General features: G+C 65.0%; 52 protein-coding genes (2 of these 52 only partly in view). 30 read left to right on the top strand and 22 right to left on the bottom strand.

What is annotated here, in order from left to right:
• Positions 1-1,044 carry the 3' portion of an O-acetylhomoserine aminocarboxypropyltransferase/cysteine synthase family protein gene (locus tag PF66_RS05695; RefSeq protein WP_054062105.1) on the top strand. Its footprint begins 225 nt before the window's first position, so only the last 1,044 of its 1,269 coding nucleotides appear in the window; its start codon lies off the left edge, out of view; its stop codon occupies positions 1,042-1,044.
• A gap of 70 nt (positions 1,045-1,114) precedes the next feature.
• Here the strand turns inward: PF66_RS05695 and putP are convergent, their stop codons facing one another.
• The gene (gene putP, locus PF66_RS05690; RefSeq protein ID WP_054062104.1) at positions 1,115-2,599 is read right to left on the bottom strand and encodes a sodium/proline symporter PutP; all 1,485 of its coding nucleotides are present in this window, start codon (positions 2,597-2,599) and stop codon (positions 1,115-1,117) included.
• Between the two features lie 456 nt (positions 2,600-3,055).
• Here putP and putA point away from each other — a divergent pair, with 456 nt between their 5' ends.
• The 5 genes from putA (at position 3,056) to selO (ending at position 15,743) form a co-directional block, all read left to right on the top strand.
• Positions 3,056-7,009: a trifunctional transcriptional regulator/proline dehydrogenase/L-glutamate gamma-semialdehyde dehydrogenase gene (putA, locus tag PF66_RS05685; protein ID WP_054062103.1), complete on the top strand. Its 3,954-nt coding sequence runs from the start codon at positions 3,056-3,058 to the stop codon at positions 7,007-7,009.
• Between the two features lie 188 nt (positions 7,010-7,197).
• Positions 7,198-9,000 carry an acyl-CoA dehydrogenase gene (locus PF66_RS05680; protein ID WP_054060683.1) on the top strand — a complete coding sequence of 601 codons (1,803 nt, stop codon included), beginning with the start codon at positions 7,198-7,200 and terminating at the stop codon, positions 8,998-9,000.
• A gap of 102 nt (positions 9,001-9,102) precedes the next feature.
• Positions 9,103-10,845: a potassium/proton antiporter gene (locus PF66_RS05675; RefSeq protein ID WP_054060682.1), complete on the top strand. Its 1,743-nt coding sequence runs from the start codon at positions 9,103-9,105 to the stop codon at positions 10,843-10,845.
• Positions 10,846-10,884: 39 nt separating this feature from the next.
• The gene (mscK, locus tag PF66_RS05670; RefSeq protein ID WP_054062102.1) at positions 10,885-14,226 is read left to right on the top strand and encodes a mechanosensitive channel MscK; all 3,342 of its coding nucleotides are present in this window, start codon (positions 10,885-10,887) and stop codon (positions 14,224-14,226) included.
• 53 nt (positions 14,227-14,279) lie between these two features.
• Positions 14,280-15,743: a protein adenylyltransferase SelO gene (selO, locus tag PF66_RS05665; protein WP_054062101.1), complete on the top strand. Its 1,464-nt coding sequence runs from the start codon at positions 14,280-14,282 to the stop codon at positions 15,741-15,743.
• Between the two features lie 22 nt (positions 15,744-15,765).
• Here the strand turns inward: selO and PF66_RS05660 are convergent, their stop codons facing one another.
• Both PF66_RS05660 and PF66_RS05655 read right to left on the bottom strand, forming a co-directional pair.
• Positions 15,766-16,167 carry a helix-turn-helix domain-containing protein gene (locus PF66_RS05660; RefSeq protein WP_054062100.1) on the bottom strand — a complete coding sequence of 134 codons (402 nt, stop codon included), beginning with the start codon at positions 16,165-16,167 and terminating at the stop codon, positions 15,766-15,768.
• The gene (locus PF66_RS05655; protein WP_054062099.1) at positions 16,167-16,460 is read right to left on the bottom strand and encodes a type II toxin-antitoxin system HigB family toxin; all 294 of its coding nucleotides are present in this window, start codon (positions 16,458-16,460) and stop codon (positions 16,167-16,169) included. Before PF66_RS05655 ends, PF66_RS05660 begins: the two co-directional genes overlap by 1 nt.
• A 224-nt stretch (positions 16,461-16,684) precedes the next feature.
• Here PF66_RS05655 and trxC point away from each other — a divergent pair, with 224 nt between their 5' ends.
• Entirely contained in the window at positions 16,685-17,125 is a 441-nt protein-coding gene (gene trxC / locus PF66_RS05650; protein WP_054060677.1) for a thioredoxin TrxC, read from the top strand.
• A 5-nt stretch (positions 17,126-17,130) separates the two neighbouring features.
• Here the strand turns inward: trxC and PF66_RS05645 are convergent, their stop codons facing one another.
• Complete coding sequence (locus tag PF66_RS05645; protein WP_054060676.1) at positions 17,131-17,907, bottom strand: ParA family protein; 777 nt, start codon at positions 17,905-17,907, stop codon at positions 17,131-17,133.
• A 364-nt stretch (positions 17,908-18,271) separates the two neighbouring features.
• Here PF66_RS05645 and PF66_RS05640 point away from each other — a divergent pair, with 364 nt between their 5' ends.
• The 22 genes from PF66_RS05640 to PF66_RS05535 are packed head-to-tail and all read left to right on the top strand — an operon-like array spanning position 18,272 to position 37,201.
• A complete protein-coding gene (locus PF66_RS05640; protein WP_054060675.1) occupies positions 18,272-18,991 on the top strand; it encodes a beta-ketoacyl synthase chain length factor in 720 nt (239 codons plus the stop codon).
• Positions 18,967-19,785, top strand: coding sequence for a lysophospholipid acyltransferase family protein (locus PF66_RS05635; RefSeq protein ID WP_054060674.1), 819 nt, complete (start codon positions 18,967-18,969; stop codon positions 19,783-19,785). The genes PF66_RS05640 and PF66_RS05635 overlap by 25 nt, the downstream gene beginning before the upstream one ends.
• Positions 19,754-20,026, top strand: a complete 273-nt coding sequence (locus tag PF66_RS05630; protein WP_017903727.1) for a phosphopantetheine-binding protein — start codon at positions 19,754-19,756, stop codon at positions 20,024-20,026. The genes PF66_RS05635 and PF66_RS05630 overlap by 32 nt, the downstream gene beginning before the upstream one ends.
• 9 nt (positions 20,027-20,035) lie before the next feature.
• Complete coding sequence (locus PF66_RS05625) at positions 20,036-20,290, top strand: acyl carrier protein (protein WP_054060673.1); 255 nt, start codon at positions 20,036-20,038, stop codon at positions 20,288-20,290.
• Positions 20,287-20,832, top strand: a complete 546-nt coding sequence (locus PF66_RS05620; protein WP_054060672.1) for a hypothetical protein — start codon at positions 20,287-20,289, stop codon at positions 20,830-20,832. The genes PF66_RS05625 and PF66_RS05620 overlap by 4 nt, the downstream gene beginning before the upstream one ends.
• The gene (locus PF66_RS05615; protein ID WP_054062098.1) at positions 20,829-22,499 is read left to right on the top strand and encodes an AMP-binding protein; all 1,671 of its coding nucleotides are present in this window, start codon (positions 20,829-20,831) and stop codon (positions 22,497-22,499) included. The genes PF66_RS05620 and PF66_RS05615 overlap by 4 nt, the downstream gene beginning before the upstream one ends.
• The gene (locus PF66_RS05610; protein WP_054062097.1) at positions 22,492-23,226 is read left to right on the top strand and encodes a glycosyltransferase family 2 protein; all 735 of its coding nucleotides are present in this window, start codon (positions 22,492-22,494) and stop codon (positions 23,224-23,226) included. The genes PF66_RS05615 and PF66_RS05610 overlap by 8 nt, the downstream gene beginning before the upstream one ends.
• Entirely contained in the window at positions 23,223-24,161 is a 939-nt protein-coding gene (locus PF66_RS05605) for a glycosyl transferase (RefSeq protein ID WP_054062096.1), read from the top strand. Before PF66_RS05610 ends, PF66_RS05605 begins: the two co-directional genes overlap by 4 nt.
• Positions 24,142-25,686, top strand: coding sequence for an HAL/PAL/TAL family ammonia-lyase (locus PF66_RS05600; RefSeq protein WP_054062095.1), 1,545 nt, complete (start codon positions 24,142-24,144; stop codon positions 25,684-25,686). The genes PF66_RS05605 and PF66_RS05600 overlap by 20 nt, the downstream gene beginning before the upstream one ends.
• Entirely contained in the window at positions 25,679-26,104 is a 426-nt protein-coding gene (locus PF66_RS05595) for an acyl-CoA thioesterase (protein WP_054060931.1), read from the top strand. Before PF66_RS05600 ends, PF66_RS05595 begins: the two co-directional genes overlap by 8 nt.
• Positions 26,101-26,724: an outer membrane lipoprotein carrier protein LolA gene (locus PF66_RS05590; protein ID WP_054060930.1), complete on the top strand. Its 624-nt coding sequence runs from the start codon at positions 26,101-26,103 to the stop codon at positions 26,722-26,724. Before PF66_RS05595 ends, PF66_RS05590 begins: the two co-directional genes overlap by 4 nt.
• Positions 26,708-29,050, top strand: coding sequence for an MMPL family transporter (locus tag PF66_RS05585; RefSeq protein WP_054062094.1), 2,343 nt, complete (start codon positions 26,708-26,710; stop codon positions 29,048-29,050). Before PF66_RS05590 ends, PF66_RS05585 begins: the two co-directional genes overlap by 17 nt.
• Positions 29,044-30,201, top strand: coding sequence for a hypothetical protein (locus PF66_RS05580; protein ID WP_054062093.1), 1,158 nt, complete (start codon positions 29,044-29,046; stop codon positions 30,199-30,201). The genes PF66_RS05585 and PF66_RS05580 overlap by 7 nt, the downstream gene beginning before the upstream one ends.
• Complete coding sequence (locus PF66_RS05575; protein ID WP_054060927.1) at positions 30,198-31,439, top strand: NAD(P)/FAD-dependent oxidoreductase; 1,242 nt, start codon at positions 30,198-30,200, stop codon at positions 31,437-31,439. The genes PF66_RS05580 and PF66_RS05575 overlap by 4 nt, the downstream gene beginning before the upstream one ends.
• Positions 31,436-32,170 (top strand): class I SAM-dependent methyltransferase, encoded by a 735-nt coding sequence (locus PF66_RS05570; RefSeq protein ID WP_054062092.1) that lies wholly within the window; start codon positions 31,436-31,438, stop codon positions 32,168-32,170. The genes PF66_RS05575 and PF66_RS05570 overlap by 4 nt, the downstream gene beginning before the upstream one ends.
• Positions 32,167-32,649, top strand: coding sequence for a DUF3261 domain-containing protein (locus tag PF66_RS05565; protein WP_054062091.1), 483 nt, complete (start codon positions 32,167-32,169; stop codon positions 32,647-32,649). The genes PF66_RS05570 and PF66_RS05565 overlap by 4 nt, the downstream gene beginning before the upstream one ends.
• On the top strand, positions 32,646-33,842 hold the full coding sequence (locus PF66_RS05560; protein ID WP_054062090.1) for a beta-ketoacyl-[acyl-carrier-protein] synthase family protein: 1,197 nt from the start codon (positions 32,646-32,648) through the stop codon (positions 33,840-33,842). The genes PF66_RS05565 and PF66_RS05560 overlap by 4 nt, the downstream gene beginning before the upstream one ends.
• Positions 33,839-34,303 carry a hotdog family protein gene (locus PF66_RS05555; protein ID WP_054060923.1) on the top strand — a complete coding sequence of 155 codons (465 nt, stop codon included), beginning with the start codon at positions 33,839-33,841 and terminating at the stop codon, positions 34,301-34,303. Before PF66_RS05560 ends, PF66_RS05555 begins: the two co-directional genes overlap by 4 nt.
• Positions 34,296-35,024: a 3-oxoacyl-ACP reductase FabG gene (gene fabG, locus PF66_RS05550; protein ID WP_054062089.1), complete on the top strand. Its 729-nt coding sequence runs from the start codon at positions 34,296-34,298 to the stop codon at positions 35,022-35,024. The genes PF66_RS05555 and fabG overlap by 8 nt, the downstream gene beginning before the upstream one ends.
• Positions 35,024-36,250, top strand: coding sequence for a beta-ketoacyl-ACP synthase (locus PF66_RS05545; RefSeq protein WP_017903710.1), 1,227 nt, complete (start codon positions 35,024-35,026; stop codon positions 36,248-36,250). Before fabG ends, PF66_RS05545 begins: the two co-directional genes overlap by 1 nt.
• Positions 36,251-36,274: 24 nt before the next feature.
• Positions 36,275-36,715: a hypothetical protein gene (locus tag PF66_RS05540; protein ID WP_054060921.1), complete on the top strand. Its 441-nt coding sequence runs from the start codon at positions 36,275-36,277 to the stop codon at positions 36,713-36,715.
• Positions 36,716-36,754: 39 nt separating this feature from the next.
• Complete coding sequence (locus PF66_RS05535; protein ID WP_054060920.1) at positions 36,755-37,201, top strand: hypothetical protein; 447 nt, start codon at positions 36,755-36,757, stop codon at positions 37,199-37,201.
• Between the two features lie 108 nt (positions 37,202-37,309).
• On the opposite strand, the gene PF66_RS05530 is transcribed toward PF66_RS05535, so the two are convergent.
• The 3 genes from PF66_RS05530 to PF66_RS05525 form a co-directional block, all read right to left on the bottom strand.
• Positions 37,310-37,597, bottom strand: coding sequence for an addiction module antidote protein (locus PF66_RS05530; protein ID WP_054060919.1), 288 nt, complete (start codon positions 37,595-37,597; stop codon positions 37,310-37,312).
• Positions 37,594-37,899 carry a type II toxin-antitoxin system RelE/ParE family toxin gene (locus PF66_RS31825; RefSeq protein ID WP_081009793.1) on the bottom strand — a complete coding sequence of 102 codons (306 nt, stop codon included), beginning with the start codon at positions 37,897-37,899 and terminating at the stop codon, positions 37,594-37,596. Before PF66_RS31825 ends, PF66_RS05530 begins: the two co-directional genes overlap by 4 nt.
• 84 nt (positions 37,900-37,983) lie before the next feature.
• Entirely contained in the window at positions 37,984-38,883 is a 900-nt protein-coding gene (locus PF66_RS05525) for a LysR family transcriptional regulator (protein WP_054060918.1), read from the bottom strand.
• A gap of 118 nt (positions 38,884-39,001) precedes the next feature.
• Here PF66_RS05525 and PF66_RS05520 point away from each other — a divergent pair, with 118 nt between their 5' ends.
• Entirely contained in the window at positions 39,002-40,279 is a 1,278-nt protein-coding gene (locus PF66_RS05520; protein ID WP_054060917.1) for an MFS transporter, read from the top strand.
• Between the two features lies 1 nt (position 40,280).
• On the opposite strand, the gene gspM is transcribed toward PF66_RS05520, so the two are convergent.
• The 15 genes from gspM to gltB all read right to left on the bottom strand — a co-directional run.
• On the bottom strand, positions 40,281-40,745 hold the full coding sequence (gene gspM, locus PF66_RS05515; protein ID WP_054060916.1) for a type II secretion system protein GspM: 465 nt from the start codon (positions 40,743-40,745) through the stop codon (positions 40,281-40,283).
• Positions 40,742-41,839: a type II secretion system protein GspL gene (gene gspL, locus PF66_RS05510; protein WP_054062088.1), complete on the bottom strand. Its 1,098-nt coding sequence runs from the start codon at positions 41,837-41,839 to the stop codon at positions 40,742-40,744. The genes gspM and gspL overlap by 4 nt, the downstream gene beginning before the upstream one ends.
• A complete protein-coding gene (locus PF66_RS05505) occupies positions 41,836-42,696 on the bottom strand; it encodes a type II secretion system protein GspK (RefSeq protein WP_054062087.1) in 861 nt (286 codons plus the stop codon). Before PF66_RS05505 ends, gspL begins: the two co-directional genes overlap by 4 nt.
• Entirely contained in the window at positions 42,693-43,238 is a 546-nt protein-coding gene (gene gspJ, locus PF66_RS05500; protein ID WP_054062086.1) for a type II secretion system minor pseudopilin GspJ, read from the bottom strand. Before gspJ ends, PF66_RS05505 begins: the two co-directional genes overlap by 4 nt.
• Positions 43,235-43,612, bottom strand: a complete 378-nt coding sequence (gspI, locus tag PF66_RS05495; protein ID WP_054060912.1) for a type II secretion system minor pseudopilin GspI — start codon at positions 43,610-43,612, stop codon at positions 43,235-43,237. Before gspI ends, gspJ begins: the two co-directional genes overlap by 4 nt.
• On the bottom strand, positions 43,602-44,072 hold the full coding sequence (gene gspH, locus PF66_RS05490) for a type II secretion system minor pseudopilin GspH (protein ID WP_054060911.1): 471 nt from the start codon (positions 44,070-44,072) through the stop codon (positions 43,602-43,604). Before gspH ends, gspI begins: the two co-directional genes overlap by 11 nt.
• A gap of 3 nt (positions 44,073-44,075) precedes the next feature.
• Entirely contained in the window at positions 44,076-44,516 is a 441-nt protein-coding gene (gene gspG, locus PF66_RS05485) for a type II secretion system major pseudopilin GspG (RefSeq protein ID WP_054062085.1), read from the bottom strand.
• 3 nt (positions 44,517-44,519) lie between these two features.
• Positions 44,520-45,731 (bottom strand): type II secretion system inner membrane protein GspF, encoded by a 1,212-nt coding sequence (gene gspF, locus PF66_RS05480; RefSeq protein WP_054062084.1) that lies wholly within the window; start codon positions 45,729-45,731, stop codon positions 44,520-44,522.
• 2 nt (positions 45,732-45,733) lie between these two features.
• Positions 45,734-47,197, bottom strand: coding sequence for a type II secretion system ATPase GspE (gene gspE, locus PF66_RS05475; RefSeq protein ID WP_054062083.1), 1,464 nt, complete (start codon positions 47,195-47,197; stop codon positions 45,734-45,736).
• Positions 47,194-49,092 carry a type II secretion system secretin GspD gene (gspD, locus tag PF66_RS05470; protein WP_054062082.1) on the bottom strand — a complete coding sequence of 633 codons (1,899 nt, stop codon included), beginning with the start codon at positions 49,090-49,092 and terminating at the stop codon, positions 47,194-47,196. The genes gspE and gspD overlap by 4 nt, the downstream gene beginning before the upstream one ends.
• Complete coding sequence (locus tag PF66_RS05465; RefSeq protein ID WP_241494280.1) at positions 49,089-49,589, bottom strand: type II secretion system protein N; 501 nt, start codon at positions 49,587-49,589, stop codon at positions 49,089-49,091. The genes gspD and PF66_RS05465 overlap by 4 nt, the downstream gene beginning before the upstream one ends.
• A 343-nt stretch (positions 49,590-49,932) precedes the next feature.
• Complete coding sequence (locus PF66_RS05460; protein WP_054059807.1) at positions 49,933-51,381, bottom strand: lytic polysaccharide monooxygenase; 1,449 nt, start codon at positions 51,379-51,381, stop codon at positions 49,933-49,935.
• Positions 51,382-51,821: 440 nt separating this feature from the next.
• Positions 51,822-52,889: a uroporphyrinogen decarboxylase gene (gene hemE, locus PF66_RS05455; protein ID WP_054062080.1), complete on the bottom strand. Its 1,068-nt coding sequence runs from the start codon at positions 52,887-52,889 to the stop codon at positions 51,822-51,824.
• A 105-nt stretch (positions 52,890-52,994) separates the two neighbouring features.
• Positions 52,995-54,413: an FAD-dependent oxidoreductase gene (locus PF66_RS05450; RefSeq protein WP_054059809.1), complete on the bottom strand. Its 1,419-nt coding sequence runs from the start codon at positions 54,411-54,413 to the stop codon at positions 52,995-52,997.
• A gap of 31 nt (positions 54,414-54,444) precedes the next feature.
• Positions 54,445-57,388, bottom strand: the 3' portion of a protein-coding gene (gene gltB / locus PF66_RS05445; RefSeq protein ID WP_054059810.1) for a glutamate synthase large subunit. The gene runs 1,505 nt beyond the window's last position; 2,944 of the gene's 4,449 nt are visible here — the last part of the coding sequence; its start codon lies off the right edge, out of view — the gene reads right to left on this strand; the stop codon is at positions 54,445-54,447.

Here is a 57,388-nt window from a genome sequence, read left to right as displayed (position 1 = left end):
GCCCTGGCCGTGTCCGCCGGCAGCGCGGCGATCCACTACGCGATCCAGACCCTGACCCGCGCCGGCGACAATATCGTTTCCACCCCGCAGCTCTATGGCGGCACCTACACCCTCTTCGCCCACCTGCTGCCCAGCTTCGGTGTCGAAGTGCGGTTTGCCCGCGACGACTCGCCCGAGGCGGTCGCCGAACTGATCGACGAGAACACCCGGCTGGTCTACTGCGAAAGCATCGGCAATCCGGCAGGCAACATCGTCGATATCGAGAGCTTTGCCCAGGTGGCCCACGCTCACGGCGTACCACTGATGGTCGACAACACGGTGGCGACACCGATCCTGTGCAAACCGATCCTGTTCGGTGCCGACATTGTCGTGCATTCGGTGACCAAGTATGTGGGCGGTCATGGCAACGCCCTGGGCGGGGTGATCGTCGATGCCGGTACCTTCCCCTGGGCCGACCATGCGCAGAAGTTTCCCGGCCTCAACACCCCGGAAGCCGCCTACCACGGCGTGGTCTACACGGAGAAATTCGGCCCGGCGGCCTTCATCGCCCGCGCCCGCACCGTGCCGCTGCGCAATACCGGTGCGGCACTGGCACCGATGAACGCCTTCCTCCTGCTGCAAGGCCTGGAGACCCTGGCCCTGCGCATGGAACGGCATACCGAGAATGCGCTCAAGGTGGCGAAGTTCCTCAAGGCCCACGAACAGGTGGCCTGGGTCAGCTATGCCGGCCTGCCGGACCACCCGCACCATGAATTGGCGCACAAGTACATGAAGGGCAAGCCGTCGGCGATTCTCTCGTTCGGCCTCAAGGGCGGCTACCAGGCCGGGGTGCGGTTCTACGATGCGCTGCAGATTTTCAAGCGCCTGGTGAACATCGGTGACGCCAAGTCCCTGGCCTGCCACCCGGCCTCCACCACCCACCGGCAAATGACCGAAGCCGAACAGGCCAAGGCCGGCGTGAAACCGGAGATGATCCGCCTGTCGGTCGGCATCGAGGCCATCGAGGACCTGCTCGAAGACCTGCAACAGGCACTGCAGGCCTGAAACGCAGCGGCCCGTCTCCGGGGAGACGGGCCGCCTTGTCGCTACAGGGCTTGCCGCCCCCTATCAAGGATCAGTGTTCCTCGCGGAACTGCTTCTCCGCTGCGGCGAAACGCTGGAGCATCTGCGCCGAGGGCTGGCCCATCCTGCTGACCACGTAGACCGCGATGCTGGCAAAGAGGAAGCCGGGGATGATTTCGTACAATCCCAGCAGGTTGAACTGCTTCCAGACGATCACCGTGATAGCACCGACCAGAATGCCGGCCAACGCGCCATTGCGGGTCATGTCCTTCCAGATCACCGAGATCAGCACCACCGGACCGAAGGCCGCGCCGAAACCGGCCCAGGCGTAGCTCACCAGGCCCAGCACGCGGTTTTCAGGGTTGGCGGCCAGGGCGATGGCGATCACCGCCACCAGCAGCACCATGGCACGGCCGACCCACACCAGTTCCAGTTGCGAAGCGGACTTGCGCAGGAAAGCCTTGTAGAAATCCTCGGTCAGTGCACTGGAGCAGACCAGCAGTTGGCAGCTCAGGGTACTCATCACCGCGGCCAGGATCGCCGACAGCAACACACCGGCCAACCAGGGGTTGAACAGGATCTTCGCCAGCTCGATGAACACCCGTTCGTGGTTCTCGCTGACCGGGCCGGCAACCTCGGGATGCGCCGAGAAGTAGGCGATCCCGAAGAAACCCACTGCCACGGTGCCACCCAGGCACAGGATCATCCAGGTCATGGAAATGCGGCGGGCATTGGCGATCGACTTGACCGAATCCGCCGCCATGAAGCGCGCCAGGATATGCGGCTGGCCGAAGTAACCCAGGCCCCAGCCCATCAGCGAGATGATGCCGATGAAGGTGGTATTGCGCAGCATGTCGAAGTGCCCCGGATCCTGGGCCTCGATCGCCAGGAAGGTGGTGTCGACGCCACCGGTGGCCAGCAGCACGATGATCGGCGTGAGAATCAGCGCGAAGATCATCAGCGTGGCCTGCACGGTGTCGGTCCAGCTGACCGCCAGGAAACCACCGATGAAGGTGTAGGCAATGGTCGCTGCCGCACCGGCCCACAAGGCGGTGCTGTAGGACATGCCGAAGGTGCTTTCGAACAGGCGGGCACCGGCAACGATGCCGGAGGCGCAGTAGATGGTGAAGAACACCAGGATCACGATGGCGGCAATCACCCGCAGCAGACCGCTGCGATCCTCGAACCGGCTGGAGAAGTAGTCCGGCAGGGTCAGCGCGTCACCGTTGTGTTCGGTCTGGACCCGCAGGCGACCGGCGACGAACAGCCAGTTCAGGTAGGCCCCGACGATCAGGCCGATGGCGATCCAGCTCTCGGACAGGCCGGACATGTAGATCGCCCCCGGCAGCCCCATCAGCAGCCAGCCGCTCATGTCGGAAGCACCCGCCGAAAGCGCGGTCACGACACTGCCAAGACTGCGACCGCCGAGAATGTAGTCGGAGAGGTTGTTGGTGGAGCGATAGGCCATCAGTCCGATCAGGACCATCGCAGCGATGTAGATCACGAAGGTGATCAGGGTTGGGTTGCTTACGCTCATTAAAAAGCCCTGGCATTGTTTTTATTCAGCGGCGATCCGCGACCGACGAAACGACATTTCATGTCAGACGATTAAACGGACCGGGCATTCATGACTGAGTTTCCCCAGGAAAATCACCAAAGGGCGCCTCCCTTCGTAGGAGGTTGCACCTCGATCGAGCATGCTATTCAACAATACGAACAAGGCGCAACCTGTTTTACCCCCATCAGTTGCACCTCGGCACCTTTCCACTTTTTCCCACACGCCTTTACCCCCCCGCGCAACGTAAGTCCCTGACGGGCTGACGAAAACTGAAAACAGCCAATCATCTGCCAGAGCTTGGAAAAGCTGTCCCGGCTAACCGGTGCATATTTTCGAAGAAAAATAGGTTGCACCTGGTTGCACCTACCGCAAGCCAGAGCTAATCTCTCGGCCATCTGACGCCACGCGGTAGTGGCAACCATGAGGACAAGAAAAATGGCGACCACCACCCTTGGGGTCAAACTCGACGACCCGACCCGCGAACGCCTGAAAGCGGCGGCCCATTCGATCGACCGCACCCCGCACTGGCTGATCAAGCAGGCCATCTTCAACTACCTGGAAAAGCTCGAGAGCGGTGCAACCCTGAGCGAACTCAGCGGCCTGCCCCGTGGCGAAGCCGACGACGCCGGTGAAGTCCAGGCCGACCATGGTCACCAGTGCTTCCTCGAATTCGCCGAGAGCATCCTGCCGCAGTCGGTGCTGCGTGCCGCCATCACCGCCGCCTACCGTCGCCCCGAGCCGGAAGTGGTACCGATGCTGCTGGAACAGGCGCGCCTGCCGGCGGCCACCGCCGAAGCCACCAACAAGCTGGCCGCGACCATCGCCGAGAAACTGCGCAACCAGAAGAGCGCCGGCGGCCGTGCCGGCATCGTCCAGGGACTGTTGCAGGAATTCTCCCTGTCGTCCCAGGAAGGCGTGGCCCTGATGTGCCTGGCCGAAGCCCTGCTGCGGATCCCCGACAAGGGCACCCGCGACGCCCTGATCCGCGACAAGATCAGCACCGGCAACTGGCAGCCGCACCTGGGCAACAGCCCATCGCTGTTCGTCAACGCCGCCACCTGGGGCCTGCTGCTGACCGGCAAGCTGGTCGCCACCCATAACGAGGCCGGCCTGACCTCGTCCCTGAGCCGCATCATCGGCAAGAGCGGCGAGCCGATGATCCGCAAGGGCGTCGACATGGCCATGCGCCTGATGGGCGAGCAGTTCGTCACCGGTGAAACCATCGCCGAGGCCCTGGCCAATGCCAGCAAGTTCGAAAGCAAGGGCTTCCGCTATTCCTACGACATGCTCGGCGAAGCGGCGCTGACCGAGCACGACGCACAGAAGTACCTGGCGTCCTACGAGCAGGCCATCCATGCCATCGGCAAGGCCTCCCATGGCCGCGGCATCTATGAAGGCCCGGGCATCTCCATCAAGCTCTCGGCCCTGCACCCGCGCTACAGCCGCGCCCAGTACGAGCGTGTCATGGAGGAGCTGTACCCGCGCCTGCTGTCGCTGACTCTGCTGGCCAAGCAGTACGACATCGGCCTGAATATCGACGCCGAGGAAGCCGACCGCCTGGAGCTATCCCTGGACCTGCTCGAACGCCTGTGCTTCGAGCCGCAACTGAGCGGCTGGAACGGCATCGGCTTCGTGATCCAGGCCTACCAGAAGCGTTGCCCTTACGTGATCGACTACGTGATCGACCTGGCCCGCCGCAGCCGCCATCGCCTGATGATCCGCCTGGTGAAGGGCGCCTATTGGGACAGCGAGATCAAGCGCGCCCAGGTCGAGGGCCTGGAAGGCTACCCGGTGTACACACGCAAGGTGTACACCGACGTGTCCTACATCGCCTGCGCCCGCAAGCTGCTCTCGGTACCGGAAGTCATCTACCCGCAGTTCGCCACCCACAACGCCCACACCCTGTCGGCGATCTACCATATCGCCGGGCAGAACTATTACCCCGGCCAGTACGAATTCCAGTGCCTGCACGGCATGGGCGAACCGCTCTACGAGCAGGTGGTGGGCAAGGTCGCCGAGGGCAAGCTGAACCGTCCGTGCCGCGTCTATGCGCCGGTCGGCACCCACGAGACACTGCTGGCCTACCTGGTGCGCCGCCTGCTGGAAAACGGTGCCAACACCTCGTTCGTCAACCGCATCGCCGACCAGTCCGTGTCCATCCAGGAACTGGTGGCCGACCCGGTCGCCAGCATCGAGCAGATGGCCCTGCAGGAAGGCGGCTTCGGCCTGCCACATCCGCGCATCCCCCTGCCACGCGAGCTGTATGGCACCGAACGCGCCAACTCGGCGGGCATCGACATGGCCAACGAACACCGCCTCGCCTCGCTGTCCTGCGCCCTGCTGGCCAGCGCCAACACCCCGTGGAAAGCCGCGCCGATGCTCGGCTGCGTCTCCAGCAATGAAACCCCGGCGCCGGTGCTGAACCCATCGGATCACCGCGACGTGGTCGGCCACGTCCAGGAAGCCAACAGCGAAGACGTCGACAACGCCATCCAGTGCGCCCTCAACGCCGCACCGATCTGGCAAGCCACACCGCCCGCCGAACGCGCGGCGATCCTGGAACGCGCCGCCGACCTGATGGAAGGCGAGATCCAGCCACTGATGGGTCTGCTGGTTCGCGAAGCCGGCAAGACCTACGCCAACGCCATCGCCGAAGTCCGCGAAGCGGTGGACTTCCTGCGCTACTACGCGGTACAGGCGCGCAACGACTTCACCAACGACGCCCACCGTCCGCTGGGCCCGGTGGTCTGCATCAGCCCGTGGAACTTCCCGCTGGCGATCTTCAGCGGCCAGGTTGCCGCCGCACTGGCCGCCGGCAACCCGGTGCTGGCCAAGCCGGCCGAACAGACCCCACTGATCGCCGCCCAGGCCGTGCGCCTGCTGCTCGAAGCCGGCATTCCGGAAGGTGTGGTGCAACTGCTGCCGGGCCGCGGTGAAACCGTCGGTGCGCGCCTGGTTGGCGACGAGCGGGTCAAGGGCGTGATGTTCACCGGCTCCACCGAAGTCGCGCGCCTGCTGCAACGCAATGTCGCCGGACGCCTGGACAACCAGGGCCGGCCCATCCCGCTGATCGCCGAAACCGGCGGGCAGAACGCGATGATCGTCGACTCCTCGGCGCTGACCGAACAGGTGGTGATCGACGTGGTCTCCTCGGCGTTCGACAGTGCCGGCCAGCGCTGCTCGGCCCTGCGCGTCCTGTGCCTGCAGGAAGACTCTGCCGACCGCGTGATCGAAATGCTCAAGGGCGCCATGGCCGAATCGCGCCTGGGCAACCCGGAGCGCCTGTCGGTGGACATCGGCCCGGTGATCGACGCCGAGGCCAAGGCCGGCATCGAGAAACACATCCAGGGCATGCGTGAAAAAGGTCGCAGCGTCTATCAGATGGCGATTGCCGATGGCGAGGAATGCAAGCGCGGCACCTTCGTGATGCCGACCCTGATCGAGCTGGAAAGCTTCGATGAGCTCAAGCGCGAGATCTTCGGCCCGGTACTGCACGTGGTGCGCTACAAGCGCAAGGACATCGACCAGCTGATCGCCCAGATCAACGCCAGCGGCTATGGCCTGACCCTGGGCGTACACACCCGGATCGACGAAACCATTGCCAAGGTGGTCGACAACGTCAACGCCGGCAACGTCTACGTCAACCGCAACATCGTCGGCGCGGTGGTCGGCGTGCAGCCGTTCGGCGGCGAGGGGCTGTCGGGCACCGGCCCGAAAGCCGGCGGCCCGCTGTACCTGTATCGCCTGCTGTCGACCCGTCCGGCCGATGCCATCGAGCAGTCCTTCGCCCGCGTAGACGCACACAATGCACCGGACGTGCGCCTGCGTGCAGCCATGGGCAAACCACTGAGCGCCCTGCAGGCCTGGGCTGCGGCCAACCAGCAGCAGGAACTGGCTGACCTCTGCGCACGCTTCGCCACCCAGTCGCAGAGCGGCATCACCCGCGCCCTGGCCGGTCCGACCGGCGAGCGCAACAGCTACGCCATCCTGCCGCGGGAGCACGTGCTGTGCCTGGCCGAACTCGAGGCGGATCTGCTGACCCAGCTCGCCGCCGTGCTGGCGGTGGGCAGCTCGGCGCTGTGGCCGGAAGGCGAACCGGGCAAGGCCCTGTATGCGCGCCTGCCGAAGGAAGTGCAGGCGCGCATACAGCGGGTCGCCGACTGGCACAAGGACGAGGTGGTGTTCGACGCGGTCCTGCATCACGGCCACTCCGACCAGTTGCGCGCCGTGTGCCAGCAGGTGGCGAAACGGGCCGGCGCGATCGTTGGCGTGCAGGGCCTGTCCCAGGGCGAAACCGGCATCGCGCTGGAACGTCTGGTGATCGAGCGGGCACTGAGCGTCAACACCGCGGCGGCCGGCGGTAACGCCAGCCTGATGACCATCGGCTGATCCGCCCGCCAGCCTGGCGCCCGCAATGGGCGCCAGGCCTGTTTGCAACAGAACTCAAAAGGCAAGGCAGACCTGACAAAGGGGCGGACCACGTCGTCGCTTTGACCCTCCATCACCCAGATCAATCTTGCTAGGCACTGTCCATTCAGCCACCTAGACTCGATTCATCCCATCAAAGGTAGGCCGCCATGTCCGAGACGCTGCTCAGTTCCCGCAATCTGGCTTTCGAGCTGTACGAAGTCCTCGATGCCGAAGGCCTGACCCGCCGCGAGCGGTTCGCCGAACATTCGCGGGAGACCTTCGACGCCGCCCTGGACACCGCCCGCACCATCGCCGAAAAGTTCTTCGCGCCGCACAACCGCAAGAACGATGAAAACGAACCGCGCTATGAAAATGGCGAAGCGATCCTGATCCCGGAAGTGAAGCCGGCGGTGGATGCGTTCCTCGAGGCCGGTTTCCTCAATGCCGCACGCAGCTTCGAGGCCGGCGGCATGCAACTGCCGACCCTGCTGTCCCAGGCCTGCTTCGCGCACTTCCAGTCGGCCAACGCCGCGTCGACCTCCTACCCGTTCCTGACCATGGGCGCGGCCAACCTGATCGAGAGCTTCGGCAGCGACGAACAGAAGCGCCGCTTCCTGCAGCCGATGATCGACGGCCGCTTCTTCGGCACCATGGCCCTGACTGAGCCCCACGCCGGCTCGTCGTTGGCCGATATCCGTACCCGCGCCGAACCTGCGACCGACGGCAGCTACCGGCTCAAGGGCAACAAGATCTTCATTTCCGGCGGCGACCACCCCTTGTCGGAAAACATCGTGCACATGGTTCTGGCCAAGCTGCCGGATGCCCCACCTGGGGTGAAGGGTATCTCGCTGTTCATCGTGCCCAAGTTCCTGGTCAACGACGATGGCAGCCTCGGTGCGCGCAACGACGTGTTGCTGGCCGGGCTGTTCCACAAGATGGGCTGGCGCGGCACCACTTCCACGGCACTGAACTTCGGCGATAACGGCAATTGCGTGGGTTATCTGGTGGGCAAACCCCATCACGGCCTCAGCTACATGTTCCAGATGATGAACGAGGCGCGCATCGGCGTCGGCATGGGCGCGGTCATGCTCGGCTACGCCGGCTACCTGTACTCCCTGGAATATGCACGGGAGCGTCCGCAAGGCCGGCTGCCCGACAGCAAGGACCCGAACACCGCACCGGTGGCGATCATCCAGCACGCCGACGTCAAGCGCATGCTGCTGACCCAGAAGGCCTATGTCGAAGGCGCCTTCGACCTGGGCCTGTACGCCGCCCGTCTGTTCGACGACACCACCACCCTGGAATCGGAAGCCGATCGGCGACAGGCCCATGAACTGCTCGACCTGCTGACGCCGATCGTCAAATCCTGGCCGTCGGAGTTCTGCCTCAAGGCCAACGAACTGGCCATCCAGATCCTCGGCGGCCATGGCTACACCCGCGAGTACCCGGTGGAGCAGTACTACCGCGACAACCGCCTGAATCCGATCCACGAGGGCACCCATGGCATCCAGTCGCTGGACCTGCTCGGCCGCAAGCTGGCGCAGAACGGCGGCGCCGGCCTCAAGCAACTGATCCGCCTGATCGCCGACACCGGCCAGCGTGCCGCCGCGTACCCGGCGCTGGATGCGTTGCGCGAACCGCTGGAGCAACTGGTCGCCCGCCTGCAGGCAGTGACCATCGGCCTGCTCGGCGACCTGGCACAAGGCAAGGTCAACAGCGGCCTGGCCAACTCGGCGCTGTATCTCAAGGCTTTTGGCCACACGGTAATCGGCTGGCGCTGGCTGGAGCAGGCGGTGCGGGCCGAGGAAGGCCTGGCCAGGGGCAACGCCGCCGACCTCGCGTTCTATAAGGGCAAGCTGCAGGCGGCCCGCTACTTCCTGACCTGGGAGGTGCCAGGCTGCCATCATGAACTGGCGATTCTGCAGGCACGGGACGACACCTGCCTGTCGATGCGCGAGGAGTGGTTCTAAAGCTTTTGACAGCGGTACATTTCAACAGGTTAGAATCGCTGGCACGCAGACTGCATGGTTCAGTCTGCGCACCCGCCTTTCCAGCTTTATGGAGTACTGCCTTTGAATGCGACGACCATCAACAGCCTGTTCTTGATCGGCGCGTTGCTGGTAGGCGCAAGTATCCTGGTCAGTTCCCTCTCCTCGCGCCTGGGCATCCCGATCCTGGTGATCATCCTCGCGGTGGGCATGACCGCCGGCGTTGACGGCGGCGGCATCATCTTCGACAACTACCCGACCGCCTACCTGGTGGGCAACCTGGCGCTCGCCGTGATCCTGCTCGATGGCGGCCTGCGCACGCGGGTGGCGAGCTTCCGCGTGGCACTCTGGCCGGCGCTGTCGCTGGCGACGGTGGGCGTGCTGATCACCACCGGGCTGACCGGCATGGCCGCCGCCTGGCTGTTCGACCTGAACATCATCCAGGGCCTGCTGATCGGCGCCATCGTCGGCTCGACCGACGCCGCCGCGGTGTTCTCCCTGCTCGGCGGCAAGGGCCTCAACGAACGGGTGACCGCCAGCCTGGAAATCGAGTCGGGCAGTAACGACCCGATGGCGGTGTTCCTCACCGTGACCCTGATCGACATGCTCGCCAGCGGCCAGACCGGCCTGCACTGGAGCCTGCTCGGCCACCTGGTTCGTGAATTCGGCATCGGCGGCGTCATCGGCCTCGGCGGCGGCTGGCTGATGCTGCAACTGGTCAACCGCATCAACCTGGCCAACGGCCTGTACCCGATCCTGGTGATCGCTGGCGGCCTGGTGGTCTTTGCCCTGACCAACGCCCTGCACGGCAGTGGCTTCCTCGCCGTCTACCTGTGTGGCCTGGTGATCGGCAACCGCCCGGTGCGCAGCCGCCACGGCATCCTGCACATGCTCGACGGCATGGCCTGGCTGGCGCAGATCGGCATGTTCCTGGTGCTGGGCCTGCTGGTCACGCCGCACGACCTGCTGCCCATCGCCCTGCCGGCCCTGGGGCTGGCGCTGTGGATGATCCTGTTCGCCCGGCCGCTGTCGGTGGTGGTCGGCCTGCTGCCGTTCCGCGCCTTCCATGGCCGGGAAAAGGCCTTTATCTCCTGGGTTGGCCTGCGCGGCGCGGTACCGATCATTCTCGCGGTGTTCCCGCTGATGGCCGGCCTGCCCCATGCGCAGCTCTACTTCAACCTGGCGTTCTTCATCGTGCTGGTGTCGCTGCTGGTGCAGGGCACCAGCCTGCCGTGGGTGGCCAAGCTGCTCAAGGTCACCGTACCACCGGAGCCGGCCCCGATTTCCCGGGCCGCCCTGGAAGTGCACGTCACCAGCGAGTGGGAGCTGTTCGTCTATCGCCTCGGTGCGGAGAAATGGTGCATCGGTGCCGCCCTGCGCGAGCTGAAGATGCCCGAGGGTACGCGGATCGCCGCCCTGTTCCGTGGCCAGCAACTGCTCCATCCGTCGGGTAGCACCACCCTGGAAGTCGGCGACCTGCTCTGCGTCATCGGCCACGAACACAACCTGCCGGCCCTCGGCAAGCTGTTCAGCCAGGCCCCGCAACGCGGCCTCGACCTGCGCTTCTTCGGCGACTTCGTCCTCGAGGGCGACGCCCAGCTGGGCGCGGTCGCGGCCCTGTATGGCCTGAAACTCGAAGGCGACGACCCGAATACCCCGCTGGGCAGCTTCATCGCCCACAAGGTCGGCGGCGCGCCGATCGTCGGCGACCAGGTGGAGTGGAACAACACCATCTGGACCGTGGCGGTCATGGACGGGAACAAGATCGGCAAAGTCGGCGTCAGATTCCCCGAAGGAAGTCGCCCAGGGCCGGGACTCTTCCTCTAAACTGCCCACTTCCCGACTTACCTGGCTCGATCGGTACCTATGTCCTTCTTGCGCTCTGTTTCTCTTGCCGCCCTGCTGGGCCTGAGTCTTTCCGTCGGCACGTTGCAGGCTGCCGAACCGCCCACCAGCGAGTCGGTCCAGCAGAGCCTGGACAAGATCGCCGATCGCAAGCTGCCGGATGCCGATCAGAAAGCCCTGCAACAGGTGCTGCAACAGACCCTGAGCTGGCTGTCCAGTGCCGACGACTACACCAGGCGCCTGGCCGCAACCAAGCAGCAGGTGGCCGAAGCCCCGCGCCAGACCAGCGAGAACCAGCGCGAACTGGCTCGCCTGAAAGCCACCCGGGTGATTCCGGTCGCCCAGCGCTATGCCAGCCAATCGGTGCCGCAACTGGAGCAACTGCTGGCCGAGCGCACCACCCAGCAGGGTGAACTGCAAAAGGCCCTGGCCGACGCCAACAGCCTGATCATCACCGCCCAGACCCGCCCCGAACGGGCCCAGTCGGAAATCAGCAGCAGCCAGACCCGCATCCAGCAGATCAACACCATCCTCAAGCTGGGCAAGGACAACGGCAAGACCCTCAGCACCGAACAACGCAACCAACTGACCGCCGAGCTGGCGTCGATCAACGCGCTGATCCCGCTGCGCCGCCAGGAACTGGCGGGCAATAGCCAACTGCAGGACCTGGGCAACAGCCAGCACGACCTGCTGATGGAAAAGACCGCGCGCCTGGAACAGGAAATCCAGGACATGCAGACGCTGATCAACCAGAAGCGCCTGGCCCAGTCCCAGCAGACCGTCACCCAGCAGTCCATCGAAGCGCAGAAAGCCGGCGACAGCAGCCTGCTGGCGACCGAGAGCGCGACCAACCTGAGGCTCTCCGACTACCTGCTCAAGAGCACCGACCGTCTCAACGAACTGACCCAGCAGAACCTGCAGACCAAGCAGCAGCTCGACACCCTGACCCAGAGCGACCAGGCCCTGGACGAGCAGATCAACGTGCTCAAGGGCAGCCTGCTGCTGTCGAAAATTCTCTACAAGCAGAAACAGGCCCTGCCCCGCCTGAAGGTCGACAAGAACCTGGCGGACGAGATCGCCGACATCCGTCTGTACCAGTTCGAGGTCAACCAGCAGCGTGAACTGCTCAGCAGTCCGTCCAGCTACGTGGAGAACCTGCTGGCGACCCAGCCGCCGGAGCAGGTCACCCCCCAGTTGCGCCGCACCCTGCTCGACCTGGCCGTGACCCGCAGCGACCTGCTGGAACGCCTGAACCGCGAACTGAGCGCGTTGCTCAACGAGTCCATCACCCTGCAACTGAACCAGAAACAGTTGCTCAGCACGGCCCAGAACCTGCGCGCGACCCTCGACGAGCAGATGTTCTGGATCCCCAGCAACAAACCGCTGGACCTGGAGTGGCTGGAAGGCGTGCCCAACCGCCTGCAGAAACAGGTCACCACGCTGCCCTGGCTGTCCAGCATCAGCGAACTGACTGACGGCCTGCTGCAACGCCCCCTGCTGTTCCTGCCGCTGCTGCTGGTGATCGGCGGGCTCCTGTGGAAGCGCAACTACCTCTACGGGCGGCTGAACAAGGTCCACAAGGACATCGGCCACTTCAAGCGCGACAGCCAGTGGCATACGCCGCTGGCAATCCTGGTCAACATCCTCTTGGCGATGCCGGTCACCCTGGCCCTGGCGCTGTGCGGCTACGCCCTGCAGATCGACGCCCGCGGCCAGAACGCCAACCTCGGCGCCGCGCTGCTGCAGATCTCCCAGGCCTGGCTGGTGTTCTACACCGCGTACCGGGTGCTGGCGCCCGGTGGTGTCGCCGAGCTGCATTTCCACTGGGAAAAACCCCAGGTCGAATTCCTCCAGGGCTGGGTACGGCGCCTGGGCTTCGTCGTGCTGGCCCTGGTGGCCGTGGTGGCCGTGGCCGAGCTGCAGCCGGCATCGCTGGCCGACGACGTGCTCGGCATCGGCGTGGTACTGACCTGCTATGCGCTGATGGCCTGGCTGCTCAGCCGCCTGCTGCTGGGCAGCCCGAACCACGGCAAGGCCTCGCTGTTCCGCAAACTGATCGGCGTACTCTTCACCGCCCTGCCCATCGCCCTGTTCGTCGCGGTCTGCTTCGGCTACTACTACACCGCGCTGAAACTCAGCGATCGACTGATCGACACCCTGTACCTGCTGATGTTCTGGCTGGTGATCGAGGCCACCTTCGTTCGCGGGCTGGCCGTGGCCGCCCGGCGCCTGGCCTACCAGCGTGCCCTGAGCAAACGCCAGGCGGCCAAGGAAGCGGGCGACGGCGAGGTGGTGGTCGAGGAACCGACCCTGGACATCGAACAGGTCAACCAGCAGTCCCTGCGCCTGATCCGCCTGGCCCTGCTCGGCGGCTTCGTCGCCGCGCTGTACTGGGTCTGGTCGGACCTGATCACGGTGTTCTCCTACCTGGACAACATCACCCTCTACGAATACACCAGCGGCACCGGCGCGGCCATGAGCATGGTGCCGATCACCCTCGGCAACCTGATCGGAGCACTGGCGATCGTCGGTATCACCCTGGCCCTGGCGCGCAACCTGCCCGGCCTGCTGGAAGTCCTGGTGCTGTCCAAGCTCGACCTGGCCCAAGGCAGCGCCTACGCCACCACCACGCTGCTGTCCTACATCATTGTCGGCATCGGTTTCGTCTCCACCCTGTCGACCCTCGGCGTGAGCTGGGACAAGTTGCAATGGCTGGTGGCGGCGCTCTCGGTAGGCCTGGGTTTCGGCATGCAGGAAATCTTCGCCAACTTCATCTCCGGCATCATGATCCTGTTCGAGCGTCCGGTCCGCATCGGCGACACCATCACCATCGGCACGCTGTCGGGTACGGTGAGCAAGATCCGCATCCGCGCCACCACCATCACCGACTTCGATCGCAAGGACATCATCGTCCCGAACAAGACCTTCATCACCGGGCAACTGATCAACTGGTCGCTGACAGACACCGTCACCCGCGTGACCCTCAAGCTCGGCGTGGACTACGGCTCCGACCTGGACCGCGTGAAGGAACTGCTGCTCAAGGCCGCCCGCGACAACCCGCGGGTGCTCAAGGAACCCGAGCCACACGTGTATTTCCTCAACTTCGGCGAAAGCACGCTGGATCATGAGCTGCGCATGCACGTGCGCGACCTGGGCGACCGCAACCCGGTGATCGACGAGGTCAACCGCTTCATCAACCGCGAATTCAAGAAGGAGCACATCAACATCTCCTTCCGGCAGATGGAGGTCTACCTCAAGAACCTGCATGGCCAGGAATACAAGTTGGTGCCAGTGGAAGACGAGGCACCCACCCTGGTACCCGCCAAACCGGATCAAGTCCCTCCCGCGGCCAAGCTCGACTAGCGCAAGCCGGCTAATCCCAGCAGAATGCCAGGACATTCTGCTGGAGATGGCCGTTGAAAGCCCTCGACGAACTGACCTTCGACAACCGCTTCGCCCGCCTGGGCGATGCCTTTTCCACCCATGTGCTGCCCGAGCCCATCGACAACCCGCGCCTGGTCGCGGCCAGCCCGGCGGCCATGGCGCTGCTCGACCTGGACCCGGCGAGCGCCGAAGAGGACGACTTCGCCCAGCTGTTCGGCGGCCACACGCTGTGGGCCGAGGCCGAGCCACGGGCGATGGTCTATTCGGGACACCAGTTCGGCTCCTACAACCCGCGCCTGGGCGATGGCCGCGGGCTGCTGCTCGGCGAGGTCAAAAACGCGGCCGGCGAACACTGGGACCTGCACCTCAAGGGTGCCGGACAGACCCCCTACTCGCGCATGGGCGACGGCCGAGCGGTGCTGCGCTCGTCGATCCGCGAATTTCTCGCCTCCGAAGCCCTGCAGGCCCTGGGCATTCCCAGCAGCCGCGCACTGTGCGTGATCGGTTCGGATACCCCGGTCTGGCGCGAGCGGCAGGAGCGCGCGGCGATGGTCCTGCGCCTGGCGCCGAGCCATGTCCGCTTCGGCCACTTCGAGTACTTCTACTACACCCAGCAGACCGAGCAGCACAAACAGCTCGCCGAATACGTCTTGGCGCAGCACTTCCCCGAGTGCCTGGCACAGCCGGAGCCGTACCTGGCGATGTTCCGCGAAATCGTCGAGCGCAACGCCGAGCTGATCGCCAAATGGCAGGCCTATGGTTTCTGCCATGGCGTGATGAATACCGACAACATGTCGATCCTGGGCATCACCTTCGACTTCGGCCCCTTCGCCTTCCTCGATGATTTCGATGCCCACTTCATCTGCAACCACTCCGACGACCAGGGCCGCTACTCGTTCAGCAACCAGGTGCCGATCGGCCAGTGGAACCTCAGCGCGCTGGCGCAGGCACTGACACCGTTCATCAGCGTCGAGGCCCTGCGCGAAGCCCTCGGACTGTTCCTGCCGCTGTACCAGGCCCACTACCTGGACCTGATGCGCCGCCGCCTCGGCCTGACCACCGCAGAAGATGGCGACCAGCAACTGGTGGAGGATTTGCTGCAGCGGATGCAGGTCGGCGGCGTCGACTACAGCCTGTTCTTCCGCCGCCTGGGCGACCAGCCGGCCCACCTGGCGGTGACACGCCTGCGCGACGACTTCATCGACCTCAGGGGCTTCGATGCCTGGGCCGAACGCTACACCGCCCGTGTCGCCCGCGAGCCGGACCAGGATGAAGCTCGGCGCCAGGCACGCATGCACGCGGTCAACCCGCTGTACATCCTGCGCAACTACCTGGCGCAGCGGGCCATTGAGGCTGCGGAAAAAGGTGATTACACCGAAGTACGCCAGCTACACGCGGTACTGAGCCAACCGTTCGAGGAACAGCCAGGGATGGAGGCCTATGCCGAAAGGCCACCGGAATGGGGCAAGCATCTGGAAATCAGTTGCTCATCCTGAAGCACGAGGCCATACGGCTGGCTCAGATAAAGATCTGCTCCCGTACCCCAAAGCGCTCGGCCAGCCAGCGAATCTGGCGCAGGTTGAGCTGGCGCTTGCCGCTGAGGATCTCGGAGACCACCGATTGCGGCCCCACCCCGGGCAAATCGCTCTGCTTCAGGCCATGCTCGCGCATCATCTCCCGCAGCACATCGGCCCCGCTGGCCAGCGGCATGGGCCAGTGTTCCTTGTCATAAGCCTCGATGTAATCACTGATGATGCTCACCAGACTCATGAGCGGATTCGATTCGTCTTCACCCACGATGCCCAGCAGCTCGTCGAGAGCCTCGACAAGAGCATCGTAATCGGCCTCGTTTTTTGGTTTGCGCAGCAGTGGTTCCACAAACGGCCAGTGCTCGGATGCCTGCTTGACGGCAGCGTTCATCAACACGTCTCCTTCCATTTACCCTTGTCATAGTCGCGGTGGTCCAGCACCTGCTTGATGTACAACTGCTGGGCACCGTGATGCACACCCGCGATCAGCCGCAGCTTGTTCCCACCGATATCAAACACATGCAGCCTGCCGACCTTGTCTGTCGCCGGAAATATCGCCTTGAGCGCTGAAAAATTTCCAGGACTGCTCCCTTTGATCCGCCTGCACCAGGCATCCAGCGCACTGGCAGCCTCAGGCCATTTCGCCCTGGCCTCGCGAATCCGCTTCTCGGTAATCACCCGCATGCAACATCCTTATCGCATCTTGCTATAGAGACTAGCCGCCGCATCAAACTATCGCAATTTGCTATGAAATAATCTGACCGATGGCATACACCTTCAGGCTAGGCGCTCAACCAAAGACCCCGCGAGTGAAAGTGTGAGGGTATGCGACACCGGCGCAGCGCCTTGATAAAGCGCGCTCCAGCCTCCAGATAGGAACAATGGCCAATCCTGCGGAGCCCATGCCCATGTCCGACCCCCTGATGATCCCCTGCCCCCACTGCAACGGCCTAAACCGCCTGCCTGCCGAACGCCTCGGCGACCAGCCGAAATGCGGGCGCTGCAAGGGCGAGGTGCTGCTGAACAAGCCTTTCGACCTGAACCAGGGCGCCTACGCCAGCCAGGTCAAGGGCGACCTGCCGTTGCTGCTGGATGTCTGGGCGGATTGGTGCGGGCCGTGCAAGTCGTTTGCGCCGGTGTTCGAACAGGCAGCCAGCCAGCTGGCCGGCAAGTGCCGCCTGGCCAAGCTCGACAGCGAGGCCAACCCGCAACTGTCGGCCCAACTGGGCATCCGCTCGATTCCCAGCCTGATCCTGTTCAGGAATGGCCAGGAAGTCGCGCGGCAGAGCGGAGCGTTTCCGTTGCCGCAACTGCTGGCCTGGCTGCGCAGCCAGGGCATCGCGGCCTAGTGGCCTTACTGGGCCTTCTCTTCCAGCAGGTTGTGCAGTTCGACGAACTGCTGGGTCAGCTTGTGTCGCGGGTCGAAGTGAATCAGCGGTTTACTGGCCTCATGGGACTCGCGCATCTTCACCGAACTGCCGAGGTACACCGGTAGCACCGGCAACCCGTCGGCGATCAGGCCGTCGAGCATCTGCTGCGGCAGGCTGGCCCTGGCCTGGAACTGGTTGACCACGATGCCCTCGACCTGCAGGTCCTCGTTGTGGTCATCCTTCAACTCTTCGATCTCCGCCAGCAGGCCGTACAGCGCCTGGCGCGAGAAACTGTCGCAGTCGAAGGGAATCAATACGCGATCAGCGGCGATCAACGCTGAAACCGCATAGAAATTCAGTGCCGGCGGAGTATCCAGGTAGATGCGATCGTAGTCCTCGGCCAATTCCTCCAGGAGTTTGCGCAGCTTGTTGATCTTGTGCTTGGCCTCGAGCTTGGGCTGCAGGTCGGCCAGTTCGGGGGTGGCGGTGATCACATGCAGGTTGTCGAACGGCGTCTCGTAGATATCCACCTGGTTCTTCTTCGAGAACGGCCCGGACGACAGGGTCTGCTTGAAGAAGTCGGCGATCCCCATGGGAATGTCCTCACCGGTCAGGCCGGTCAGGTACTGCGTGGAGTTGGCCTGGGCATCGAGGTCCACCAACAGGGTCCGATAACCTTCGCTGGCACTGACCGCCGCCAGGTTGCAGGCAATGCTCGACTTGCCGACCCCACCTTTCTGATTGAACACCACACGCCGCATGACAAGACCTCCGTGTATCAATGAATGACCGAGTGTAGAGGGCTTGGCTGTCGCTTCGCCACCTTGAGGAGACAAGAACCCCCTCGCGATAACCGATAACTCGGCGAACTCCGAAAGATTCCATTCAATCGAAGGAAACGGCCGACAGATGTCTCACCGAAAACATGAATAATAGCCATATGACATCTATTCGGTTGTCCGTCTGTAAATTTTATCGTGCAAAATGTAGCCAATTGTTTGCTACAAGCCCGCCACACCGGGATAATGCGCGCCACTCGGCCACAGCGCCACGCCAAGGTGGGTATCGCTCCAAGCATCCAGCCGCAGCGTTTCAAGGAAGCCCGCAGGGGCGGGAAGACACTCAGTGATCAACTTCAATATCGCTCAATGGCGCGCCTGGGCCCCGAGCCTCGAAAGCGTGTCCGACTGGCAGGCCTGGAGCCGCCAGCCTACGGTGCCAGCCGCGAGCGATGCGGCTCCCGATGTGTCGTTCCTGCCGGCCATGCAGCGCCGTCGTCTCAGCCGCCTGGCACGCATGGCGTTCAGCGTCGGCTGGCCACTGGCCGAGGGCCATGAGGCACTGCCCCTGGTATTCATTTCCCGCCACGGCGAAACCCCGCGCACGCTGGAAATCCTCAGCGACCTGGCCGCCGACCAGCCGCTCTCGCCCACCCAGTTCAGCCTCTCGGTGCATAACGCCATTATCGGCCTGTGGTCGATCATGCGCGGTGAAACCAGCGAAATGACCGCCCTGGCCGCCAATGGCGACGGTCTCGAGCACGGCATGCTGGAAGCCGCGGCGCTGCTCGCCGAGGGCGCGCCGGCGGTGCTGCTGGTGATCACCGAGGAACAGCCGCCCGAGGCCTACAGCCGCTGGATCGACGACGTGCCGTTCCCCTATGCCGTCGGCCTGCTGCTGACACCGGGCGATGACTGGCAGTTGTCCCTCGGGCGCTGCGAAGACCAGGGCACCCGCGCCGAATGGCCCCATGCGCTGAACCTGGTACGAACCCTGCTCGGATCGCAAACCGCTTGCCAACACACATGGAAGACCCGTGCATGGAACTGGCAACGCCGAGCATGACCAGGCCCCGCGACGCCTATTACTGGCGCCTGCTGGCCACCGCCATCAGCTTTGCCCTGTTCGGCCTGGGCGGCCTGTGCCTGCGCCTGGTGATCTTCCCCCTGCTCGCCTGCCTGCCCGGCGACGCGCAACGCCAGCGCGAGCGGGCCAGACGCACGGTGAGCCGGCTGTTCTGGCTGTTCATCCGCTTCATGGCCCGCAGCGGTGTGCTGACCTATGAGGTCGAAGGCGCGGATCGGCTCGGGCGTCCCGGCCAGATGATCATCGCCAACCACCCGTCGCTGATCGACGTGGTGTTCCTCATCGGCCTGGTGCGCAACGCCAACTGCGTGGTCAAGCAGAGCCTCTGGCAAAACCCGTTCACCCGCGGGCCGGTGCGCTCCACCGAATACATCAGCAACGACGGCAGCATGGAGATGCTCGATACCGCCGTCGGTGCCCTGCAGGGTGGCCAGACCCTGATCATCTTCCCCGAAGGCACCCGGACCTCGCCCGGCACGGCACCGGCCTTTCATCGCGGCGCCGCCGCAATCGCCCTGCGCGGTGCGAGAATCATCACCCCTGTGGTGATCGAGGTCAGCCCCACCACCCTGACCAAGGCCGAACCCTGGTATCGCATCCCGCACCGCCGGGTGCACTTCAGTTTTCGTGTCGGGGCCGATATAGACCCACAGACCTTCGCCAGCCAGGGCCCCGCGCCCCAGGCTTCGCGCAAGCTCAACGATTTTCTGCATCATTACTTCATTAAGGAGCTCGCCACAGATGAGCGATCCAACAAGCGCCCTGCACCTTGAAATCAAGGAGCTGATCATCGAAGCCCTCGGCCTCGAAGACATCAGCGCCCAGGACATCGGCAACGAGCAGACGCTGTTCGGCGAAGGCCTGGGCCTGGACTCGGTGGACGCCCTCGAACTCGGCCTGGCCATCCAGAAACGCTACGGCATCAAGATCGACGCCGACGCCAAGGACACCCGTGACCATTTTTCCAGCGTGGCCAGCCTTGCGGCTTTCGTCACGGCAAAACAGGCAGCGTGAGACACCACCATGCAAACCCGTGAAGACATCTTCAATACCCTGCGCGATGCCCTGGTCGAACTGTTCGAACTCGAACCCGAGCGCGTCACCCTGGACAGCAACCTGTACCAGGACCTGGAAATCGACAGCATCGACGCCGTGGACCTGATCGATCACATCAAGCGCCAGACCGGCAAGAAGATCGCCGCCGAGGAATTCAAGGCGGTGCGCACCGTCAACGATGTGGTCGAGGCGGTATTCCGGCTGGTCCAGCCGGCCGCATGAGCCGACTGATCGGCCTGGGCCTGCTGCTGGCGGGCCTGCTGTACCCCTTCGCGGTGTATTTCGGCATGGAACATTTCGCCCCCTGGCAGTTCGGGCTGTTGCTCGGCAGCCTGTGGCTGGCCCGTGCCCTGACCGGCGAACGCAAACCCGGCGGCTTGTGGATGGCGCTGTGCGCCATCGCCTTCTGCGGTTTGCTGGGACTGTTGAACAGCCCGTCGCTGCTGCGCTGGTACCCGGTGCTGATCAGCGGCTTCATGCTCGGCCTGTTCGGCCTGAGCCTGAAGTTCGGCCCACCGGTGGCCGAACGCCTGGCGCGCCTGAGCGAGCCGGAACTGCCGGAAGTGGCAATCCGCTATACCCGCCGGGTAACCCAGGTCTGGAGCCTGTTCTTTCTCTGTAACGGCCTGCTCGCCGCCGCCCTGACCCTCTGGGCACCGCTGAGCTGGTGGACGTTGTACAACGGCCTGATCGCCTATGGCCTGATGGGTCTGCTGTTTGCCATTGAATGGCTGATACGACAACGCGTAAGAGGCCGCGCATGAATTGGATAAACCTTGAGCAGTTGTTGCTCGGGATGCACGCCGGACGTGCCGTGACAATCGATCCGCCGCTGGACCACGCCCAGTTCAGCCAACGTGCCCTGCGCCTGGCCGCCGGCTTGCGCGAACGGAACGTGCAACGCCTGGCGCTGCACCTGGAAGATGCCGGGGAACTGGCTGTCGCCCTGTTCGGTGCCTGGCGCGCCGGCGTGGCCGTGCTGCTGTTGCCTGACCTGCAGGACCAGACCCGCCAACGCTGGGCAACCCAGGTCGACCTGTGGCTGATCGATAGCACCGACCTCGCCTACCTGCAGGCCCAGCCACTGGAGTCGGCGGCGCTGGATCTCGACCTGTGCCGCCTGAGCCTGTGCACCTCCGGCTCCAGCGGCGAGCCCAAGCTCATCGAAAAGAGCCTGCGCCATTTGGCCAACGAAGTGCTGGCCCTGGAGCAGTTGTGGGGTGCCGAGCTCGGCCAGGCCTGCATCATCGGCAGCGTCGCGGCCCAGCACATTTACGGCCTGCTGTTCCGCGTACTCTGGCCACTGTGCGCCGGCCGCACCTTCGTGCGCCGGCAACTGGCGTTCCCCGAGGACCTGCAACGCAGCAGCCGCGAGCACCCGCAGTTCGCCTGGGTTGCCAGCCCGGCGCTGCTCAAGCGCATGGGCGACAACCTCGACTGGCCGGCGCTGAGCGCGGTGCGCCGAGTGTTCTCTTCGGGCGGCGCACTGCCGCAAGAGGCTGCCGACAGCCTGCGGCAACGCCTGGGGCAATGGCCGACGGAAATCCTCGGCAGTTCGGAAACCGGCGGCATCGCCTGGCGCCAGGGCGATCGACTGTGGCGCCCGTTCGCCGATGTCCGCCTCAGCCAGGATGCCGATGGCGCCTTGCAGGTCGCCTCGCCGTACCTGCCGGTTGGTCATGTCGAACAGACCGCGGACGCGGCACGCTTCGAGGCCGATGGCCGCTTCGAACTGCTCGGCCGGCTCGACCGCATCGTCAAGCTGGAAGAAAAACGCATCTCCCTGCCAATGCTCGAACAGGCCCTGCTCGAACACCCCTGGGTCGCCGAGGCGCGGCTGGGGGTGGTGCAGGAAAATCGCGCCTATCTCGGCGCCCTGCTGGTGCTCTCCGCCAAGGGCCTGCACACCCTACGCAACCAGGGCCGGCGCGCCTTGACCGAGGCCCTGCGCCAACACCTGCTCAAGCACTGTGAAGCCCTGGCACTGCCACGGCGCTGGCGGTTGCTGCGGCAGATGCCGCTCAACGCCCAGGGCAAGCTGCCGCAGGCCGAGGTCCAGGCCCTGTTGCAGGCGCCACGGCCCAAATCGCCGGAAGTGCTCGGGCAAAGCGAAACCGACGGCGAATGGCTGCTGCAACTGGCCGTTCCGCCGGACCTGGCCTACTTCAGCGGGCACTTCCCGGTTACGCCGGTACTGCCCGGCGTGGTCCAGGTGGACTGGGCCCTGGAACTGAGTCGCGAACGGCTTGAGCTGCCAGCGAAATTCGCCGGCATGGAAGTGCTGAAGTTCCAGCAACTGGTACGCCCGGGCGACCAGATCGAGCTGAGCCTGCGCTTCGACCAGGCACGCGGCAAGCTCTACTTCGCCTTCCGCAACGGCGAGGCAGCCTGCTCCAGCGGGCGCATCGTGCTGGAGACGGCGCATGCATAAGCCGTGTGCGGTGATTCCGGTGTACAACCACGAGACGGCCGTGCCGGCGGTGGTCGCGGCCCTGCTGGCCGCCGGCCTGCCCTGCGTGCTGGTGGACGATGCCAGCAGCCCGGCCTGCGCCGCGGTGCTGGAGCGTCTGGCCGAGGGCGAGAACACCTTCCTGGTCAAGCTGCCGATCAACCAGGGCAAGGGCGGCGCGGTGATGGCCGGCCTGCGCGAGGCTTCGCGGCGCGGCTTCAGCCATGCCCTGCAGGTGGACGCCGACGGTCAGCATGACCTGCAGGATGTCGCGACCTTTCTCGACACGTCCCGCAGCCATCCCGAAGCGCTGATCTGCGGCTATCCGCAGTACGACGAAAGCGTACCCAAGGGCCGTCTCTATGCCCGCTACCTGACCCACGTCTGGGTATGGATCAATAGCCTGTCGCTGCAGATTCCCGACTCCATGTGCGGCTTCCGGGTCTACCCGCTGCCACCGGTGCTGGCCCTGATCGACAGCGCGCGGATCGGCAAGCGCATGGACTTCGACCCGGAAATCCTCGTGCGCCTGGCCTGGCGCAACCAGCCGATGCGCTGGTTGCCGACCCGGGTCCACTACCCGCAGGACGGCCTGTCGCACTTCCGCCTGTTCCATGACAACGCGCTGATTTCCGGCATGCACACGCGGCTGTTCTTCGGCATGCTGCTGCGCCTGCCGAGCATCCTCTGGCAACGGTGGCGGGCATGAGCGATACGCAGAAACACTGGGCCGACCACCAGGAGCGCGGCAGCTTCTGGCTGATGAAGCTCACCGCCTTCGGCGTCCGGGTGCTCGGCCGCCGGCTGCTCAGCCCGGTGCTGCACGGCATCGTCCTGTACTTCTTCCTGTTCGGCCGCAGTGCCCGGCATAGCGCCTGGCAATACCAGCAGCGCCTGGCGGCGTGGAGCGGCCGGAGCGTCCTGCTGCCGACCCGGATGAAGGTCTTCCGCCAGTTCATGGCCTTCGCCGATGCGCTGCTGGACAAGCTCGACGTGTGGAACGGCAAGCTGAGCATCGAGCAGATCGAGATCATCGACCCGGCCCGGCTGCGCGACCAACTGCGCGGCGAGCGTGGGCAGATGCTGGTCGGTGCCCACCTGGGCAACCTGGAAGTCTGCCGTGCCCTGGCAGAACTGGGCGAAAAGGTCACCATGAACGTGCTGGTACACACCAAGCACGCCGAGCGTTTCAATCGCCTGCTGGGCGAGGCCGGCGCCACCAACCTGCGGCTGATCCAGGTCAGCGAGCTGGACCCGGCGATCATGCTGCAACTGAGCCAGCGCCTGGACCGTGGCGAGTGGCTGGCGATTGCCGGTGACCGCGTCCCCCTGCACGGCGGGCGCAATGTGCGGGTGGACTTCCTCGGTCACCCGGCGGCTTTCCCCCAGGGGCCCTGGCTGCTGGCCGGCCTGCTGAAATGCCCGGTCAACCTGCTGTTCTGCCTGAAGCTTGGGGGCCGCTACCACATCACCCTCGAACCCTTCGCCGAAGCCGTGCAATGGAAGCGTGGCGACCGCGAGCAGGTCATCGCCCAATGGACCGCCCGCTATGCCGAGCGCCTGGGCCAGTACTGCCTGCAAGCGCCCCAACAATGGTTCAATTTCTACCCCTTCTGGAAGACCGATGACAACGCACCCGCTTGAGCCGGTAACCTTCGGCGAACTCCCGCTGCGCATCGAAGACGTGCTGGCACTGGCCAACCGTCAGGTGCCGACGCAACTGCAAAACGACCCGGCCTACCGCCAGCGCATCGCCAAGGGCGCGCAGTTCCTTGACTCGCTGCTGGACAAGGAAGGCGTGATCTATGGCGTCACCACCGGCTACGGCGACTCCTGCGTGGTCGCGGTGCCGCTGCAGCACGTCGAGGCGCTGCCGCGTCATCTCTACACCTTCCACGGCTGTGGCCTGGGCAAGCTGCTTGATCCGCAGGCCACCCGCGCCGTGCTCGCCGCCCGCCTGCAGTCGCTGTGCCACGGGGTTTCCGGGGTACGGGTGGAGCTGCTGGAGCGCCTGCAGGCGTTTCTCGACCAGGACATCCTGCCGCTGATTCCCGAGGAAGGTTCGGTGGGCGCCAGCGGTGACCTGACGCCACTGTCCTATGTGGCCGCGACCTTGTCCGGCGAGCGCGAAGTACTGTTGCGTGGCGAGCGCCGCCTGGCCAGCGACGTGCATCGCGAACTGGGCTGGGACCCGCTGGTCCTGCGGCCCAAGGAAGCCCTGGCACTGATGAACGGCACCGCGGTGATGACCGGTCTGGCCTGCCTGGCGTTCGCCCGCGCCGACTACCTGTTGCGCCTGGCGACCCGCATCACCGCGCTGAACGTCGTCGCGCTGCAGGGCAACCCGGAGCACTTCGACGAGCGCCTGTTCGCCGCCAAGCCGCATCCGGGGCAGATGCAGGTCGCCACCTGGCTGCGCCAGGACCTGGCGATCGACGCGCCGACCGCGCCGCTGCATCGCCTGCAGGACCGCTACTCGCTGCGCTGCGCACCGCATGTGCTCGGCGTGCTGGCCGACAGCCTGGGCTGGCTGCGCGGCTTCATCGAGACCGAACTGAACAGCGCCAACGACAACCCGATCATCGACGCCGAGCAAGAGCGCGTCCTGCATGGTGGACACTTCTACGGTGGGCACATCGCCTTCGCCATGGACAGCCTGAAGAACCTGGTGGCCAACGTCGCCGACCTGCTGGACCGCCAGCTCGCCCTGCTGGTGGACGTGCGCTACAACCACGGCCTGCCGAGCAACCTGTCCGGCTCCGGCAGCGAGCGTGCCATGCTCAACCACGGCTTCAAGGCCGTGCAGATCGGTGCCAGCGCCTGGACCGCCGAGGCGCTGAAAAACACCCTGCCGGCGAGCGTGTTTTCCCGTTCAACCGAATGCCACAACCAGGATAAGGTCAGCATGGGTACCATCGCCGCCCGCGACGCAATCCGCGTGCTGGAGCTGACCGAGCAGGTCGCCGCCGCCACCCTGCTGGCCGCCAACCAGGGTGTCTGGCTGCGCAGCCGGGAAGCCGAGGCCCGCCCACTGCCGCCGGCACTGGCCGCCATGCACGAAGAACTGGCCCGGGACTTCCCGCCACTGATCGAGGATCGCGCCCTGGAAAGCGAACTGCGCCTGTGCCTGCAACGCATCGGCGAACAACACTGGAGGCTGCATGCGTAGTCGTGGCGTGCTGCACGTCGATACGGAGATCCTCGTGCCGTTCTTCGACGTCGATACCATGCACGTGGTCTGGCACGGCCACTACGTGAAGTACCTGGAAGTCGCCCGCTGCGCGCTGCTGGACCATATCGGCCACAACTACGTGCAGATGCGCGAGTCCGGCTACGCCTGGCCGGTGATCGACCTGCAACTGCGCTACGTGCGCGGCGCGGTGTTCGGCCAGAAGATCAACGTGCGGGCCGACCTGGTGGAATGGGAGAACCGCCTGAAGGTGAACTACCTGATCACCGACCTCGCCAGCGGCGAGCGCCTGACCCGTGCCAGCACGGTGCAGGTCGCGGTACACATCGAGAGCCGCGAAATGCAGCTGGCTTCACCCAGGGTCTTCGTCGACGCGGTCGAAAAGGTGCTTGCATGAATATCCTGAAGTACCTGCCCTGCGGGAGCGTGCGAGGCTGGCTGCTGTTGTTGTGCCTGGTGCTTTGCGCAAAGGCCGCGGCCTTCGACCTGCAACAGTTGAGCGAGCAGTTGGCCAAGCCCTCGGTGATCCACGGCAGCTTCACTCAGGAAAAACACCTGCGCGCCCTGCCGCAGCCGCTGACCAGCAAGGGCACCTTCGTCCTCGCCAGGGACCATGGCCTGCTGTGGCTGCTCAAGACCCCGCTGCAACAGGACTACCGCATCACCGCCAAGGGCATCGCGAGACGCGACGCCAGCGGCTGGCAGATGGTCCCGAACAAGAGCGCCGGGGCCGAGCAGAACCGCCTGTTCATGGCCGTGCTGCAAGGTGACAGCAGCGGCCTGCAGCGCGACTTCGAACTGCAACTGCAAGGCCAGGCGAACGACTGGAAGCTGACCCTGACGCCACGCTCGGTGCTGCTCAAGCAGATCTTCACCCGCATCAATATCGATGGCGGCGCCCTGGTGCAACGTATCGAACTGCTGGAAACACAGGGCGACAGCACCGTCCTGCGCATGCAGGACAGCACTGCGAGCCAACCCCTGAGCGAAGCGGAGCAGCATGACTTTGCCGAGTGAACGCCTGCTGCCGCGCCTGTTTCTGATCCTGCTGCTGGCCGTGCTCGCCCTCGCCGGCTGGCAGTGGCGGCACAGTGCACCGCTGTCGGCGAACCTGATGGAACTGGTGCCGGGCTCCTCGCCCGATGCGCTGGAGCTCAAGGCCGAACAGCGCATGCAGGAACCGCTGAACCGGGAAATGCTGGTGCTGGTCGGCCACGCCGATCGCCAGCAAGCCATCGCCATGGCCCGCCAGTTGGGTGAGCGCTGGCAAGCCAGCGGCCTGTTCGAAAAGGTTCAGTGGGATCTGCAGGCCGACCTGCCGGCCCTGCGCGAGCAACTGCTACGGGGCCGCCTGGCGATGCTCTCGGCGAAAGACCGCCGGCAGTTGATCGATGACCCGGCGGCGTTCATCCAGCAGCGGGTGCAAACCCTGTTCGATCCGTTCGCCGGCTTCAGCCTGGTGCCAAGCGAGAACGACTGGCTCGGCTTGACCGGGCGCATCCAGAACAGCCAGCCACAGCGTGGCGCGGTGCAGCTGGACATCGGCAGCGGTGCCCTGGTCGCCGATGCCGATGGCAAGAGCTGGGTGCTGCTGCGGGCCCGGACCACCGGCAACGCCTTCGACATGAAGCTGCCGTTGCAAGTGGCCGAACTGCTCAAGCAGAGCCGCGAGCAGGCGAGCCAGAACGATGTGCAATTGCTGGCCGCCAGCGGCCTGCTGTACGCCGCCAGTGGCCAGCAGCAGGCGACCCGGGAAATCACCTGGGTCGGCGGCGGCGCCACGCTGGGCATCCTGCTGCTGTTGCTGCTGGCGTTCCGCCGCTGGCGCGTGCTGCTGGCGTTCGTGCCAGTGCTGGTGGGCATGCTGTTCGGTGCCGTGGCCTGCGTGGCCTTCTTCGGCCGCATGCACGTGATGACCCTGGTGCTGGGTTCCAGCCTGATCGGCGTCGCGGTGGATTATCCGCTGCACTACCTGTCCAAGAGCTGGAGCCTCAAGCCCTGGCACAGCTGGCCGGCCCTGCGCATGACCCTCTGTGGCCTGAGCCTGAGCCTGGTGACCAGTTGCATCGGCTACCTGGCCCTGGCCTGGACCCCCTTCCCGGCGCTGACCCAGATCGCGGTGTTCTCCGCCGCCGGCCTGCTCGGCGCCTACCTGACCGCGGTGTGCCTGCTGCCGGCATTGCTCAAGGGTGCCGACCTGCGCCCGGCCCAGTGGCCGCTCAAGGTCTGCGAGGCGCTGCTGGCGCTGCGCGAGAAGCTCTTGCAGAAACTCGGCAGCCCCGTGCTGCTGGGCCTGCTGATGTTGTTCTGTGCCGCCGGCCTGTGGCAACTGGGCACGAAAAACGACATCCGCCAGTGGGTCGGCGCACCACCCCAATTGCAGGCCGAGGCCCAGGCCATTGCACGGATCACCGGCTACCAGCCGACCAGCCAGTTCTTCCTCGTCCGCGCCGCCGACCAGCAGCAGTTGCTGGAGCGCCAGACGGCCCTGGCCAAGCGCCTCGGGCAACTGGTGAGCCTGGACAAGCTGCAGGGCTACCTGTCGCTGAACCAACTGGTCAGCCTGCCCAGCGAGCAACAGCGCCTGCGTGATTCGCTCCAGCAACTGCCACGGTACTGGCAGCCGCTGCTCGACCTCGGCGTCCCGCTGGCGGCCCTTCAGAAGGAGCTGGCCGAACTCCAGGCCCTGCCGGTCGAGGATATCGACAGTGCCCTCGCCGGCCCCCTTGGCGAACCCTGGCGGGTGCTCTGGCTCGGCCCCTACGCCGACGGCGTGGCCGGCATGGTCAGCCTGCAGGGCCTGAACAACGCCGAGCTGCTGCGCATCCAGGCGATGGACCTGCCAGGCGTGCAACTGGTGGATCGCCTCGGCGACCTGAACAAGGTGTTCGCCGCCACGCAGATCAGCGCGGCGGAACTGAAACTGGCTTCCTGCGTGCTGATCGTGCTGTTGCTGATCCTGCCGTTCGGCCTCGGCGGCGCGTTGCGTATCGTCGCCCTGCCGCTGCTGGCGGCGCTGTGCAGCCTGGCCAGCCTTGGCTGGCTGGGGCAACCGCTGACCCTGTTCAGCCTGTTCGGCCTGCTGCTGGTCACGGCCATCAGCGTCGATTACGCCATCCTCATGCGCGAACGGATCGGCGGTGCGGCGGTCAGCCTGCTGGGCACCCTGCTGGCGGCGCTGACCACCTGGCTGTCGTTCGGCCTGCTGGCGATTTCCAGTACGCCGGCGGTGAGCAACTTCGGCCTGTCGGTCAGCCTCGGCCTGGCCTTCAGCTTCCTGCTCGCCCCCTGGGCCGGGCAGCAGTATCATGCGACCACGGACAAGGAAAGCGCATCATGTTGATCCTGCTGTTCTGGGGCATGGCGCTGGCCGCATTCGCCGTGGCGACCCGCATCGGCCGCCGGTTCGGCCTGGTGCCGATCGTCAGCCAGTTGCTGCTGGCGACATTCGGCCTGCCGCTGCTGATGCTGTTCTGGATCGAGCCGCACTGGCAGTTGAGCGGCGCCGCGCTGGTCGCTCCCGACTGGCTCAGGATCGTCTACGGTTGCGCCTTCGCACTGGTGCTGGGGAGCATCCTCGGCGATGTGATCGAACTGAAGATGGACCGCGACAGCCTGAAGATCGCCCTGCCGAGCTTCGGCGTACCATTCGCCTGCGGGCTGGCCTGCGCCGTCTGGCTGCTGCCGGAACAGCACTGGCTCAATACCCTGGCGATCGGCCTGGTGTTCGCCATCACCGCGATCCCGGTGCTGTACCTCTATCTCAAGCACATCGGCTACCCGCCCGGCGCCACCCGGCGCCTGGTGCAGGCCGCGATCCTGATCGACCTGGCCTGCTGGACCCTGTTCGGCCTGGCCCAGGGCAGCCTGCACCTGGGCAGCCTGTTGCTGCCGCTGGGCGGGGCCCTGTTGCCACTGCTCCTGTACGGCTGCCGGATTCGCCAGCCGCTGGTCCACAGCCTGGGCTTCTTCGCGCTGCTGGTGCTGGCCGAGCACTTCAAGCTCAACGCGCTGATCCTCGGCATCGGCTACCTGTTCTGCATGGCCTGGCTCAGGGTGCCGCTGGTACCGCCGCTGAAGGCCACGTGGATGGAGCGCCTGCACACCGGCCTGGCGATTCCGCTGATCCTCACCTTCGGCATCGTGCAGATCAACGTGCACAGCGCCCTGGGCAGCCTGAGCCTGGTGCAGTTCGTCGCGCTGCTGGTGGTCCCGGTCGCCAGCAAGCTGCTGGGCAACTGGCTGGGCCTGGGCTGGGCCGGCAGTTCCTTTCCCGGTGCCAGCCGCTGGAAGGAAAGCCTGCTGCTCAACATTCGCGGCTTGAGCGAGATCGTTTTCCTCAACCTGCTCCTGCAACAACAACTGATCAGCCCGGCGCTGTACTTCGCGCTTATGCTGATGGGCCTGCTCGCCACCCTGCTGCCGGCGTTGGCGGGCCTGAACCGAATTCCCTTGAATAGCGCCGAGACCGGCAAGGAGCCCGTGTGCCAATGACTGAAATGGAACGCCGTGAGGTGCTGGTGATCGGCGCCGGCCCCTCCGGTGCGATTGCCGCCGCCCTGCTCAAGCGCAATGGTCACGATGTACTGATCGTCGAGCGCCAGCACTTCCCGCGTTTTTCCATTGGCGAGAGCCTGCTGTCCCACTGCCTGGACTTCGTCGAGGAAGCCGGGATGCTCGACGCCGTCAATGCCGCCGGCTTCCAGCTGAAGAACGGCGCGGCCTTCGCCTGGGGCGAGCGCTACAGCGCCTTCGACTTCGGCAAGACCTTCAGCAACGGCAAGCCGACCACCTTCCAGGTGCAGCGGGCCGACTTCGACAAGCTGCTGGCGGATCAGGCCGCCCTGCAGGGCGTGGAAATCCGCTATGGCGAGGAAATCGTCGGGGCCGATTTCGAGCGGCCGCAGCCACAGTTGCAGGTCCGTCGCGAAGACGGCAGCGAATATCGGCTCGAAGCCCGTTTCGTTCTCGATGCCAGCGGCTACGGACGCGTGCTGCCGCGCCTGCTGGACCTGGAGGCACCCTCGGGCTTTCCGGTGCGCCAGGCAGTGTTCACCCACATCGAGGACCGCATCGACCATCCCGGCTTCGAGCGGGAGAAGATCCTCATCACCACCCACCCGGAAAAGCGCGACATCTGGTTCTGGACCATCCCGTTCAGCAACGGCCGCTGCTCCCTCGGCGTGGTGGCCGATGCCAGCCACTTCGCCGGCCGCGACGACGACCTGGATGCCTGCCTGAAAGGTTTCGTCGCCGAGACGCCGAGCCTGCAGCGCGTACTGCAGAACGCCGAGTGGGACACCCCGGCACGGGCCATCGGCGGCTACTCGGCCAACGTCAAGAGCCTGCACGGCCCGGGCTACGCGCTGCTGGGCAACGCGGCGGAGTTCCTCGACCCGGTGTTCTCCTCCGGCGTGACCATCGCCATGCGCTCGGCCAGCATGGCCGCCGGCCTGCTGCATCGGCAGTTGCAGGGCGAAAGCGTCGACTGGCAGAGCCAGTTCGCCGAGCCGCTGAAACGCGGGGTCGACACGTTCCGTTGCTACGTCGAAGGCTGGTACGCCGGGACCTTCCAGGATGTCATCTACCATCCCGGCAGCTCGGAGGAGATCCGCGCCATGATCAGCTCGATCCTCGCCGGCTATGCCTGGGACGAGCGCAACCCCTTTGTCAGTGAGCCCAAGCGCCGGCTGCGGATGCTCTCGGAAATCTGTGCGAGCACCCCGGCATGAGCAATCAGTACCTGAGCGACACCTACGTCGAGGAAACCCGTTTCGGCTTCTGGTTCCTGCGCAGCCACACCTGGCAGCACCATGTGCTGCGCGTGGCGATCAACGACCTGCGACGGCTGTTCAGCGAGGAGCTGCCGAAAAACCCGGTGCTGCTCGATGCCGGCTGCGGCCAGGGCAAGTCCTTCCAGTACCTGCAGCAGGTGTTCGCCCCGCAACGGCTGATCGGCCTCGATGCCGACCCGCACAGCCTGCAACTGGCCGCCGAGGAAGCCCGGCGGCGCACTATCGATATCGAACTGATCGGCAGCGACTGTGCGACCCTGGACGTGGCCTCCGAGAGCGTCGATATCCTGTTCTGCCACCAGACCTTCCACCACCTGGTCCAGCAGGACCGGGCCCTGGCCGAGTTCCATCGGGTGCTCAAGCCGGGCGGCTACCTGCTGTTCGCCGAGTCCACCGAGGCCTACATCGACACCTGGGTGATCCGCTGGCTGTTCCGCCATCCGATGCATGTGCAGAAAAGCGCCGCGCAGTACCTGGACATGATTCGCGACCAGGGCTTCGAGTTCGCCGAGCAGAACGTCTCGTACCCCTACCTGTGGTGGAGCCGGGCCAAGGACTTCGGCCTGCTCGAACGCCTGCGCCTGAAGAGCCCGCCGCCCTTCGGCCAGCGCGAGGAAACCCTGGTCAACGTGGTTGCCCGCAAACCCCTGGCAGGTCGTGACGAATGATACGTGCACTGTTGCTGGGCTGCTTCCTGCTGCTGGGCGCCTGCGCCAGCCGCCTGCCGCTGCCCACACACACACCGACCCTGGCCCTGCCGCTGCAACTGCTGGTCGAGCGCCAGCAGGACGGCCTGCGCCAGGACTGGCTGCTGGTGATCCAGCGCGAGGCCGGTGGCCTGCGCTGGTCGCTGATGGACCCGCTGGGTATCCCCCTGGCGCGCCAGCTCCTGCAAGACGGTGACTGGCACGCCGACGGCCTGCTGCCACCCAACCCGCAGGCCCGCGAACTGTTCGCCGCACTGCTGTTCGCACTGACGCCGCAGGCCGAGCTGGCGGACAATTATCCGACGGCCCGCCAGCAGGCCGGGCAGCGGGCACTGGGCGAGCAGTGGCGGGTCAGTTATCGCCAGCCGTTGTTCTTCCGTCTCGACCTGCCGCAAGGTCTGCACTACAGCATCAGCCCGTTGAACGAGAGCGCGCCATGACCGCCTACCTGAATGCCCTCGGCCTGATCTGCGCCCTGGGCCGCGACAAGCAGGAAGTCGCACGCAACCTGTTCGCCGGCGACTGCGCAGGGGTTCGCGCCGAAACCGGCTGGGTCCCGGAACGCGCCTTGCCGGTCGCGGCCGTGCGCGGCGAACTGGTGGCCTTGCCCAGTGAACTGAGCGACCAGCACAGCCGCAACAACCAGTTGCTGATGGAGGCCACCCTGCAGATCGCCGAGCCGATCCGGCAGGCCATCGCCACCTATGGCCGCGAGCGCATCGGCATCGTCCTGGGCACCAGCACCTCCGGCATCGACGAAGCCAGCCGCGGTATCGCCAGCTATCTGCGTGACCAGCAGTTCCCTGCCGACTACGACTACCGGCAACAGGAACTCGGTGCCCCGGCCAGTTTCCTCGCCGACTGGCTGCAACTGGACGGCCCGGCCTATGTGATCTCCACCGCCTGCACCTCCAGCGCCCGCGCCCTGATGAGTGCCCAGCGCCTGCTCGACCTGGGCCTGTGCGACGCCGTGCTGTGCGGCGGTGTCGACAGCCTGTGCAAACTGACCCTCAACGGTTTCAGTGCACTGGAGGCGGTGTCGGAGCGACGCTGCAACCCGTTCTCGGTGAACCGCAACGGCATCAATATCGGCGAAGCCGCCGTGCTGTTCCTGATGACCCGCCAGGCCAGCGAGACGCATTCGATCGCCCTGCTCGGTGCCGGCGCCAGTTGCGACGCCTACCACATTTCCGCACCGGAGCCGGCCGGCAAGGGTGCCAGGCAAGCCATGAGCAAGGCGCTGCGCCAGGCCGGCCTGCAACCGCAGGAGATCGCCTACCTGAACCTGCACGGCACCGCGACCCAGCACAACGATGCCATGGAAAGCCTGGCGGTGGCCGGCCTTTTCCCCGGCAAGCTGCCCTGCTCCTCGACCAAGCCCATGACCGGCCACACCCTCGGTGCCGCCGGGGCGCTGGAGGCGGCGTTCTGCTGGCTGAGCCTGAGCGCCGAGAACCCGCAGGGTGCCCTGCCGCCGCACATCTGGGACGGCCAGCCCGACCCGGCGTTGCCGGCGCTGCACTGGGCCGGCCCACAGGACCGGCTCGACCCCACGACCCCACGCCGGCTGATGAGCAACTCGTTTGCCTTCGGCGGCAACAACGTCAGCCTGATTATCGGAGACGCCCCATGATCGATTGGCCGCTCGCCGAATTGCTGCCCCACGCCGCAGACATGATCCTCATCGATCAGGTCCTGGCCTTCGATGAAGAGCAGATTCACACCCGTCTCACCGTGCGCCCCGGTGGCCTGTTCAACCGGGAGGACGGCAGCCTGCCGGCCTGGGTCGGCATCGAACTGATGGCCCAGAGCGTGGCCGCCTATGCCGGCTGCCGTGCCCGCAGCGAGGGTCGTCCGGTGGAACTGGGGTTCCTGCTCGGTACCCGCAAGTTCGAATGCAACGTCGAACAGTTCCCCCAGGGCAGCGAACTGACCATCCATGCCCAGCGCTCCCTGGAGGACGACAACGGCATGGGAGTATTCGAATGCCACCTCAGTGGTCCGGCCATCCAGGCCTCGGCGCGCCTGAACGTGTTCCGTCCGCCCCAGGCCACCGACTATCTCAACGAATCACAGGAATCCAGCCATGACTGAATCCATTCTGGTTACCGGCTCCAGCCGTGGCATCGGCCGTGCTATCGCCCTGCGCCTGGCCCAGGCCGGTTATGACCTGGTGCTGCATTGCCGCAGCGGTCGCGCCGAGGCGGACGCCGTGCAGGCCGAAATCCAGGCCCTGGGCCGCAACGCCCGGGTGCTGCAGTTCGACGTGTCCGAGCGGGAAACCTGCCGGGCGATTCTCGAAGCCGACGTCGAGGCCCACGGTGCCTACTATGGCGTGGTGCTCAACGCCGGCCTGACCCGCGACGGCGCCTTCCCGGCCCTCTCGGACGATGACTGGGACCAGGTGCTGCGCACCAACCTCGACGGTTTCTATAATGTGCTGCACCCGCTGATGATGCCGATGATCCGCCGCCGCGCGCCGGGTCGGGTGGTCTGCATCACCTCGGTCTCCGGGCTGATCGGCAACCGTGGCCAAGTCAACTACAGCGCCTCGAAAGCCGGCCTGATCGGCGCGGCCAAAGCCCTGGCGATCGAGTTGGGCAAGCGCAGGATCACCGTCAACTGCGTGGCCCCGGGGCTGATCGACACCGCCATGCTCGATGAAAATGTCCCGGTCGAAGAACTGCTGAAGATGATCCCCGCGCAGCGCATGGGCACCCCGGAAGAAGTCGCCGGTGCGGTGAACTTCCTCATGTCCGCGGAAGCTGCCTATATCACCCGGCAGGTTCTGGCCGTCAACGGAGGCCTGTGCTGATGAAACGCGTCGTCGTCACCGGCATGGCCGGCATCACCTCGCTGGGCAGCGACTGGGCCAGTATCGAGGCCAACTTCCGCGCCGGCCGCAGCGGTATCCGGCGCATGGACGAATGGAACCGCTTCAGCGAACTCAATACGCGCCTGGCCGGACCGGTGGATGACTACGCGGTGCCGTCCCACTGGACCCGCAAGCAGTTGCGCAGCATGGGCCGGGTCTCGCGCTTCGCCGTCGGTGCCGCCGAAATGGCCCTGGCCGACGCCGGCCTGCTCGGCAACGAAATCATTCGCGATGGGCGCATGGGCGTGGCCTGCGGTTCGTCCACCGGCAGCACCGACGAGATCAAGGCCTTCGGCATGATGCTGATCAACTCGGTGGCCGAGGGACTCAACGCCAACTCCTACGTGCGCATGATGCCCCACACCACCGCAGCCAACATCAGCATCTTCTTCGGCCTCACAGGCCGCCTGATCCCCACCTCCAGCGCCTGCACCAGCGGCAGCCAGGGCATCGGCTATGCCTATGAGGCGATCAAGTTCGGTCGCCTGCCGATGATGCTCGCCGGCGGCGCGGAAGAACTGTGCGCCACCGAAGCCATGGTGTTCGATGCGCTCTACGCCACCAGCCTGAAGAACGATGCCCCGCACACCAGCCCACGTCCCTACGACAGCGGCCGCGACGGCCTGGTGATCGGCGAGGGGGGCGGCATGCTGGTGCTCGAGGAGTTGGAACATGCCCTGGCGCGCGGCGCGCATATCCATGCGGAAATCGTCGGTTTCGGCAGCAATGCCGACGGCCAGCACGCGACCCGTCCGGAACAGGCCACCATGCGCCGGGCCATGGAACTGGCGCTGGAGGACGCCGGGCTCGCCCCGGAGGCCATCGGCTATGTGAACGGCCACGGCACCGCCACCGAACAGGGCGATATCGCCGAGACGCTGGCGACCCAGAGCCTGTTCGGCAGCCGCATGCCCATCAGTTCGCAAAAGAGCTTCCTCGGCCACACCCTCGGCGCCTGTGGCGCGCTGGAGTCCTGGTTCAGCATCGAGATGATGAACCGCGACAGCTACGTGCACACCCTCAACCTCGACCAGGTCGACCCGCAATGCGCCGAGCTGGACTACCTGCGCGGCGAGTTCCGGCAGATGAGCAACGAGTACGTGATGAACAACAACTTCGCCTTCGGCGGCGTGAACACCTCGCTGGTGTTCCGTCGCTGGTCCTGATTCTTACCCCACTGGAGAAATGGAATGTCCCTGTTTCGCGTTGTACTGATCGCCCTGGCCCTGCTGGTGACCGCCGGTTGCACCAGCAAGAAGATCATCACCCCGACCCGCACCGTCACGCCCGAGATCCAGACCAGCCAGGAGCAGATGAAACAGGCGATCCTCACCACCCTGGTCAAGCGCAAGTGGAGCGTGCAGCGGGTCAACCCGTCGCAGATCCAGGCCGAGATCACCGTGCGCGAGAAATTCCACGTCGAGATCGACATCAACTACAGCGCCAGCGGCTACAACATCGCCTACCGCGACAGCAGCGGCATGGACTACAAGGATGGCAAGATCCACAAGAACTACATCCGCTGGGTGCGCCTGCTGGACAAGGGCATCCTGCGTGAGCTGCGCGACCACGATGCCCAGAGCACCGCTCGCGCCATCGGTGTCGGCGAGGCGCAGCCGATCAGCCAGTAACCACGTTTTTTCCGTGCATCGCAAAACAAGGAGTTGACCATGAAGACAAAAACCTGGGCCGCCGCTGCCGCGCTGCTGTTGTGCTGCCTGCCAGGCCTGAGCCAGGCGCGCGACACTACGCTGAACCTGCCATTCGACAAGGTGGTGGCCGAAGCGGTCAGCACCGGCAAGATCGATGGCAGCGTCAAGTTCTACCTGGCGGGCAACACGCCCAAGGGCAAGGTCACGGTAGTCAGCCCGGGCGCGGTCACCAACAAGAAGACCAACGCCTTCAACAAGAGCGACGAGGAAGCCTGCGCCTGGGCCCTGCAGTCGGCACTGATCACCCTGCACGACGCAGCGAAAAAAGCCGGGGCGAACGCGGTGACCAATATCGTCAGCTACTACAAGCGTAACGAAACCAGGAGCCCGACCACCTACGAGTGCCATGCAGGCGCATTCATCGGTGGCGTAGCGCTCAAGGGTGACCTGTCGAAGGTGCAGTAACCGGCAGTGAAGGCTGTCAGTTGGTAACAACCGGTGGGTGGTGTCGATCACGACACCACCGCCAGCAGGCCAATGCCAGCGCCAGGGCATTCACGCCACTCGACACACTCAGGTGGAAGCGTGAAGCTTGAGTCCCAAGGCCCTGACCACTTTCAGGATGGTGCCAAACTCCGGGTTACCCTCACCGGACAAGGCGCGATACAAGCTTTCACGAGAAAGCCCCGACTCACGCGCCACATGCGTCATGCCACGCGCCCTGGCGAGCGTCCCCAAGGCCTTGGCTATGAAAGCAGGATCGTCACCGGCCTCCTCCATACAGGCATCCAGATAATTGGCCATGTCCTCTGCAGTCTTGAGGTACTCGGCTGAATCCCATTTTGCGAATTGCTCAGTCATGTTCCCGACTCTCTCCAGGCCTTGGCAATCAGCGAAGCTTGCTTGATGTCGCGGCGCTGGCTGCTTTTATCTCCGCCACAAAGAAGGATCACCAAATGATGACCCTGATAAGTGAAATACACCCGATAACCTGGCCCATAATCGACTCGGACCTCATTCAGTCCCTTACCCACTGACTTCACGTCACCAAAGTTGCCGTCGGCCATACGATCGATACGAACCTGTATGCGAACCCGTGCACGACTGTCAGGCAACATGCTGAGCCATTCGGAAAACGCCGCACTTCGAATAATTTCCATCATGGCCTAGTGTGGCCCAAAGGCTACACCAGAAAGATCAGCCAAATAAGCGCTCCCCGTCTGAAATCTCTACTGAACCCAGCAGAATCAAACCCTCTCTGTTGCCCGCTGCGTCAGCAACTCGACAAACGCCTTGGCCATCGGCGACTTCTGGTCCTTGCGCTGCACCAGCCACACCGAGGAGATCGCGTCCGGGTCGAGCAGGCGCCGGTAGACCACGCCATCGATGCGGATGCGCTGGTAGGACGCCGGCAACACCGAAACCCCAAGACCCGCCGCCACCAGCCCGATGATGGTCATCGCCTCGCCCGCCTCCTGGGCGAAGTGCGGGCTGAAGCCGGCCTGCCGCGCCAGGGTCATCAATTGCGCGTACAGACCGCTGCCATAGCTGCGCGGGAAAAACACGAAAGGCTCCTGCGCCAGCTCCGACAGGTGCAGACCCGCCTCGCTGCCATTGGCCAGCGGGTGCTTGGCGCTGAGCACCGCCACCAGCGGCTCGCGCATCAACTCGACCACATGTAGGGCATCGGGCAACGCCAGTGGACGCATCAGGCCGACCTCGATCGACTCGTCCATCAGCGCGTCGGCGACCCTCTTGCTGCTCATTTCCTGCAGGTTCAGGTGTACCGCCGGGTAGGCTTGGCGAAACGAGAAGATCACCTGGGGAATCGTCGAGTTGAAGGGAGCCGACGAGGTGAAACCGATCTTCAGTTCACCCAACTCGCCCAGTTGGGCACGCCGGGCCACATCCGCCGCCTTGTCGACCTGCGCCAGCACCAATCGGGCCTCCTCCAGAAACAGCCGACCCGCCTCGCTGAGTTCGACCCGACGGTTGGTCCGCTCGAACAAACGCGCCCCCAGCTCCTGCTCCAGCGCCTGGATCTGCTGGCTCAGCGGCGGCTGGGAGATCCCCAGCAGCTCTGCGGCGCGACCGAAATGCAGCTCTTCGGCGACGGCGATGAAGTAGCGCAGATGACGCAATTCCATGGGCACCTCATTAAGTCGTTAAACCTATCAAACAGGTCGAACAATATATTGGAAAGAATATTTAGCCAGCTATATGATTTTTTCACTGCCTGACCGAATGCACCTCCCGAGGTCCACCGTGAAAACTGCTGTCGCTCCCCTCGCTCACGAAGTTCCCCCCGACGTCCCCGACGCTATTGCCCCCCGCCCCAGCGACACCTACATCGAAAAAGGCACCCCGGCGTTCATGCGCACCGTGCTGGCGCTGTTCTGCGGCGGCTTCGCGACCTTCGCCCTGTTGTACTGCGTGCAACCGATGATGCCGGTGCTGTCGAAGGAGTACGGGATCAATGCCGCCCAGAGCAGCCTGATCCTGTCGGTCGCCACCGCGATGCTGGCCATCGGTCTGTTGATCACCGGGCCGATTTCCGACAGCCTTGGGCGCAAGCCGGTGATGGTGGTCGCGCTGTTCAGTGCCGCGCTGTTCACGATCCTCGGTGCCTTCATGCCCAACTGGCAGGGTGTGCTGCTCATGCGTGCGCTGGTGGGCCTGTCGCTGAGCGGCCTGGCCGCGGTCGGCATGACCTACCTGAGCGAAGAGATCCACCCCCGGCACATCGGCTTCGCCATGGGCCTGTACATCGGCGGCAACGCCATCGGCGGGATGAGCGGGCGGCTGATCATCGGCGTGCTGATCGACTTCGTCAGTTGGCACACCGCGCTACTGGTGATCGGCGGCCTGGCGCTGATCGCCGCGACGGTGTTCTGGCGGATCCTGCCGGAGTCGCGCAACTTCCGCCCGAGCCGGCTCAACACCCGCAACCTGCTCAACGGCTTCACCATCCACTTCCGCGATGCCGGCCTGCCGTGGCTGTTCCTCGAAGCTTTCCTGCTGATGGGCGCCTTCGTGACCCTGTTCAACTACATCGGCTATCGTCTGCTGGCCGAGCCCTACGGCCTGAGCCAGGCGTTTGTCGGCCTGCTGTCGATCGTCTACCTGTCGGGCATCTACAGCTCGGCGCAGATCGGCGCACTGGCCGACAAGCTGGGTCGGCGCAAGGTGCTGTGGTCGATGATCGTGACCATGCTGCTGGGCATCGCCCTGACGCTGGTCACGCCGCTGCCGGTGGTGATCGGCGGAGTGCTGCTGTTCACCTTCGGTTTCTTCGGCGCGCACTCGGTCGCCAGCAGCTGGATCGGCCGCCGTGCCCTGAAAGCCAAGGGCCAGGCCTCATCGCTGTACCTGTTCTGCTACTACGCCGGCTCCAGCGTCGCCGGTACGCTGGGCGGCGTGGCCTGGCACTACGCGGGCTGGAATGGCATCGGGATGTTCATTGGCGGCCTGCTGGTGGTGGCCTTGCTGGTAGCACTGAAACTGGCGCGGTTGCCAGTGCTGGCGAGCAACCAGGCCTCCTGAGCTAGGGCGCCAGCCATACCACCCGCGCCTCCAGGAGCTGATCACGCGGTTCCAGGCTCAGATTCTGCAACCGCGCTCCGCCCTGCTCGATACGCTCCAGCCAGCCGAGCAGGGCCTGGGCTTCTCCCGAAATAGTCAGGCGCAGCGATTGGCCGTCCTGGTCCAGTTGCTGCAGTTCGAGCCCCGCCGCGCGCGCGGTCTCACCCAAGCGGGCCGACAATGGTTGTGTCGAATCCAGCCGGGCGGCGGCCGGTCGCGTATTCTGTACCTCGGCGAGCAGAGCCAGGCGTTGCTGGTACAGGCGCTGGGCCTTGTCCAGGCGTTGCTGCGCCGGTTGCCAGAAGCCGCCGAACAACAGCACCGCCAGCAGGAAGACTCCCAGCCCGGCCAGCCACTGGCGTTCCCGCCGGGCCAGGCGCTGCCAGCGTTCGATCAACAGGGCGACTATCCGCAGGCGACTGATCATCCGTTCTGTTCCTCCAGCGTCAACAACGCCCGCACACGGTTGCGCTCCTTGCTCGCGCTGCCGAGCTGGATGGGCAACTGGTGCTGCCGCCCACGCTCACGCAGCCGTTCCAGCTCGCTGAAGTCACTGGCCGTCAACGCCAGCGTCCAGCCCGCGCCGGCGCGGTATTCGATACGCTGGACCTCGACGCCACTGCCACCGATCACCTGCTCGATCAATTGCACCAGCCGGGCCATCTGCCGGGGTTGCTGCGTCTGCACAGAGCCGAGCGCCCTGAGCTGGGCCGCCAGGTCGACCACCCGCGTCTGCTCCGGGTAAAGCGTCTGGAAATGTCGGACACTCTGTTCGTAAAGCCGGTCGGCCCGGGTTTCCAGATAATGGCTGCGCGCCAGGGAGAAGCCCCACGAGAGGACGGACAGCGCCAGCAGGATCGCCAGCAGCGGCCGCCACGGCTTGCGCCCACTGGCCGGTCGAAACGGCCCCTGAAGCAACTCCGTCCCCTGCCCCGAACTCAACAGTGCGAAGGCCTGTGCCGATTGAGAGCGATCCAGCCGACAAAGCGCCGCCGGCAATCGGGCAGACAGGCTCTGCAAGGCCGCTTCAGACACTGCCAGGCGGGCTGTCAGGCCACCACCCAGCAGCCAGCGGCCAGCCCACCAGACACAGTAGGCCTGGTCGGCAGGCAACAGGTCGGCATCGGCCTGCACGCTCGCCAACTGCAGCCCCCTCTGTTGCAGCAGGGTGACAATAGCGCCGAAGCGCACCTTGTCGACCACCAGCAATGGATAACGACGAGCCGGATCGGCACTGCCCACGGCCAGGTGCAAGTTGTCCGGATCATCCGTCAGTTGCTCCTCGAGCGCATAGGCCAGCGCCTGGGCGGCCGGTCGGCGGCGGCCCGACCAGGGTTCGCTGCGCAGCCAACTGCAGAGTTCCATCGGCAGTACCACCCGCACGGGGTTCCCCGCCAGCAGCGCGGCGGCTTCGGCCAGGCTCATGTCGCGCCAATCATCAGACGCCTGCCAGCAGGCGACCGGCCACTGTTCGTCAGGCACATCGAGCCCTGACGGGTAAAGGTACAGCCACGGGATCATAGGGAGGGTTCACCTTGGGTCGGAGCGAGAAAACGGCGCTGCACAACACGCACGCGCCCGGTTTTCGGGTCGAGTTCAAGATCGCTGACCAGCCGCAGTCGGCTGCGCCCGGCCGCGACCTCGACCGAGGCCCGAAACCAGCGGCTGCCTACGCCCAGGCCATGAACGGCGACGCCACGGCCCTTGAGTCCGGAAGCCAGGGCGAAGGTAGCGGCATCCGGATAGCCTTCGGCCGGGCGTTGCTGGATGAGCATCTGCGCATCGCTGTCGGTCATGCCTTCCAGGGTCGACAGCAGCAATGCGTGGGTGGTGTTGACGTTCAGCCTGGCCTCGCCCGGCAGCAGGGCGACCCAGGGCTCCAGGCGACGCAGGCTGGGCTCGTCCATGCCAGGCAGCAGGCGCAGTTGGCTCGGATCGACAACCTCGGTGCCCCGCAATGGCGCCAGGTCGATGGCGGCGATGTCCAGCCGCTCCAGCAGCCGGGCCCAGCGGGCCTGGACGATTTCATCGGCCTTGCCGGGGGCGAGCAGCGGCGTCAGGTTGAAGCGTCCCGCCAGGTCCTCGATGTCCAGGCGCACCTCGACGCCAGGCAGCGTCAACGGTAGCGGCCGTTGCGCCCAGTCCTGGACCAGGTTGACGTTGCGCATCAGCGTCGGCAATGGCCCCTGCAGCAGTTGGCCGGCCCAGCCCTCCGCAGCGAGCGCCCACTGGCGCAACTGCACCTGGTGAATATGCTGGGTGCTGCCCTGCAAGGTCAGGCGATGGCTGCGCAGCAGACTGCCGGTCAGCAACAGCGCCAGGGCCATGATCAGCAGCACGGTGATCAGCGCCACACCTCGCTGGCGGGGCAGGCTCATGCTGGCTCCGGCAACAGGATGACCCGGCGAATCCCGTCGAAACGCCCGGTGGACAAGGTCACCTCCACCGCCCGCGGCAGCTTGGCGCCAGCCGGCCAGTCGCTGCGCCAGCCCGTCCGGGGATCGTGGAAACGCCAGCGCAACTCGCGTACATCGCCCAGCAGCACCTGCTTGTGGGGAATCGCCAGCTCGGGGCTGCGGCTGTGGCGCCAGAGGCGCTGCGCCTCGAGGCGATAGCTGACCGCCTGGCGCTCGCTGCGTGGCTGGCCCAGCGGGTTGCGCCAGTTGCCCCGCTGCAGGCTCAATTCGCCCTGATGCAGGCGCAAGGCCGGGGAGTTCCCCGAGGCGGCCACCTGCATGAGATCCCGTTCGAGCACAGCCACCGCCCGCTGCAGGCTGCGCAGTGCCTGTTCATGGTCCGCGACCTGCGCCTGTACCCGCAGCAGGCCCTCGTAGAGCCGCCAACTGCCCAGGCTCAGCAGGCTGAAGATCGCCAGGGCGATCACCAGTTCCAGCAGGGTGAAACCGGCCTGTCGGGTCATTGCGCCTCCTCGTTCCCGGTCATCGGCAACCAGCCCGTGAGGCGATGCAGCGGTTGCGGGTCGTTGCCGAGGCGGACCTCCAGCTCGACCTGCATCAGACGCCGGTCGGGGGATGGACTCAGGGTCTGGCTCAACCGCCACTCACGACCGTCGAAGCGCTGCAGCCCTTGTTGCCGCCCGGGTACGGGAGAAGCCTGCAGGCGCAGTTCGGTCAACTGGTTGTCCGCCAGCCAGACGGCAAACAGCCGCTGCTGCAGACTGCCGCCCTGGCGCAGGACATAGTCACTGGCCGACAGTACCGCGGCGGCCAGCACGGCGAACACCGCCAGGGCCACCATGACCTCCAGCAGCGTGAAGCCGCCCTCAGCCTTCATCGATGGCCGGGTCGCCAAGACCGTCTCCCGAAACGCTCAGCCAACGCCGCTGGGCGGTTTCGTAATGCAGGGTGAAGGCACTCATTTCATCGCTGCTCAGCAGCAGCAACTGCGGCTGGTTCGGCCGGTTGCCGAGTTTCAGCGGCTGTCCTTCGAGCTCCAGGCGAAAGTACAGGCCGTCGGGCAGGCGATAGGGGGCGCCGGCCGCACGCCATTCCGGGCGCTCGTACAGCACCACCTGGTAGCCCTCGGCATCGATGCGCAGGCCGAATTCCTGACCTTCGAGCACGGCCTGCTCGCGCAGATGCTGCAGCAACTGCAGCAACGCGCCGGCTTCGTGATGGGCCTGACGCAACGGACTGGGCTTCATCGAAAAGCCGATCAGCCCGGCCACCACGCCCATGATCACCATGGCCACCAGCAGCTCCAACAGGGTGAAACCACGCGAGCGCGCCGGCATCGGTCAGTGATCCCAATTGCCGATATCGGCGGCGAGCTCCTCGCCACCGGCCATGCCGTCGGCGCCGAAGGAGTAGAGATCGTAGCCCTTGGCCCGTGCTCCCGGGTTGAGGTACTGGTACGGCGTGCCCCACGGGTCGACCGGCAGGCGCTTGAGGTAGCCCTGGGGGTTCCAGTTCTTCGCCTGGGGCGCACCCAGCGGCTTGTTCACCAGGGCCTCGAGGCCCTGCTGGGTCGAGGGATAGTGGAAGTTGTCGAGGCGGTACATCTCCAATGCCGTACCGATGGCCTGGATGTCGGTACGCGCCGCCGTGACCTTGGCCTGGTCCGTGCGCCCCATGAACTGTGGCACCACCAGCGCGCCCAGCACGCCGATGATGACCACCACGACCATGATCTCGATCAGGGTGAAGCCATGTTGCCGAAAGGATGCGGAGGTTTTCATGAATCAATTCACCGTTTGGTTGAGACTGAGGATCGGCAGCAGGATGGCCATGACGATCAGCAGCACGATGCCGCCCATCGCCACCAGCATGGCCGGCTCGAAGAGGCTCACGACCAGCGCGATGCGGGCCGCCAGGGTTTTCTCCTGTTGCTCGGCGGCACGCGCCAGCATGCTGTCCAGTTCGCCGGCGCGTTCGCCACTGGCGATCATGTGCAGCATCAGCGGCGGGATGTCGCCGCTGTGCTCCAGGGCCCGGGTCAGGCTGCCGCCCTCGCGTACCGAGCGGGCGACCTCGCGCATGCGCGCGCGGATCGCCAGGTTGCCGATCACCGCGGCCGAGATCTCCAGGGCATCCACCAGGGGCACCGCGCTCCTGCCGAGAATCGCCAGGGTGCTGGCGAAACGCGCCGCTTCCACGGCCCGCAGCACGCCGCCGGCCAGTGGCGCGCGCAGCAGCCAGGCGTGCCAGCACAGGCGCAGGGCCGGCTGCCGCCAGGCACCGCGCAGCAGCAGGACCAGACCGAGCACTCCCGGCAACAGCAGCCAGAAATAGTCGCGCAGGCCCTCGCTCAGACTGATCAACCCACGGGTCAGCAGCGGTAGCTCGCGACCACTGTCGGTGAAGATCCGCACCACGTCCGGCACCACGAACCCCAGCAGGAAGCCGACGATGCCCAGCGACGCCAGCAGCAGGACCAGCGGATAGACCAGCGCCAGCTGGATCTTCTGCCGCGCCTGCTGACGCGCCTCGGTGTAATGCGCCAGTTGCTCCAGCACCTGGCCCAGGTGACCGGAACGCTCGCCCGCGGCGATGCTGGCGCGAAACAGTTCGGGAAAGGCTCCGGGGAAGCCGGCCAGTGCCGAGGACAGTGCGTAGCCCTCCAGCACCCGATCGCGCACCGCCGCCAACAGGCTCGCGGTACGCCGCTTGCGGCTCTGCGCGGCCACCGCCCGCAGGGCCTCTTCCAGCGGCAGTCCGGCCTGGACCAGGGTCGACAGTTGCAGGGTCAGCAAGGCCAGTTCGGCAGCGCCCAGGCGGCGGCCGGCTCCCCGACCGCCGAGCACGCCGGAACGTTCCCGGACCGGCTTCAGTACGCTCGGCAGCAAACCACGCTCACGCAGCAACTGCCGGGCATGCCGCGCACTCTCGGCCTGCTGCTGGCCCTTGCAGGACCGGCCATGGGCGTCCTGGGCCTGATAGTCGAAGGTCGGCATCCTCAGTCCTCCTGCGTGACGCGCAGCAGCTCATCGAGGCTGGTGTGCCCTTCCAGCACCAGGCGTTGCCCGTCCTGGAACAGGCTGGGGCCGAGGCAGCGGGCCTGGCGGGCCAGCTCCGGTTCACTGACGCCGTTGTGGATCATCTGCGCGAGGGCCTGGTTGATGCCGATCAGCTCATAGATACCGGTACGGCCACGATAGCCCTGCTGGCAGCGCGGACAGCCCACGGCGCGGAACAGCCTCGGCGCGGCCTGCGGCGCCAGCCCGAGACGCTGGCAGGCGGCCGCATCGGCATGCCCGGGTGCCTTGCACTCGGGACACAGGGTGCGTACCAGCCGCTGGGCCAGCACGCCGACCAGCGATGAGGCGAGCAGGTAGGCGTCCACGCCCATGTCCAGCAGACGGGTCACCGCCCCCGCTGCGCTATTGGTGTGCAGGGTCGACAGCACCAGGTGTCCGGTCAGCGAGGCCTGCACGGCAATGGCCGCGGTTTCCCGGTCGCGGATCTCGCCGACCATCACCACGTCCGGGTCCTGGCGCAGGATCGCCCGCAGCCCCCGGGCGAAGGTCATCTCGACCTTGGGGTTGACCGGCGTCTGGCCGATGCCGGGCAGGTGGTATTCGATCGGGTCCTCGACCGTGAGGATATTGCGCGTGCGGTCGTTGAGATGATTCAGCGCCGCGTAGAGGCTGGTGGTCTTGCCCGAACCGGTCGGCCCGGTGACCAGGAAGATCCCGTGGGGTTTGCCGAGGATTCGCCGGAACCGCTCCAGGGTCTCGCCCGGCATGCCCAGCCGCGCCAGTTCGAGGCGTCCGGCCTGCTTGTCGAGCAGGCGCAGCACCACTCGTTCGCCATGGGCCGAAGGCAGGGTGGAGACCCGCACATCGACCTCATGCCCGGCCAGCCGCAGGGCGATCCGACCATCCTGGGGCACGCGTTTCTCGGCGATATCCAGCCGCGCCATGACCTTGATCCGCGACACCAGCAAGGTGGCCAGCTCACGCCGCGGCTGCAGCACTTCGCGCAGTTGACCATCCACCCGCAGGCGCACCGAGACACTGTGCTCGAAGGTTTCCAGATGCACGTCCGAGGCCTTTTCCCGCACCGCTTCGCTGAGCAGGGCATTGATCAGGCGGATGATCGGCGCGTCGCCCTCCTGTTCCAGCAGGTCGGCGGTGGGCGGCAGGTTATCGGCCAGGCTGATCAGGTCGAGCTCGTCGTCCAGGCCCTGGGCAACCTGCTCGGCGGCACTCTGTCCATCGCTGTAGCAGGCGGCCAGACGGGCGGCGAAGTCCGCCTCGTCGAGTTCCTGCACGGGCCAATCCCGGCCGAGCTGGCGCCGTGCCTCGGCCAGCGCGGTCAACGGCGTGTCCGCCCGGATCAGAAGGGTCGCCCCTTCGCCCTGCAGCTCCAGCAGCACGCCAAAACGCCGGGCGAAGCCGAACGGCAGCCGACCGATCATGGCACCGCCTGCTGTCGACGCAGGTCGACCGCGCTGTCATCGCCATCGAACAGGCGCTGCGGATCGCTCGGCAGCAGCAACGAATTGCCCTGGCGCGCCGAAGGCCGGCTGAGTTCGCGCAAGCGGTTGTAGCCGGTGGTGCTGGCCTCGACCAGGTCCTCCTTGCCACGCACGATGGTCGGCCGCAGGAACACCATCAGGTTGGTCTTCTCATGTTTTTCGCTGCTCCAGCGAAACAGCGCCCCCAGGTAGGGAATATTGCGCAACAGCGGCACGCCGCTTTCCTGGTTGCGGACGCTGTCCTTGATCAGGCCACCGATGACGATGATCTCGCCGTCATCGACCAGGATGGTGCTCTTGAGCGCCCGCTTGTTGGTGATCAGGTCATCCGTCACCTCGCTGCTCGGCGCCAGCTCGGAGTTCTCCTGCTCGACCCGCAGGCGCAGGGTTGAACCTTCGTTGATGTGCGGCCGGATCTTCAGCTTGATGCCGATATCCTCGCGCGTGACCGTGGTATAGGGCTTGTCGTTACCAGTGCCGGAGGTCTGGTAGGAACCGCTCTTGAAAGGCACGTTCTGCCCCACCAGGATTTCCGCCTCCTGGTTATCCAGGGTCAGCAGGCTGGGGGTGGACAGCACGTTGTTGCGCACATTGCTCGCCAGGGCGGAAACCAGCATGCCGAAACGGTCGTTGCCGACGCGCAGCACGGCTCCATCGGGCAGCTTGGCGTCAGCGCCACCAAAGCCCGGCAGGACGACACCGGCGCCGGCAAAGGTAATGCCTCCCTGGGCACTGCCGGCCTTGCCGCCCCATTGCACGCCAATGGCCTCGTTGATGTCCCCGGAAATCTCGACGATCGCCGCATGGATCAGCACCTGGGAACGCGGCTGGTCGAGCTGGCGCACGATGGCCTCCAGGGTCCTGACCTGGCTCGGCTCGGCGATCAGCACCAGGGCGTTCTGGTTTTCGTCGGCCTTGACCACCGCCTTGTTCACCGGGTTGTCCCGGCTGGAAACACCGGCCACGTCCTGACCGAGCCCCTGCCCCATGGCATCCAGCACGTCGGCCAATTGCTTGGCGTCGCTGTAGCGCAGGCGGATCACCCGGGCATTGTCCGCGCCCGCCGGAATCGGCGTGTCGAGCGAACGCGCCAGCTCGACGAGGCGCTTGCGCACCGCCTGGGGACCGATCAGCAACAGCCGATTGCCGCGGGTGTCGGCAATCACCTGGCTGCCCGACTCGGCACCCTGCTTGCCCAGGGACTGCTCCAGTACCCGCGCCAGGTCGGCAGCCAGGCCGTGCTGCAGAGACAGCACATCATGGGCGTGCCTGTGACCGGCATCCAGCTCGCGGACGATTCTGGCGATACGTCGGACGTTGCCGGCCCCGTCGGTGATCACCACGGCATTGGCCGAGGCCGAGGGACCGACATAACCGTTGACCGAGACCAGCGGCCGGACCAGCGCGGCGATATCGCTGGCCGTACTGTTGCTCAGGGCCACCACCTGGGTGACGAACTGCCCGGCCTGGGCGCTGTGGCTGTCGGCATCGCTGGGCCGGGTACGGGCATCCGCCACCGGCGTGATGAGAATGCGGTCGCCTTCATCGATCACCGTGAAGTTGTGCGCATCGAGCACCGAGTAGAACAGCCGCCGTACCCCTTCGCGATCCAGCGCCTGTTCCGAAAGCACCGTGATACGCCCCTGGACGCGCGGGTCGAGCACGACCGTGGTGCCAAGGATCGATGACATCTCCCGGACCACGTCGCGCAGTTCGGCATCGTTCATCGCCAATTGCCAATGCGGCTCCTCGGCCAACGCCGTCGGCAGCATCAGCGACAACAGCAGGCCACCGGCGAGCAGGCGCCAGGAGGCCAATACTCTGGGGACTCTCATGGGGTTCCCCGAAGCACTGGCCGCAGATGCGAGGAGGTTGTCCCGGCAGCCGGGGTCGCATTGCCGAGTGGCGACAATGACCTTCGAGCCGGCGTCTCCAGCGCCAGCAGTTCCTCGCGACCGTTGCGCCAGAGCAGCACACGCCCGGCTTCGATCCGGCGCAATACGCTACCGCCGGGCAGGCTGTCCCCAACCCGATACACCTGCTGCCCCTGGGCGCCCGCCAGCAACGCACGGGAAGCCCCCGAACTGGCGACAAAACTGGCCCGCAACTGCAACGGCTCGGCGCTGCGAGCCAACGCATCACGGGGCTGCAAGCCGAGTACCGTGGCCACCGCCGCATGGTTGAGCGGTGCTACCGGGGCAACGGCGGCACTGACCACGGCGGCAACCGGCATGCTCGGCAGGTCGCGACGAAACTGCCACTCATCCCAGGCCAACCAGGCGCCATACGCCAATGGCAGCGCAAACGACAAAACCCACACAGGACGCTTCACCCGCGTATACGCCATGGGTAGTTGATGATTCCATGAACGGCACGGCAATCACTGCCAATAGCGGCAAGGATTCGAATAACGAAAAAATTAAGGGACAAGTTCCCCAAAAAAACACTGAACAAGATAATGCAATCCCTATATAGATGGGAGCATCAAACATCCTTATATGAAGCCCGCTCAAGAACACCAATGAATTAACGACAACCAGAAACCCACATAAATAAAAAACAAAAAAACGAGTGGATGATTCCTTGCCTACCCAACAACAGCTCATCCATTGACACCCAGCATCTCCCAGACGGGACCCTGGACAACTTTTTACCCAAGGTCCCGACGGAGACTGTTACTTGGCTATCCAGGCATCCTGCCAGTTTGTTCCGTGACCTGGTTTGTAGTGATGTTCGCTAGGGATCTTGCACCAATCTCCATCCGGGAACGGCTTGCACTCGTAGACGGTGTCATCCACCAGTACAGTGGTGCCCGGCCGATAGCTGGCAATTTCCTGCGGATACACCCAGTCGTAGTCCTGGCCGACACCTTCGCCACCCAGCTCGATGGCCACCAGATCCTGGCGAGTGGTACGGCCGTCAGGCGTCACGCCCACCAGCTTGACCTGATGAGGGCCCGGGGCACTGCGCACATCCACGTTCAGGCTGACAGAGCCGGCCTCGATCTGTTGCGTGATGGAGCCCACAGCCTTGTTGTTGGCATTGAACACCGTGAGTTCGACATTCATCAGGCGGTTACCGAGCAACGGTACCGGCAAGGCGAGACGCCCCTTGTCCAGCACCAGGTCGTTGCCCAGCGTCGCGATACGCAGTTCGGCGGCAGCATCCTCCTGCAGCTCCATCTGCAATTCGTAGCGCTTGACGCCACTCTCGGCCCTGGCAAAGATCTTGTTCGCCCCCTTGATCGGATTGATCTTGCCCTCGTCATCGCGCACACCGGCACGCACCAGCTCCTGGGTCCGGTTGATCTGCTCGGCCAGCTTGAACGACCAGTTCTCCGGACGCCCCTCTTCGGCCGTGGCGATGGCGATCTCGACGCGCCGCTCGTTGATTTCACCCTCATTGCCAAAACCGCGGGCCTTGACCTTGTCGCCCACCAGCAGGGCCGTGGCAGTCGGCGTGATGTTGCCGACCGTATGCCAGCCATCCGGGGTGACAGCTTCGGGGAGGATGTTCACATCCGCCACGTTGTAGAACGCCGCTGCGGTATCGCCCACGGTCCAGATGCCGAGGATCACGTGTTGGCCGGTCCTGTCCGACGGAATGGAACAGGCATGCCTGGCACCGGAAACCGGCAGTTCGTTGCGCCCGTCCACTTCGCAGAACGGCGCGCTGTCGAACGAGGCGCGGGTCAGCGGCTGGTTCGGGTTCCAGCCGGCCCGAGTGATGAAGTACTCGTGCTTGGTCGCCGGGTGTGCCGCCGTGTAGTCCCAGGTGAACTCGATATCGCGGTCCTTGATTTCGCTCAGGCTCCAACGCGTCGCGCTCTGGGCATCCAGCGCGGAGAAACTGGCCGAACCGCCGCTGGCGATCTTGCCGTCGATGGGCCCCTGCAAGGGGCCACCACCACTACCTGCCGGAAACCCCTTGAAGGTCTCACCGACACTTTGCGGCTCGTATTGCGCGTTTCCGCAGTCCTTGTTCAACCCCTGCTGGCAGGCATAGGCCCGCGACGGTGGGTTGCTCAGATAACCGTGAGCCGCAGCCTGTTGCGAAGCGACCAGAGCCGTGAGCATGGCCAGCGAGGACATACCTGCTGCGACCGAACCCGAACGTTTTCTCATCATAGTTTCCAATCCCGGAATGAATTACTGAAGTATTCGTATCCATGTAATTCGAGTAGAGAAATACCCTTGATGCGGACATACCTATCCCTGGGAAAGCCCCATCAATCGATAGTCATTTGAGTAGCAATAGAAAACTCCGAATTCCATACCGCTATAACTTCCGCAGTAAGAACTCGGATGTGGATTTTACGAACATTGATTTTTTTAGCTGTAAGAAAATTCCGAGCCAGAAGAGCGAATCATCAGCAATATTGATTTTTCCCGAGAAGTCTCATTTTCAAGGACAGAGAGCACAACAGCCTTCGAAATGACTTTCAGAAAACGACCGGAATAGACGGTAAAAACAGGAATACTCTTACACTACGAGGGGAAAAAAGCGGAACACAAAGAAAAAGACCAACGGCCCCGTCAAAGGGGCCGTGGCTGCCGCCGAAGACTCAGCGGTGATACTGCGCGGAAAACTCGTGCACCGCGTTGATGAAAGCGCCGGCATGCTCCGGATCGACTTCCGGGGTGATGCCGTGGCCCAGGTTGAAGACATGGCCGGAGCCCTCGCCGTAGCTGGCGAGGATCCGCGCCACTTCAGCACGGATGGCTTCGGGCTTGGCGTACAGCACGGTCGGGTCCATGTTGCCCTGCAGGGCGACCTTGCCGCCGACCCGGCGCCGGGCGTCGCACAGGTCGCAGGTCCAGTCCAGGCCCAGCGCGTCGGCACCGGCCTCGGCAATGCTTTCCAGCCACAGGCCACCGTTCTTGGTGAACAGGATGACCGGCACCTTGCGCCCTTCGTGCTCGCGGATCAGGCCGCTGACGATCTTGCGCATGTAGGCCAGGGAGAACGCCTGGTAGGCCGCCGCCGACAGGCTGCCGCCCCAGGTGTCGAAGATCTGCACCGCCTGGGCACCGGCCAGGATCTGCCCGTTGAGGTAGGCAGTGACCGCCTGCGCCAGCTTGTCCAGCAGCAGGTGCAGGGCCTGCGGGTTGTCGTAGAGCATGGCCTTGGTCTTGCGGAAGTCTTTCGACGAACCGCCTTCGACCATGTAGGTCGCCAGGGTCCAGGGGCTGCCCGAGAAGCCGATCAGTGGTACCCGGCCGTCGAGTTCACGGCGGATGGTGCTCACCGCGTCCATGACGTAGCCCAGGTCCTTCTGCGGATCGGGGATCGGCAGCGCCTCGATGTCGGCCAGGTTGTCGATGACCTTTCTGAAGCGCGGCCCCTCGCCGGTTTCGAAATACAGGCCCTGGCCCATGGCATCGGGGATGGTCAGGATATCGGAAAACAGGATCGCGGCATCCAGGCCCGGGTAGCGGTCCAGGGGCTGCAGGGTGACTTCGCAGGCGAACGACGGGTTCATGCACAAGCTCATGAAATCGCCGGCCTTGGCGCGACTGGCGCGGTATTCCGGCAGGTAGCGACCGGCCTGACGCATCATCCATACGGGAGTGACGTCAACGGGTTGCTTGAGCAGGGCACGCAGGAAACGGTCGTTCTTCAGGGCAGTCATGTCGGCATCCGGAGAAAAAGTGCGGGCATTTTCTCAGAGCTCAACGCAAAAGGCACGGCGAGAGCCGTGCCTTTTGTCTATCGGGTCAATTTGTCGCGGTGTAGATCAGAGACCGAGGTAGTCGAGGATACCCTCGGCGGCATTGCGGCCTTCGAAAATTGCCGTTACCACCAGGTCGGAACCCCGCACCATGTCGCCACCGGCGAAGATCTTCGGGTTGCTGGTCTGGTGCTTGAACTGGCCCTTTTCCGGAGCGACCACACGGCCCTGGCTGTCGGTCTGGATACCGAACTGCTCGAACCAGGGTGCCGGGCTCGGACGGAAACCGAAGGCGATGACCACGGCGTCGGCCGGAATGATCTCTTCGGAGCCCGGAATCGGCTCGGGGCTGCGACGGCCACGGGCATCCGGCTCGCCGAGACGGGTCTCGACCACCTTCACACCTTCGACCTTGTCTTCACCGACGATCGCGATCGGCTGGCGGTTGTAGAGGAACTTCACGCCTTCTTCCTTGGCGTTCTTCACCTCCTTGCGCGAGCCGGGCATGTTCGCCTCGTCACGCCGGTAGGCACAAGTCACGGCCTTGGCGCCCTGGCGGATCGAGGTGCGGTTGCAGTCCATCGCGGTGTCGCCACCACCGAGTACCACGACCTTCTTGCCCTTCATGTCGACGAAGTCTTCCGGCGACTTTTCGAAGCCCAGGTTGCGGTTGACGTTGGCGATCAGGAAGTCCAGGGCGTCATGCACGCCTGGCAGGTCCTCGCCGGCAAAGCCGCCCTTCATGTAGGTGTAGGTGCCCATGCCCATGAAGACCGCATCGTACTCGGCGAGCAGTTGCTCCATGGTCACGTCCTTGCCCACCTCGGTGTTGAGACGGAACTCGATGCCCATGCCGGTGAAGACTTCGCGACGATTGCTCAGCACGGTCTTTTCCAGCTTGAACTCGGGAATGCCGAAGGTCAGCAGACCACCGATTTCCGGGTTCTTGTCGAACACCACCGGGGTCACCCCGCCGCGCACCAGCACGTCGGCGCAGCCCAGGCCCGCCGGGCCCGCACCGATGATCGCGACGCGCTTGCCGGTCGGCTTGACCTTGGACATGTCCGGACGCCAGCCCATGGCGAAGGCGGTATCGGTGATGTACTTCTCCACCGAACCGATGGTCACCGCGCCGAAACCGTCGTTGAGGGTGCAGGCCCCCTCGCACAGGCGATCCTGCGGGCAGACCCGGCCGCAGACTTCCGGCAGGGTGTTGGTCTGGTGGGACAACTCGGCCGCGGCCAGGATATTGCCTTCGGCCACCAGCTTCAGCCAGTTGGGGATGAAGTTGTGGACCGGGCATTTCCATTCGCAGTACGGGTTGCCGCAACCCAGGCAGCGGTGGGCCTGGTCGGCCGACTGCTGGGGTTTGAAGGGCTCGTAGATTTCCACGAACTCTTTCTTGCGTTGACGCAACAGTTTCTTCTTCGGATCCTTGCGCCCGACATCGATGAACTGGAAGTCGTTACTCAGACGTTCAGCCATTACAAAAACCTCATCAAACTCTTCAGGCGCATCACTGCGGGTTGGCACGGGTGCTGGACAACAGCGACTTCAGGCTGGCTGCCTTCGGCTTGACCAGCCAGAAGCGCCGCAGGTAGTCATCCAGGTTCTCGGCGAGGTTACGACCCCATTCGCTGTCGGTCTCCTCGACGTACTCGTCCAGCACGTTCTGCAGGTGGCTGCGATAGGCTTCCATCGCTTCACCGCTGATCCGCTGGATTTCCACCAGCTCGTGGTTCACCTTGTCGACGAAGGTATTGTCCTGGTCCAGCACGTAGGCGAAACCGCCGGTCATGCCCGAACCGAAGTTGTAGCCGGTCTTGCCCAGTACACAGACGAAACCGCCGGTCATGTATTCGCAGCAGTGGTCGCCAGTGCCTTCCACCACGGCGTGGGCACCGGAGTTACGAACGGCGAAACGCTCGCCCGCGGTGCCGGCGGCGAACAGCTTGCCGCCCGTGGCGCCGTACAGGCAGGTGTTGCCGACGATGGCACTGTCCTGGGTGCGATAGGCGCTGCCCTTGGGCGGCACGATCACCAGCTTGCCGCCGGTCATGCCCTTGCCGACGTAGTCGTTGGCGTCGCCTTCGAGGTACAGGTTCAGGCCACCGGCGTTCCACACGCCGAAGCTCTGCCCGGCCGTGCCCTTGAAGCGGAAGGTGATCGGCGCCTTGGCCATGCCCTGGTTGCCGTGGACCCGGGCGATTTCGCCGGAGATCCGCGCACCGATGGAACGGTCGCAGTTGCAGATGTCCAGGTCGAACTCGGCACCGCTCAGGTCGTTGATCGCAGGCCGGGCCATTTCCACCATCTTCTCGGCCAGCAGGCCCTGGTCGAATGGCGGGTTGCGGTCGACCTGGCAGAACTGCGGCTTGTCCGCCGGCACATGATCGCTGCCCAGCAGCGGGGTCAGGTCCAGGTGGTGCTGCTTGGCGGTCTGGCCTTCGATGACGTCCAGCAGGTCGGTACGCCCGATCAGTTCCTCGAGGCTGCGCACGCCCAGCTTCGCCAGCCACTCACGGGTCTCCTCGGCGACGTAGGTGAAGAAATTCACCACCATGTCGACGGTACCGATGTAGTGGTCCTTGCGCAGCTTGTCGTTCTGGGTCGCCACGCCGGTGGCGCAGTTGTTCAGGTGGCAGATACGCAGGTACTTGCAACCCAGGGCGATCATCGGCGCAGTGCCGAAGCCGAAGCTCTCGGCCCCGAGGATGGCCGCCTTGATCACGTCGAGGCCGGTTTTCAGGCCGCCGTCGGTCTGCACCCGGACCTTGCCGCGCAGGTCGTTGCCGCGCAGGGTCTGGTGGGTTTCGGCCAGGCCGAGTTCCCATGGTGCGCCCGCGTACTTGATCGAGGTCAGTGGCGAAGCACCGGTACCGCCGTCATAGCCGGAGATGGTGATCAGGTCGGCATAGGCCTTCGCCACACCGGCGGCGATGGTGCCGACGCCGGCTTCCGCCACCAGTTTCACCGAGACCAGCGCCTGCGGGTTGACCTGCTTGAGGTCGAAAATCAGCTGCGACAGGTCTTCGATCGAGTAGATGTCATGGTGCGGCGGAGGCGAGATCAGGGTCACGCCCGGTACCGCATAACGCAGCTTGGCGATCAGGCCGTTGACCTTGCCGCCAGGCAGTTGGCCGCCCTCACCGGGCTTGGCGCCCTGGGCCACCTTGATCTGCAGCACTTCGGCGTTGACCAGGTATTCCGGGGTCACGCCGAAACGGCCGGTCGCCACCTGCTTGATCTTCGAGCTCTTGATGGTGCCGTAGCGCGATGGATCTTCGCCGCCCTCACCCGAGTTGGAGCGTGCGCCGAGGCGGTTCATCGCCTCGGCCAGGGCCTCGTGGGCCTCCGGCGACAGGGCACCGAGGGAGATACCCGCCGAGTCGAAGCGCTTGAGGATCGCCTCCAGCGGCTCGACCTCGTCGAGGCTCAGCGGCTGGTCGAGGGTCCTGACCTTGAGCAGGTCGCGGATCATCGACACCGGACGGTTGTCCACCAGCGCGGTGTATTCCTTGAACTTGGCGTAGTCGCCCTGCTGCACGGCAGCCTGCAGGGTATTGACCACATCCGGGTTGTAGGCGTGGTATTCGCCGCCGTAGACGAACTTCAGCAGGCCGCCCTGCTGGATCGGCTTGCGTGCGCTCCAGGCTTCGGCGGCCAGCAGCTTCTGCTCGGCTTCGAGGTCGACGAAACGGGCGCCCTTGATCCGGCTCGGCACGCCACGGAAGCTCAGGTTGACCACTTCCTCGGACAGGCCGATGGCTTCGAACAACTGCGCGCCACGGTACGAGGCGATGGTCGAAATGCCCATCTTCGAGAGGATCTTGAGCAGGCCCTTGGTGATGCCCTTGCGATAGTTCTTGAAGACTTCGTAGAGATCGCCCAGCACTTCGCCGGTGCGGATCAGGTCACCCAGCACTTCGTAGGCCAGGAACGGATAGACCGCCGAGGCACCGAAACCGATCAGCACCGCGAAGTGATGCGGGTCACGGGCGGTCGCGGTTTCGACCAGGATGTTGCTGTCGCAGCGCAGGCCCTTCTCGGTCAGGCGATGGTGCACCGCACCGGTGGCCAGGGACGCGTGCACCGGCAGCTTGCCCGGGGCGATATGACGGTCGCTGAGGACGATCTGGGTACGCCCGGCACGCACGGCTTCCTCGGCCTGGTCGGCGATGTTGCGCACGGCCGCTTCCAGGCCGACGCTCTCCTCGTAGTTCAGGTCGATGATCTGGCGCTCGAAGCCCGGACGTTCCAGGTTCATCAGCGAGCGCCACTTGGCCGGCGAAATCACCGGCGAGCTGAGGATCACCCGCGAGGCGTGTTCCGGCGACTCTTCGAAGATGTTGCGCTCGGCACCGAGGCAGATCTCCAGCGACATGACGATCGCTTCGCGCAGCGGGTCGATCGGCGGGTTGGTCACCTGGGCGAACTGCTGGCGGAAGTAATCGTACGGC

It is taken from the genome of Pseudomonas asplenii, from assembly GCF_001293465.1.
In the GTDB taxonomy this organism is placed as follows: Bacteria; Pseudomonadota; Gammaproteobacteria; order Pseudomonadales; family Pseudomonadaceae; genus Aquipseudomonas; species Aquipseudomonas fuscovaginae_B.
This window is presented reverse-complemented; position numbering and strand designations above follow the sequence as displayed.

Excerpts from the sequence above, each read along its gene's own strand:
- putP (WP_054062104.1), bottom strand. The coding sequence starts at position 2,599 with ATGAGCGTAAGCAACCCAACCCTGATCACCTTCGTGATCTACATCGCT.
- putA (WP_054062103.1), top strand. The coding sequence starts at position 3,056 with ATGGCGACCACCACCCTTGGGGTCAAACTCGACGACCCGACCCGCGAA.
- PF66_RS05680 (WP_054060683.1), top strand. The coding sequence starts at position 7,198 with ATGTCCGAGACGCTGCTCAGTTCCCGCAATCTGGCTTTCGAGCTGTAC.
- mscK (WP_054062102.1), top strand. The coding sequence starts at position 10,885 with ATGTCCTTCTTGCGCTCTGTTTCTCTTGCCGCCCTGCTGGGCCTGAGT.
- PF66_RS05660 (WP_054062100.1), bottom strand. The coding sequence starts at position 16,167 with ATGAACGCTGCCGTCAAGCAGGCATCCGAGCACTGGCCGTTTGTGGAA.
- PF66_RS05655 (WP_054062099.1), bottom strand. The coding sequence starts at position 16,460 with ATGCGGGTGATTACCGAGAAGCGGATTCGCGAGGCCAGGGCGAAATGG.
- trxC (WP_054060677.1), top strand. The coding sequence starts at position 16,685 with ATGTCCGACCCCCTGATGATCCCCTGCCCCCACTGCAACGGCCTAAAC.
- PF66_RS05645 (WP_054060676.1), bottom strand. The coding sequence starts at position 17,907 with ATGCGGCGTGTGGTGTTCAATCAGAAAGGTGGGGTCGGCAAGTCGAGC.
- PF66_RS05635 (WP_054060674.1), top strand. The coding sequence starts at position 18,967 with ATGGAACTGGCAACGCCGAGCATGACCAGGCCCCGCGACGCCTATTAC.
- PF66_RS05630 (WP_017903727.1), top strand. The coding sequence starts at position 19,754 with ATGAGCGATCCAACAAGCGCCCTGCACCTTGAAATCAAGGAGCTGATC.
- PF66_RS05625 (WP_054060673.1), top strand. The coding sequence starts at position 20,036 with ATGCAAACCCGTGAAGACATCTTCAATACCCTGCGCGATGCCCTGGTC.
- PF66_RS05620 (WP_054060672.1), top strand. The coding sequence starts at position 20,287 with ATGAGCCGACTGATCGGCCTGGGCCTGCTGCTGGCGGGCCTGCTGTAC.
- PF66_RS05615 (WP_054062098.1), top strand. The coding sequence starts at position 20,829 with ATGAATTGGATAAACCTTGAGCAGTTGTTGCTCGGGATGCACGCCGGA.
- PF66_RS05610 (WP_054062097.1), top strand. The coding sequence starts at position 22,492 with ATGCATAAGCCGTGTGCGGTGATTCCGGTGTACAACCACGAGACGGCC.
- PF66_RS05605 (WP_054062096.1), top strand. The coding sequence starts at position 23,223 with ATGAGCGATACGCAGAAACACTGGGCCGACCACCAGGAGCGCGGCAGC.
- PF66_RS05600 (WP_054062095.1), top strand. The coding sequence starts at position 24,142 with ATGACAACGCACCCGCTTGAGCCGGTAACCTTCGGCGAACTCCCGCTG.
- PF66_RS05595 (WP_054060931.1), top strand. The coding sequence starts at position 25,679 with ATGCGTAGTCGTGGCGTGCTGCACGTCGATACGGAGATCCTCGTGCCG.
- PF66_RS05590 (WP_054060930.1), top strand. The coding sequence starts at position 26,101 with ATGAATATCCTGAAGTACCTGCCCTGCGGGAGCGTGCGAGGCTGGCTG.
- PF66_RS05585 (WP_054062094.1), top strand. The coding sequence starts at position 26,708 with ATGACTTTGCCGAGTGAACGCCTGCTGCCGCGCCTGTTTCTGATCCTG.
- PF66_RS05580 (WP_054062093.1), top strand. The coding sequence starts at position 29,044 with ATGTTGATCCTGCTGTTCTGGGGCATGGCGCTGGCCGCATTCGCCGTG.
- PF66_RS05575 (WP_054060927.1), top strand. The coding sequence starts at position 30,198 with ATGACTGAAATGGAACGCCGTGAGGTGCTGGTGATCGGCGCCGGCCCC.
- PF66_RS05570 (WP_054062092.1), top strand. The coding sequence starts at position 31,436 with ATGAGCAATCAGTACCTGAGCGACACCTACGTCGAGGAAACCCGTTTC.
- PF66_RS05565 (WP_054062091.1), top strand. The coding sequence starts at position 32,167 with ATGATACGTGCACTGTTGCTGGGCTGCTTCCTGCTGCTGGGCGCCTGC.
- PF66_RS05560 (WP_054062090.1), top strand. The coding sequence starts at position 32,646 with ATGACCGCCTACCTGAATGCCCTCGGCCTGATCTGCGCCCTGGGCCGC.
- PF66_RS05555 (WP_054060923.1), top strand. The coding sequence starts at position 33,839 with ATGATCGATTGGCCGCTCGCCGAATTGCTGCCCCACGCCGCAGACATG.
- fabG (WP_054062089.1), top strand. The coding sequence starts at position 34,296 with ATGACTGAATCCATTCTGGTTACCGGCTCCAGCCGTGGCATCGGCCGT.
- PF66_RS05545 (WP_017903710.1), top strand. The coding sequence starts at position 35,024 with ATGAAACGCGTCGTCGTCACCGGCATGGCCGGCATCACCTCGCTGGGC.
- PF66_RS05540 (WP_054060921.1), top strand. The coding sequence starts at position 36,275 with ATGTCCCTGTTTCGCGTTGTACTGATCGCCCTGGCCCTGCTGGTGACC.
- PF66_RS05535 (WP_054060920.1), top strand. The coding sequence starts at position 36,755 with ATGAAGACAAAAACCTGGGCCGCCGCTGCCGCGCTGCTGTTGTGCTGC.
- PF66_RS05530 (WP_054060919.1), bottom strand. The coding sequence starts at position 37,597 with ATGACTGAGCAATTCGCAAAATGGGATTCAGCCGAGTACCTCAAGACT.
- PF66_RS31825 (WP_081009793.1), bottom strand. The coding sequence starts at position 37,899 with ATGATGGAAATTATTCGAAGTGCGGCGTTTTCCGAATGGCTCAGCATG.
- PF66_RS05525 (WP_054060918.1), bottom strand. The coding sequence starts at position 38,883 with ATGGAATTGCGTCATCTGCGCTACTTCATCGCCGTCGCCGAAGAGCTG.
- gspM (WP_054060916.1), bottom strand. The coding sequence starts at position 40,745 with ATGATCAGTCGCCTGCGGATAGTCGCCCTGTTGATCGAACGCTGGCAG.
- gspL (WP_054062088.1), bottom strand. The coding sequence starts at position 41,839 with ATGATCCCGTGGCTGTACCTTTACCCGTCAGGGCTCGATGTGCCTGAC.
- PF66_RS05505 (WP_054062087.1), bottom strand. The coding sequence starts at position 42,696 with ATGAGCCTGCCCCGCCAGCGAGGTGTGGCGCTGATCACCGTGCTGCTG.
- gspJ (WP_054062086.1), bottom strand. The coding sequence starts at position 43,238 with ATGACCCGACAGGCCGGTTTCACCCTGCTGGAACTGGTGATCGCCCTG.
- gspI (WP_054060912.1), bottom strand. The coding sequence starts at position 43,612 with ATGAAGGCTGAGGGCGGCTTCACGCTGCTGGAGGTCATGGTGGCCCTG.
- gspH (WP_054060911.1), bottom strand. The coding sequence starts at position 44,072 with ATGCCGGCGCGCTCGCGTGGTTTCACCCTGTTGGAGCTGCTGGTGGCC.
- gspG (WP_054062085.1), bottom strand. The coding sequence starts at position 44,516 with ATGAAAACCTCCGCATCCTTTCGGCAACATGGCTTCACCCTGATCGAG.
- gspF (WP_054062084.1), bottom strand. The coding sequence starts at position 45,731 with ATGCCGACCTTCGACTATCAGGCCCAGGACGCCCATGGCCGGTCCTGC.
- gspE (WP_054062083.1), bottom strand. The coding sequence starts at position 47,197 with ATGATCGGTCGGCTGCCGTTCGGCTTCGCCCGGCGTTTTGGCGTGCTG.
- gspD (WP_054062082.1), bottom strand. The coding sequence starts at position 49,092 with ATGAGAGTCCCCAGAGTATTGGCCTCCTGGCGCCTGCTCGCCGGTGGC.
- PF66_RS05460 (WP_054059807.1), bottom strand. The coding sequence starts at position 51,381 with ATGAGAAAACGTTCGGGTTCGGTCGCAGCAGGTATGTCCTCGCTGGCC.
- hemE (WP_054062080.1), bottom strand. The coding sequence starts at position 52,889 with ATGACTGCCCTGAAGAACGACCGTTTCCTGCGTGCCCTGCTCAAGCAA.
- PF66_RS05450 (WP_054059809.1), bottom strand. The coding sequence starts at position 54,413 with ATGGCTGAACGTCTGAGTAACGACTTCCAGTTCATCGATGTCGGGCGC.